The sequence below is a fragment of the Microcosmobacter mediterraneus genome, from assembly GCF_031846265.1.
In the GTDB taxonomy this organism is placed as follows: Bacteria; Bacteroidota; Bacteroidia; order Flavobacteriales; family Flavobacteriaceae; genus Microcosmobacter; species Microcosmobacter mediterraneus.
In genome coordinates, this window is sequence record NZ_JAVRIA010000007.1 from 1 (window position 1) to 57,671 (window position 57,671).

Consider the following 57,671-nt stretch of genomic DNA (forward strand, 5'->3'; position numbering starts at 1 on the left):
TATTAATGTAGATTCATATGCTGGAACTGTAAAAGTCGCTGTTACTGGTACTGTCGTTTGGAAACAGGCATCAAAAGCATTAATCTCTATTGCTATAACTTGACCTGCACCACATGCATTTACTGTTAATAAATCGTCTGATGGTGTAATGTTATAATCTACTACAGCATTACAACCTCCACTTGCTGTCATTGCTTCTAAGGCATCTATCCAAGCTTCAAACTTAGTTGCTGGATCTTCACAAGCTAATGTCGTTACATCTGCTGGTGCTTCACTTAAAGCCAAATCATTAGCATAAGCTGGTACTGTAAAGGTACATTCTACTGCCTGAGTAGGATTATCACAATCATCATTTGCTATAATTGAAACTGTCCTAACTTGTTCTCCTAAGTTACAATCTGCTGGAGCAATTAGCTCATCTAAAGCTGGCGAGAATACTACTGTAGCATTGCAACCACCCTGAGCACTAAAGTTTGTGCTAAGATTACTAATCCAATCTGCAAAAGCAGCGTTAATTTCTCCCTGTGTTGCACAAGCTTCCATAACATTGTCTCCAGGACAATCACCAACTAAACTTAAAGCTGGCGTTGTAATGATTATTACCTGTTCGCAGCTTGCAATTTCATCACCATCTACCAATAATGTATAATCTCTAATAAAATTAGCACCTCCACAAACGTCTGTATCTCCAGTATCTGTATATGTCATGGTAACAACACCTCCACAAGCTTCAATCCCTGTAAAGACATCTGCAGGATCTGTAAATGCTGAAGGGATTGCACAACCTTCATCTTCTATATTTGTAAGATTACAGGTTGCAGCAGGAACGCAACATACTGGTTCTTCGTAATCCGCTTCACTAGTATCCTCACAACCCGTTGCAATTACAGAAATTGTAACTGTTACTGAACTAGCTCCTGTAGATGCTATATTATCTATTTCTAACGTACTACCAGATACATAATCATCTATATTAAAAGGACCATAATCTGTACCTCCAACATTAACTGTAAAGTCTGATCCTGCTGGTATATTATTATGAATTAATAATAAATCTAAGTTATAGCTCGTACTGCCATCCACACAATCATTTTCATCAATATCTGGTGTTGCAGTTATAGAACATGGAAGAGGATCATTTGCTCCTGGACAACTTGCCCCATCGTTATTACTTGTAACCGCCGAATCAACTGCAAAAGCTCCTGTAGCGGAAGGAATATCTATTTGGTATAAACCACCATCATTATTTGTAGAAAAGAACTCACCTGTAGAACTAAACCATGCTGCTCCAAAAGAGCCAGATGTACTTGTTATTCCTCCTGATAATGCCGTTGTAGTTGTAGTAGCAGCTGTCATAGGAGCATTAACATCTATTTTTAAAATATTTGAGCCATTATTAGTTATACCATAGAAATTACCATCTGCTGGATTCCAAGCTATATCTGCTACACCAGGTGTTGGACCTGTTGTTGGTATTTCAACTGCAGTTAACGGAACAACACTAACATCTATTTTAATAAGTCCTCCATTGTTATTGTACATATAGAGGTTCCCCATATCATCAAAGTCTCCTGCAAAGAAGTTAGATGGAAAAGGTGAAGGGAGTGTACCTATAACAGTAATTTGTCCGTTAGCATCTAATCTCACTAATGTTTCATCATCTGCTTTATCTAAACCATAAATAAAGTTATCTTCTGAGTTATAACCTGCAGCATTAATACTGCCATGGTCTGGGCCAATAGGATTGTAAGTACCATCTGTAGGATCATACTCATTTAACTGACCAGAAATAATTTGGTAAAAACCAGGCTCACAATCAAAAGGTGTGGATTCTGGCTCTGTAACTTCTGCAGAACTTGTATCACTTAAAGGATCGCCTCCAGGTGTCTCACCTTCTACTTCGGCAGTATTAACAAATGGGAAAGTCGTATTCCCAGGTAAAGTAGCTTCATAGTAATACGTCACTGAAGCTCCAGATGCCAATGAGGTTTGCCATGCTGGAGATAAATCACTTTCATCTATATTAATATCATTGTCACTAAAATCAAGGTTACTTAAAGTTTGGTCACCATTATTAGTCACTGTAAAACAATAAGTTACTTCTGAATCATTTGGGTTTGGAATAGTTTTACTACCATCGCAACCACTACCATTATCATGACCTGGATATACTGTTTTGTCTAAACTTAAGTCATTATTACAAGAACCTTGGGCTATATCTAAGAAACATGCCGATAAATCATTTGCATCAATTAGGTTGTAATCTGCTGTTAATGGTGTAAGAGTTGGATCTAACGGACCATCGTCTAAGATAGGTCCTGAGATTGCTTGAAGATTGGCAAGAGAAATATTATTCCCTACTCCTAACATAAATAAATGTGATCCTTGTTCTTTTATCGTACACGATTCATCTAAAGCTGCATCTAAAAATTTTTGCTGTACATTACAATTACCTCCTGTATCACCAACACTAACTGTTGGGTTTCCGTCAGACATAAACAACACTATATCTGCGGTTTGTATATTATTTAAGGTTATAACATCATCTAAAGCTGCTTCCCAATTAGTACAACCATCAGGATCATATCCTGTAGGTAAATAGGCTGTTAATGCATCCACGTATGCCTGATCTACATTGTTGTAATTGGAATAAGTACTAAAAGAAGTTATAGAAGAATTTGTGCTAAATTGAACAATAGCCAATTCTGCACCTGTTCCTTTTAAGGCATTAGCTAAATCTATTGTTGCTTGTTCAACGTCTCCTTCAGCACTTGGTTCAAAACCTATAGAACCTGATTCATCAAGTACTAAAATAACTTTAAAATCATTACAAGAGGGTGCTGCATTAATTGGATTAACACAATCTCCAAAACCTAGAACTTCAACATTATCAAAACCATGTGTTTCAATTGTTGAGTCATTATTAGCTTGAACTCTTATATATAGAGAAGAACCGTTTAATAGAGGAGAATTTACTCTTAGAGTACCAAAATCATCTGACTGATTAAAAATATTTGTCCAACTGCTTCCATTAAAACTGTATTGAACCCTTAAAAAATCATCATTCTCTAGATTTCCAGTTTCAAATACATCCATAGAGAAAGTAACATTATCAAAAGAAGATATGTCAATAGCGGTTGTTGTCCAACTGCGAGTTGCATCTAAATCTGAACCACTTAAAACTTTGTTGGCACTAATAGTACTAACATCAAAATCTCCGTTATTGGAGTTCCATGTGGTCACAGCAGCTGGCGAACCTACACCACTAGTATCTCCATTTGATGAAGACTCAAAATCTTCTGTCCAAATAACGGTTTGAGCACTAAGGCCTAATGTTAAAAACAAAAAAGTCAAAAATAGCAATAGTTGCTTTTTGACTTTAAATACTGAAACTAAGGTGTTACAAATTAAACAACATAGTTGAAAAGGGTAAATAGCAAGAAACTTCATAATGTATGATTTATTAAATTAAACCAAACACGAAGTGGTACACTTTACGTGTAAATTTGGGTTGATTTGCTATTAATCAACCAAGTAAAATTGCTATTAACTTGAAGGGATAGTGAGTCAAAAGTAGTGAAAAATAACTCACAAATGTTCTTAATTGGCAAAAACCTTAAATAATTGACAAAGTGATTTTAAGTGTAGTCTATTTCTTATTAAAACTGTGATACTCACGAGCCAACAATGTATTTTTCAGTAACATAGCTATAGTCATAGGTCCTACTCCTCCAGGAACAGGCGTAATATAACTTGCTTTTTTACTTACATTTTCGAAATCTACATCACCTGTAATAATATAGCCTTTAGGTGAGTTTTCGTCTGGCACTCTGGTAATACCAACATCGATAATAATTACATCATCTTTTACCATTTCTGCTTTTAGGAAATTTGGCACGCCTAGTGCTGAAATGATTATATCGGCTTGTGAGGTTATTTGTGTAATATTTTTAGTATGACTATGGGTTAAGGTTACTGTTGAATTACCAGGAAATCCTTTACGACCCATTAGAATACTCATTGGTCTACCCACAATATGGCTTCTTCCTATGACAACTGTATGTTTACCTTTGGTTTCCACACCATAACGATCTAACAACTCTAATATACCAAAAGGTGTTGCTGGAATAAATGTTGACATATCTAAGGCCATTTTCCCGAAATTCATAGGATGAAATCCATCGACATCCTTATCTGGATTAACAGCCATAAGTACTTTTTGAGTATTTATTTGAGGTGGTAATGGTAATTGAATAATAAAACCATCAATATCGTCATTGTTATTGAGCTCTTGGATTTTATCTAATAATTCTATTTCACTAGTAGTATTGGAAAGACGTACCATGGTTGACTCAAAACCAACGCGTTCACATGCTCTTACTTTACTGCCAACATAAGTTAAACTAGCACCATCATTACCAACTATAACAGCTGCAAGATGAGGAACCTTCTCACCATTAGCTATCATCTTATCAACTTCGGCCTTAATTTCGTTTTTTATATCGTTACTAATTTTTTTTCCGTCTAGTATGGTCATAGTTTAATCTTTATGTAAGGTCGAGCGCAGTAGAGACCTTCTTATATAATACTTAATAAATGAGACCTCTCGACTGCGCTCGAGAGGTGACACATTTTACCATCATTACCTTGGCATTCCTTTCATCATTTGCATCATACGTTTTCCGCCGCCGCCTTGCATCATTTTCATCATTTTACTCATTTGAGTAAACTGTTTTAGTAACTGATTTACTTCTTGGACTGAAGTACCAGATCCTTTACCAATACGTTTCTTTCTGCTGGCATTAATTAGTGAAGGATTAGAACGTTCGGCTGGAGTCATGGAGTGAATAATGGCTTCAATACCTTTAAAAGCATCATCATCGATATCAATATTTTTCATCATTTTACCAGCTCCTGGTATCATTCCGATAAGGTCTTTCATATTACCCATCTTCTTGATTTGCTGAATCTGTTTTAAGAAATCATCAAACCCAAACTGATTTTTAGCAATCTTTTTCTGAATCTTTCGTGCTTCCTCTTCATCAAATTGTTCTTGAGCACGTTCAACTAAAGATACTACATCTCCCATTCCAAGAATACGATCTGCCATACGTGATGGATAAAATACATCGATGGCTTCCATCTTTTCACCTGTACCAATAAACTTAATAGGCTTATTTACTACAGATTTAATAGAAATAGCTGCTCCACCTCTAGTATCTCCATCGAGTTTAGTAAGGATTACACCATCAAAATTTAAAACATCATTAAAGGCCTTTGCTGTATTAACAGCGTCTTGACCTGTCATGGAATCGACCACAAACAATGTTTCTTGTGGCTTAATAGCTGAATGAATATTAGAAATCTCATTCATCATAACCTCATCTACAGCCAAACGACCAGCAGTATCAACAATAACTACATTATGGCCATTGGCTTTGGCATGGGCTATACCAGCTTGCGCTATAGCAACAGGATCATTATTACCTCGATCACTAAAAACCTCAACATTTATTTGGTCTCCAACAACATGCAACTGGTCTATGGCAGCAGGACGATAGACATCACAGGCTACCAATAATGGTTTTTTGGTCTTTTTATTTTTGAGATAATTAGCTAATTTCCCAGAAAAGGTTGTTTTACCAGATCCTTGCAAACCAGACATTAATATAACACTTGGAGTACCTGATAGATCAATTCCTTCTGCATCTCCTCCCATCAGTTCGGTTAACTCGTCTTTAACGATTTTAACCATTAATTGCCCAGGCTGTAGAGTCGTTAATACGTTTTGTCCTAAGGCTTTTTCTTTAACCTTGTTGGTAAATTCTTTTGCAATTTTAAAGTTAACATCAGCATCTAAAAGCGCTCTACGTACTTCTTTTAATGTCTCGGCAACATTGACCTCAGTAATGCTTCCGTGACCTTTAAGAACGTGTAAGGCTTTATCTAACTTTTCACTTAAATTATTAAACATAATCTGTTCGTTGTTTTAAAAGATGCAAATTTAATAATTTGATATGTATTTATGAAGTACAAGATGGCTTAATATAAAAAAGGGCTGCTATGACCAGCAACCCTTAATTATCAACTTAAAACTTAAGTTTAAAGCGGTAAACATTCAATGAATTAATCATTATTTTAATTAATAACAATATAAACCAGAACTTTTAGTCTTAGTTATTAATAGAGCAAAAAAGGTACCACAACGACCTTTTAATATTAAGCTCATTCTTAGTATTAATTAGAGGCTTTGTATATATAACAATCTTAACTTAAAAATCCCTACCCAATTAATTTTTTTAATTTAGCCATAACGTTATTTATGGCAAAAAAATTACACCATACGATTTGCGATTCTACCTTATTTTCTGCATTTTTTGAAAGACATGCAAAAAATCTGCATGATTTTTTATATTACAAATTCGGCTCAGAACTTAATCCTAAGGATAAAGTCCAAGACGCTTTTATAAAACTTTGGCAAAATTGTGGTAAAATACCACCAGAAAAAGCCAAAAGCTACCTCTACACTACTGCTAATAATTTAATGCTCAATGCAGTTGCCCATAGAAAAGTAGTCTATAAACACAGAGAAATCCCTGTGAAAAATCACACTAACGAATCACCAGAATTTGTTTTAGAGGAGCAACAATATTTAGAAAAACTAAACAAAGCGATTGCAAACTTAACAGAAGCGCAACGCGTGGCTTTTTTACTTAATAGAATTGAAGGAAAACGCTTTAAAGACATTGCCGAAATACTAAATATTTCTACTAAAGCAGTAGAAAAAAGAATTTACTCAGCCTTAAAAAAACTTAGAGAAGATATTGATGGTATATAATATTTTAATACTGAGGTAGGAAAATAGTTAATACAACTGTTATATGTTTGAATAATGCACCCAATGAATAAAGACGAAATCATAAACAAATGGTTAAATCATGAACTCACTAATGAAGAGTTACATGTTTTCAATACCAGAAAAGACTTTGAAAACGAAAGACGACTTGCTGGTGCATTACATCATTTTTCCGCTCCAGAGTTAAAGCAAAAAGAAATACTTGTTTCTATATTAAGCGCACCAAAACTTAAAACCAAAGGTTCTATTTTTAAACCACTTATAAGAATTGCGGCAATTCTTGTTATTGGGTTGGGCTTATTTTGGTATAGTTTAACGCTTAACACTACTATTGATAGTAAAATTGCTGAAAAGCTTAATATTATTTTACCTGATAATTCTGAAGTGGTACTTAATGCTAAATCTTATATTTCATATCATAAAAACAGCTGGCTAGAGAACAGAACTTTAGAATTAAATGGAGAAGCATTTTTTGATGTTGAAAAAGGATCATCGTTTACTGTTAAAACCAATGAAGGCATAGTAACCGTTATTGGAACAGAATTTAGCATAAAACAAAGAGAACATATATTTGAGGTTATTTGTTATGAAGGCACGGTTGCTGTTAACCACAAAGGTCAACAACAAACCTTGTATAAAGGCGATACTTATTTAAGCATTAATGGGAATCTAATTGTTACTGAAAAAGAAAAATTACAGCAGCCTGCCTGGTTAACAAACGAAAGTATTTTTAAAAGTATGCCTTACACTGAAGTACTCAAAGAATTTGAACGTCAGTATAATGTAATTTTAGAACTAGACTCTGATATTGAATCTAATACGCTTTTTACTGGCCGATTTACTCACGAAAATTTAGATATTGCTTTAAAATCTATTACTTTACCTTTACATTTAAGCTATAGTAAAACAGATCAAAGCATAATTCTAAGGCGTGAACACTAAAAAACTTTGCCTTTTATTACTTTTCATTTTTTCATTTAGTATTCTCAGAATACAGGCTCAAGAGAGCTCTAAAACTAATATTTCTCTTAAAGACTATATAGAGCAAATAGAAATTGAATACAGTGTTAGTTTCTCTTTTATTGATGATACTATTGAGGACATTAATATTCTAAAACCAACTAGTAAACTTAAATTATTAGCCTTACTAGATTATCTTTCAGCTAATACCAATTTAGAATTTAATGCTATAGATGATCGTTTTATTATAATAAGAAAGATATCCAAAGAAGAGAAACCACATCTTCAACAATTAGAAGAAGTCATTGTTACTAATTATTTAACTAGTGGTGTATCTAAAACCATTACTAATACAATTAAGGTTTCACCTGAAGATTTTGGTATTTTACCAGGACTTTTAGAACCAGATCCTATGCAATCTATTTTAGCGCTTCCAGGAATTATTAGTGTTGACGAATTGGTGTCTGACATTAATATAAGAGGTGGAACACATGATGAAAATTTAATACTTTGGAATGGTATTAAGATGTACCAATCTGGTCATTTTTTTGGAATGATCTCTGCATTTAATCCTTATCTCACCAAAGACATTAATATCTCAAAAAATGGCACAAGTGTAAGATATGGTGATGGTGTCTCTGGACTCATAGATATGCGAAGTAATAATAGCATTAATAACGAGTTTAAAGCTGGTTTAGGTACTAATCTGGTTAATGTTGATGGTTTTTTAAAGCTGCCCCTTTCTAAAAAAACAGAATTGCAATTATCCGCTAGAAAAGGGATTACAGACCTTATTTCTACACCAACATATAATCAATATTTCGATAGAATTTTTGAAGATTCAAACTTTAGAAATAATCTTAACCAAAACAACAACTACTCTAATGAAGAATCCTTTGATTTTTATGATATAAGTTCTAGGATTCTTTATGATATTACTAAAAAAGATAAGTTACGCGTTAATTTTATTTCCATTTACAATGACCTTAATTACAGCGAACTTTCTAATGGTAACAGCATTTCAAACAGTGAGTTACAACAAAAAAGCCTTGCTTTTGGATTAGATTACTTTAGAACCATTAATAAAGATGTTACTGTTTCTGCTCAAGTCTATTATTCTACTTATGATTTAAGCGGAATAAATTCTGATGTACAGAACAATCAACGTATTACACAAGAAAACGAAGTAGAAGATTTAGGAATTAGACTCAACCTTTCTAAATCTGTAGATGATCGATTAAAACTATATACTGGTTACCAATTTAACGAAGTAGGCGTTAATAATTTTGAAGATATTAGTAATCCTACTTTTAGACGAATAGAAAAACAGTTTAACAGAACTCACTCAATTTATGGTGAAGCTGAGTTTACTTCAAAATACAGAAAAACTTATATACGATTAGGTATAAGAACTAATTACATTGAGCAGTTTTCAAGATTTTACACTGAACCAAGAATTTCATTTAGCCAGAAACTTTCAAATGCTTTAAGGCTAGAAATTTTAGGTGAATTTAAAAGCCAGTCTATCAGTCAAATCATTGATTTACAGCAAGATTTTTTAGGTATTGAAAAGAGACGATGGTTGCAAGCCAATGATGAAAATATTCCACTTATAGAAAGCCAACAAATATCAGCAGGTTTACACTATAATAAAAATAGACTCCTTATTAGTGTTGAACCTTTTTTTAAAAATGTAGAAGGTATTACCACAAGAAGTCAAGGGTTTCAAAATCAATTTCAATTTGCTAATACTATTGGAAAATATACCATTACTGGTTTAGATGTTTTAGTAAATAAACAGTTTCATAAATTTAGTACTTGGATTAGCTATTCATTACATAACAATACTTATGAATTTGATAATTTAAATAATGGAATTTCTTTCCCTAACAATAAAGATGTAAGACATGCATTAAGTCTAGCCACAACTTACACAGAAAACAGATTTAAACTTGCATTAGGTGTCAATTGGCATACAGGTCGTCCTACTACATTACCAACTAATATAAACAATACTTCTGGTGGAATCATTACTTATAATGATCCTAATAGCTCTAGAGTAAACGAATATTTACGAGCAGATTTTTCGGCTAATTATAACTTTAAGATAAATAGTACTAAAGCTGTACTTGGCTTATCTGTTTGGAATATTTTTGATAGAGATAATACCATTAATACTTATTTCACTAGAGATAACAATAATGCTATCAGACAAATTGATAATTCATCTTTAGGTATAACACCAAATTTAAGTTTTAGAGTTGCGTTTTAATCATTTATATTTGATATCAACCAATCGTATTACTTCTTTGAATTACAGCAGGAAAAACAATTTTATTTTAGTCATTTTAGTTAGCCTTTTTAATGTAAAAAGTTTCTCGCAAGAATTAAAAATACATAAGGATACATCTTCATTCTTTGGAGCAGAAATACTAGTTGGTAAAACAATGGAGGCCAATACAGACTTTCCTGAAACCAATCTTCAACTGGGTTTTAATATCAATTACACACAAAACAATATAACAGAGAACAAACTTTGGGCACCTTGGTTAGGGTTTCCAAAAACAGGAATATCATTCGGTATTTACGATTTTGGTAATACTGAAAAAATTGGAAGAGCTTACACACTAATGCCATTTATGGAATTTAATATCTCTAAAAAGTGGAATCTCTACACAGGTGTTGGTTTATCATTTATGGACACACAATTTAATACCATTACAAATCCATTTAATAAAGCAATCACTACAGATCTGAACTGGTCCTTTAAGTCGTTTTTCTACTACAACTTATTTAAGTTAAAGAGCACTGATTTTAGATTAGGTTTAGGTTATGTACATCATTCTAATGGACATACAAGGTTGCCAAACCAAGGTTTAAATTCGTTTTTAGCAAGTATTGCAGCAAGTTTTAAATCTAGTGAAGAACAAGATGTAGAAGAACTAGTTATTAATAAAACACCAACACGTCAAACCTATTATTCAGTAAGAGCTGGTTTAGGCCAAAATGTACTTTCAGAGGTATTTAATGATAAAAAAGAAGTCTATTCTTTTGCTGTTTCTGCAGGTAGAATACACAACAATACCTTTAAATTTGGTGGAGGAATTTATTATCGATTTTACGAACATTATTACGATTATATAAAAAATGACGAAGAACTTGTAAATACCATGTATCCTCATTTTAGAGAAGATCCCTTTGCTTATGCTTCAAATCTTGGAATTTTTGGCACAGCTGAGCTTCTTCTTGGTCATATTGGGATTGAGGTGGATTTTGGCTTAAATATTTCAAAACCATTTTATAAAATAGATTGGATGCTTAATCAAGGTTATGATTTTGTAAACTCGCAAGGTGAAACCATAGTAGTTTTGGGAGAATTAGACACCTATTATGAGATAAAACGTACTATATCAAGTAAATTAGGGCTTAAATATTATTTCATTTCAAATGATAAAACACCAAAACATAATTTCTTTATTGGTGCGCATATTAATGCTAACTTAGGTCAAGCTGATTTTACCGAACTTAGTTTTGGTTATGTAAGACGTTTTAATCTGTTTAATAAAAAATAATACCATGTCACCAGAAGAATTAGAACAACTCAAATTCCCTGTAGGAACGTTTCAAAAACCAAATACTATAACTCAAGATTATATTGAAGAATGCATTAACACCATTGAAGCTTTTCCTCAAAACATTAAAGATCAAATTAATGGATTAGATCTAAATGCCTTAAATTATAAATACAGACCTAACGGTTGGAACATAAAACAAGTGGTACATCATTGCGCAGATAGCCACATGAATAGTATTATACGTTTTAAGTTAGCATTAACCGAAAACACTCCAACGATAAGACCTTACTATGAAGATCGTTGGGCAACATTAATTGATGGTAATGACAACAACCTAGAAAACTCATTGCATATACTTACAGGAGTTCATGGAAAACTAGGTAAATTATTGAGGAACATTTCTAAAGAAGACTTAAAACGAGAATTTGTTCATCCTGAACATGGAAAGCATTTTAGCTTAGAAGAAACTATTGGTATTTATGCATGGCATAGTAATCACCATTTAGCACATATTAAACAAGCATTAAAATTTAAAGGTGCCTTTAACTAGGTTCACCAGACATTTTGTCAAGATTTAGTATTGGCAAGATTGTTGACTTTAGTATTGCATGATATTAGGTAAACACATTTTTGTTGTTTTAAGTTTTGTGCTTAGCCTTAGTTTAGCACAAATTCCGATAACTCATAGGCACCGATTATCAGATCCTATCCAAGCAGAATGGGTGTTATACAATACTGATGACATATCATCATTTAACATCTATAAAACTCATACTAAAAATGATTTTTATCACAAGCTTTTAGACTTTAATACACGTATCATTAATTATCAGATTTTAAATTCTATTACGCTTAAAAAAATCAGTTTTTTATTCAAATTTTATAAAAGTGATGTTAATTATAAAGCGTTACAACCGCTTATAATTTCTAATAAACTATGGTCTTAGGATTACAAAATTCTTCGCCTAGTTTATAACCTGCATAAATACTAAATGCAATAACATCATCTTATGAATTTTAAAAAAGCAATGCGATTAGCGGCGTTAATTCTGCTCATTGCTCTAGCCTGCGTATTACCTGTTCCAATAACAACGTACAGGAAAGATAATTTACCTAAACATTTAATAGAAAACGTAGATATTAAAGAAGAAGACGATAAAGAAAATGATCTTGAATTATTTTCATGAAATTTAAACTTTTGAATGTAACTTAATGTATATTAAAAGGACTAATACTGTAAATCCTAATATTATAATTTTAAGTTTATCCTAATGTATAAAACAGTAATAAAAAAACAAGACATACTGGCTTTAAGTCTTCCTGCTTTAATTGTGCTCAGTTCATATGCATTAGTGATTTCTAATGTATTTAATAGTAACCCAAACATATTATCAATTGGCATAACATTAGACTTATTACTCACCTTACCTTTTGTATATTTTTTGACGATTAGAAAAACTAAGATTCCAAAAACGTCACTGGTTCCTGTTCTGATTTTTGGTATTGTAATAGCTAATTTTATCATCCCTAAAGAACATCAAAACTTACTATCAGCATTTAAAACTTGGGCTTTACCAGTTATTGAACTCGCTGTATTCTCTTTTGTAATTTATAAAGTAAGTGAAGCCATTAAACGTTATAAGCAAGAGAAAAATACAACAAACGATTTTTACACAGTATTAAAAAATACATGTCATACTATTTTTCCTAAAATTCCTGCCAAACTGGTTGCAACAGAAATTGCTGTTTTTTATTATGGCTTAATACTTTGGAAAAAGAAAACTCTAAAGGTAAATGAATATTCGTATCATAAAGATAGTGGAACCATTGGACTACTTATTGCTTTTATATTTCTCATTGCTATAGAAACTGTGGCTATACATTTACTACTAGCGCAATGGAGTACTCTAACGGCTTGGTTATTAACTGGATTGAGTATTTACACAGCATTTCAAATTCTTGGATTCTTAAAATCTATGAGCCAAAGACCAATAATAATTAACGATAACAATTTGTACTTATGTTATGGCATCATGGCAGAAACTACTATAAATATTAACACCATTGAATCTATTGAGTTGTCATCAAAATCTTATGATGAGGACGTAAACTTTAAAAAACTATCTATTCTTGGAGGATTAGAGTCACATAATGTTATTATAAAACTCAAAAACACTGAAACTCTAAACGGACTTTATGGAGGCACGAGGTGTTATACACGTATTGGTTTGTATGTGGATGATAAAGCAGCATTTGTTAAAGTAATTAATGCTAAAATCGCATCATTACATACGCTCAGGTACACCAATACCTAAAACAGAAAATGCATTTTTAATAGTTTTACCAACGGTCTGAGAAAGCTGTACTCTAAAGATTTTTTCTTCCTGTGAATCTGCTCCTAGGATGGATACATTTTGAAAAAACGAATTGTATAATTTCACAAGTTCATAAGTGAAATTAGCGACTAAAGCTGGACTGTAATCTTTTGCTGCTTGTTGTATTACTTCTGGAAAAAGTTGTGCTTGCTTAAGCAACTCCTTTTCTTTTATATGAAGATTTACTGAAACTTCTTTAGAAAAATCAAAATCAGCTTTTCTTAAAATAGATTGAATTCTAGCATAGGTATATTGAATAAATGGTCCTGTATTTCCTTGAAAATCTATCGACTCTTTTGGATCAAATAAAATACGTTTTTTAGGATCTACTTTTAGGATATAATACTTTAAAGCACCTAAACCTATGGTTTTATAAAGTGTCTTTTTTTCGTCTTCTGAATAGTCTTCTAGTTTTCCTAAATCTTTAGAAATCTCCTCTGCAGTATCAGCCATTTCAGTAATTAAATCATCAGCATCAACAACAGTACCTTCTCTACTCTTCATTTTTCCGCTAGGCAAATCTACCATACCATAACTTAAATGGTACAGATTTTTAGCCCAATCAAAACCAAGCTTCTTCAAAATTAGAAAGAGGACTTTAAAATGATAGTCTTGCTCATTACCTACTGTGTAAACCATTCCATTTACATCAGGATAATCCTTTAAACGTTGTATAGCAGTTCCTATATCTTGTGTCATATACACTGCTGTGCCATCTGCTCTCAATACAATTTTTTGGTCTAAGCCATCTTCTGTTAAATCACACCAAACTGAGCCATCATCTTTCTTAAAAAACACACCAGTTTTAAGACCTTCTGTAATAAATTCTTTTCCTAAAAGGTAGGTTTGACTCTCGTAATAATAAGCATCAAAATCAACACCAATATTTTTATAGGTTACATCAAAACCATCATAAACCCATTGGTTCATGGTTTCCCAAAGTTTAACTACCTCGTCATCACCAGCTTCCCATTGACGCAGCATCTCTTGAGCTTCAAGTAAAATTGGAGCGTTCTTTTTAGCATCTTCTTCAGTATATCCAGACTCTACTAAACCTTTTATTTGCTCTTTATAAGCATGATCAAACTTAACATAGTAGTTACCAACCAACTTATCACCTTTTAAACCAGTAGTATCAGGAGTTTCACCATGACCAAAACGCTGCCACGCCAACATACTTTTACAAATATGAATACCTCTATCATTAATAATTTGCGTCTTGTAAACCTTTTGACCAGAAGCCTTTAATATTTCTGCAACAGAGTATCCTAACAACACGTTTCTTACATGACCTAAATGCAATGGTTTATTGGTATTAGGTGATGAATACTCAACCATAGTTGCGCCTTCATTTAAAGTCTTTACAAAACCATACGCATCATTATCCTTAATAGTATTAAAGAATTGCAAATAATAAGCATCAACTATTTCAATATTTAAAAAGCCTTTAACTACATTAAATGCTTTGACTTCCTCAACATGTTCCACCAAATACGAACCTATAGTTTCGCCAATAACAACAGGATTACCTTTTACCACACGAAGCATTGGGAATACTACTACTGTAATATCTCCAGCAAATTCCTTTCTTGTAGATTGGAATTCAACACTATCTAAACTAGCATTAAATTTTGCTGAAATTGTAGCCTTAACATGCTGCTCTAAAAGCTCCTGAAGTGATATCATAGTCTTATTTTATGAGACGTCAAAGATAGAACTTTTATTAAAATTTAAAGATGATAAGTTAGAGTAAAACTATAAAACAAATGCAAATTAATCCATAATATTAAATACATTTTCAAACTAAAAAATTAAAAGCTTTATTTCGCTTTTTAAGCACTGATAACATAAATTTAATGTATTGAATTACAGATATTTATATTAAATATGCAGTTCATCGATAAAGTGGTCGTTTTTCTATGATTTTATACACTTCATCGGAAGTTGGATTTCTTCATCTAAAATTACATTCCTTTAATCTATTATTTTGGTAGAAAAACCTAGAAATTAGGGTTTTCTGATGGATTTAGGCAACTTTGAGAAGCTATTAATCAATGTCCCAAATATTGATGAATTTATCTAATGATGCATTAACACTATTGTTATTGTTTTTTGTGTTTGGACCATACCTCTCCCTCAAGGCTTATCAAACTCAGTATTACATTGCAATTAAAACGATCAAGCAAAGAGTATGAAGCGTTTGCTCTTCATAACGATGCTTTTTAGTTCCCTTTTCACTTATTCTCAAAGTGAAGAGATAGAAGATCTTATGATAGAGTTAGCTTACCAAAACTCTGATTCAGCAAAAATTGACACATCTATTAAGCTTATTGATGCCCTTTTTAAAATTGAAGATTACAGTCGTGCCTTAAAGCATATTGATCAAACTCAAAAACTAGCTAAGAGCTTAAACTACGTTAAAGGTACTGCTGAAGCAAATTATTACAAAGCACTTATTTATTCACAAAATGATGACTACTTAAATGCTATTGATAGTTATGGCAAATCAAAGCAATATTTCCAACAACTTAAAGACACACTTGGAATTGCTAAGGTTAATAATAGTATTGGTATCATTGAAATTAAACGTGGTAACTATCTTGTTGGGCTAAAAAGTTCATTATCTGCTATTGAGATTTTTGAAAGCAAGAATTTACAAGATGAACTTAGTAAAGCCTACAATAATTTAGGAGAAGCTTACTTTAACACCAATCAGGTAGATAAAGCACTAGAATTTAATCTAAAAGCTCTTGGTGTTAGACAACAATTAAGAGATAGTAGTGGTATTAAATGGTCAACCACCAATATTGCTAAACTTTACTCTATGCGCAAAGAGCATAGAAAAGCTATAGAATATTATGAAAATGTACTTAAAATTTTAGATCCAAAAGCAGACCAACAACTCAAAGGAAAAATCCTTCCGTTAATAGGTGATGAATATCTTCAATTTAGAGAATATGATAAAGCTGGAAAATATCTATTTGAAGGATTACGCTATAACAGAAGAGAAAATAATAAAGATGGAATTTTACGTTCTCTAAATTCTATTGGAAATCTAAACTTACAGCGTCGAAATTTAAGAACAGCTGAAAATCAGCTTAATGAAGCTTACGCTATTGCTCAAGAGTTAGATAATAAATCAGAACTTTTAAAAAACTACAAACTTCATATTGCTTTAGACTCTACAAGAGGCTATTATCAAAATGCTTTCTTCTGGCAAAATAAATACTTTGATCTTAAACAAGATTTAGACAAATTAAATCAACCCAAAATTGCATTAGATATCGATCCTGATACAGATCTCATTGAGACAGAACCTATTATTCCCTCAGAAAATACATTGAGTAATGCAGACTCTAAATTATTAAAGAAGTTAAAATGGATTACCTACGGATTAGGAGCTGCTTTAGCTTTTGTTCTGCTTTTTACATTGATCAATTATTTTAATTCTAAAAAAAGAAACGAGTATATCTTAGATTTAGAACGTACCCAAACCAAATTACTTGGGCAAAATGAAAATTATCATGATCAGATAGAAAATTTAGAAGAGATAAACAAAGTAAAAGACCGATTATTCTCTATTGTGTCTCACGATCTTAAAGACTCCATTTCATCCATTAAAGCATTTATTGATCTACTCAAAGAAGATAGTATTTCTAAAAAAGAATTTAAACAGTTAATTCCAGAATTAAGTGAGAATGCAGACAATGCATCTTTATTATTATTCAATCTGTTAAACTGGTCTAAGTCACAAATGCAAAATTTAGAACCAAAACCAGAGCTATTTAATATCCAAGATGTATTTGAAACTAAAATGGCATTGGTAGAGCAAAAAGTTGAAAAGAAAAAAATAGTCTTAATTGACGAATCGCAGCGCGACTTTGCTTATGCAGATCGAAGCATGATAGAAATTGTAGTTCAAAATCTTATCACTAACGCTGTTAAATTTAGTAGAGATGGAGATGTGATAACCGTTTCTAATTACGATGCCAATGGCAAACTTATTTTCTCTGTAGAAGATACTGGAGTTGGTATATCTAAAGAAAATATTGACAAACTCTTTAAAAATGATGCCTTTACCACTATTGGCACTAAAAACGAAAAGGGAACTGGTCTAGGACTTACTATTTGTAAAGAATTAGTGGAGTTAAACCAAGGAAGAATTTGGGTTGAAAGTACACCAAATGTCGGTAGTAAATTCTTTGTAGAGCTCCCAAAATCTGAACGTTCACCTTCATAAGATTTTGTATCTTTCTACAAAATCTAACTCACATGAAACATTATATTATTCTTTTAGCATTATGCTGTTTTATATTAAGCTGCAAAGAAACCGAGAAGCAATCCGAAGAAATACAAAAAGAAGATACAGAACTCTCAGAATTATTTGGTTTAATGCAAGGGTCTTTTAATTCGGAAATTCAAGCTAAAGTAGATTCTTCTTACTATAATATATCGTTGCACATGTATCCAATATGGGAAGATAAAGGTCATTTCTTGTATGTTGAACAAGCACTAACTTCTGCACAAAACAAACCTTACAGACAACGTATTTATGAAGTTACTCGCTTAAATGATAGTTTACTTAGCTCTGCAGTTTATAGTATTCCTAGAGATTCTTTATGGATTGGTAAATGGAAAACACCAAAAGCTTTTGATTCTATTTCAAAATCTGATTTAATGATCCGAAAAGGTTGTGAAGTATTACTACAACGAAAAGATAACAATTATTATGTTGGAAAAACAGGAGATAATACCTGTGAAAGCTCACTAAGAGGTGCAGCTTATGCAAGAAGTGAAGTGGAAATTTTAGAGGACAAAATCATATCTTGGGATAGAGGTTTTGATGCTGAAGGTGAGCATGTTTGGGGCGCAGAAAAAGGCGGTTATATTTTTAATAAAATGGATTAAGATTTAGGCAAAAACACTTCTGCCATCATACAACGAGCACTTCCACCTCCACAAGTTTCTATAGTTTCCAATGAACTAGATATAATTGGACAATGGTGTTCTATTCTATCAATCTGTTCATTGGTAAGACTTCGATGTGCAGCCTCGCTCATTATTAAGTAACGTTTATTATCAGCACCTCTTAACTGTAACATATTGCCAGCAAATTGATGCATTTGCAGCTCACTAATAGAGATGATGTCTTTACCATCTTGCTTTAAATGTTTAACAACATTTTTGCGTTCTTTTTTATCATCAATAGTATCTAAACATATCACAGCAAAGTTTTCAGCTAAACACATCATAACATTGGTATGATAAATAGGTTTGCGTTCTCCATCTACAGTTTGGTTTGCTGTAAAAATTACTGGAGTATATTCAAAATCTTCACAAAATTCAATACATAAATCTTCATCAGCTCTTGGAGATAGCGCACAGTAAGCTTTTCTATTAACACGATCCATTAAAATACTTCCTGTTCCTTCTAAAAAGATGTCTTCATCCTCAGCAGAAGTATAATCAATAATGTTCTTTATTTTAAACCCTTCATTTTCTAATCTAATAAAAACTTCATCACGTCGTTCTTTTCTTCTATTCTCAGCAAACATAGGATATTTAGCCACATCGCCATTGCTATGAAAACTTACCCAATTATTTGGAAAAATAGAATCTGGAGTATCCATAAGTAAATCATCGTTCTCAACAATAACAGTTATACCAACAGTTCTTAATTTTTGAACAAAAACATCGAACTCTTGTTGAGCTTTAGCATTTATTTCAGCATTTTTAATATCTAATTCTTCTTGAAAAAAATTATTAATTGCTGTTTGCTCATTCATCCTAAAACCTACAGGACGAATCATTAAAATAGTATCTGTTGTTTGTTGCATCTAAATGAAAATTGATGCGTAAAATTAGACTATTTATAAATGATTATAAAGTTAAAAATTAAAGATATCTCTACTTTTTAAGTAAGTTTGGGAAACATCTACTTGAAAATGAAAAAAATTAGTTTACTCTTGGTTATAGTTATTTATTCTTGCCAAACAGAAACAAAGAACCAAACAATCGATTTTGATTTTGAAACTGCTTTCGAAAAAAGTGAGGGTTCAGAAACGGCAACATATACTGAAACTATTGAATATTACAACAACTTAGCAGAATCGTATCCTGAGATTACTATACAAACTATAGGAGAAACAGACTCTGGTAAACCTTTACACTTGGTAATATTAAATCCCAATGGCATAGAAAATGATTTAGATGTCCTTAGAAAAAATAATCGTATTCTACTCATTAACAACGGCATTCACCCAGGTGAAAGTGATGGCATTGATGCCACAATGCTACTATTTAGAGATATGGTCAATGGTAGAATTAAAGCACCAAAAAATATAGTCCTAGCTACCATTCCTATTTATAATGTTGGTGGAAGCCTAAATAGAAACTCCACAACCAGAACAAACCAAAACGGTCCAAAAACTTACGGTTTTAGAGGAAACGCCAGAAATTATGATCTCAATAGAGACTTTATTAAAAGTGACACCAAAAATGCAAGAGCTTTTGCAAGTATTTTTCATGCAGTAAAACCAGATGTTTTTATAGATAATCATGTTAGTAATGGTGCTGATTACCAATATACTTTAACTCATTTATTTACTCAGCACAATAAGTTAGGTGGTGAATTAGGTACATACCTACACGAAGTTATGATGCCAAACTTAGAAGAAAACTTAAAAGCAAAAGATTGGGATATAACACCTTATGTTAACGTTTTTAATAGAACTCCAGAACAGGGTTTTTCTCAATTTATGGATTCTCCTCGTTACTCAACAGGATATACTACATTATTTAATACGCTTGGAATGATGGTGGAAACACATATGCTAAAACCATACAAACAGCGTGTAGAAGGTACTTATGAGCTTATAAAAAGTATGATAGAGATTATGGAAAATGATAGTGAATTAATTCTAAATCTCCGTAGTACGGCTTTAAAAAATATACAACCAGGTAACCTTTACCCAATTGATTGGAAACTAGATACTACAACATCTACAACACTTCAATTTAAAGGCTATGAAGGTAAGATGATTCCTAGTGAAATCACATCATCTGAACGATTAAAATATGACAGAAATAAACCATTTACTAAATCGGTTAATTATCAAAATTATTTCTCACCTAGAAAACAAGTTATTATACCGAAAGCCTATATTATTCCTCAAGGTTGGCATAATGTTATTAATCTTCTAAAATTAAATGCAATAGAAATGAATCCTTTAGAAAAAGATTCTACATTAACTGTAGAATCTTATAAAATTGAGGATTACAGTACAAGACAACGTGCATATGAAGGTCATTATGCACATTATAATACAAACGTAAAATCAGAAAACACAACCTTAAAGTTTAGAAAAGGTGATTTTATAGTGTCTTTAAACCAAGAAGGAGCGAGATATTTGTTAGAAACTTTAGAACCAGAAGCTCCAGATTCGTTTTTTAATTGGAACTTTTTCGACACCATTTTACAACAAAAAGAAGGGTTCTCTCCTTATGTCTGGGAAGATAAAGCCAGAGAATTGTTAGAGAACAATGCTGATTTAAAACAACGGTTTGAGGCGAAGAAAGAAAATGATGAGGTCTTTGCAAAAAACTGGTACAGTCAGTTAGATTGGTTACATAAACAAAGTGACCATTATGAAAAAGCACATTTACAGTATCCTGTATATAGATTGTATTAAACTAATAGCCTAATATTAGCATAACTATTCTCAAGGGCTTTTTCTGAGGCTTTTTTATCTAACCACTTTACTTTAGTGATACCTTCGTTTTCTTGAGGTAAGAGTTCACCATCATAGTTTGTTCTCATCTCAAACCAATAGGTCACTTTGATTTTATGGCGACCATGTCTTTTAAAAATATGAAATGTTCGCTCTAAAGGTTTTATAATTTCTAAGCCTTGTACACCTGTCTCTTCCTCTACTTCTCGGATTGCTGTTTTATCTATAGTCTCTCTGCGTTCGGCCTTACCTTTGGGTAAATCCCATTTATTATTTCTGTAAATAAATAAAATATCACCTTTTGTATTATAAACTTTTCCACCACCAGCTATAACATTTGGTAATTTCTTTAAAAATAATTTTAAGAGTTGATCTTTATCAGCATCAATTAAACGAACCTCCTGTATGTTCTTAGTAGCTAAATCTTTAAACACCCTTCGCATAGACACTGTACTCAAAAGATAGTTTTTAAAGTATGTTTCTGCCTCAATTTTAGTAGTTAAAATTATTGGTTTATCTCCAACAAAAACTGTATACATAAGGTATAAAAATTACAATTGAGTACTGTAAAAATATTATTTTTTAAGTACATCTAGTCCTCTTAAATATTTTATTTTTGCACTATGGTTTTTAATACACAAACAGCAAAACAAACGGCAGAGCATTTATTAAAGATTAATGCCATTAAATTACAACCGAAAGATCCATTTACTTGGGCTTCTGGATGGAAATCTCCAATCTATTGTGACAACAGGATTGTTCTTTCTTTTCCTAAGGTAAGAGCTTACTTAGCAGAAGAAATGGCTAAGCATATTGAATCTCAGTATGGTAAACCAGATGTTATTGCTGGTGTTGCTACAGGAGCTATTGGTATTGGCATGCTAGTTGCCCAATATTTAGATTTACCTTTTATATATGTTAGACCAGAACCAAAAAAGCATGGCAGAAAAAATCAAATTGAAGGTTCTATTGAAAAAGGAAAAACTGTTGTAGTTGTAGAAGATTTAATTAGCACAGGAAAAAGTAGTTTAAATGCTGTTAAAGCCCTCAAAGAGGCAGAAACCAAAGTATTAGGAATGGTTGCTATATTTTCTTACGGATTTGATGTGTCTAAATCTAATTTTGAAACTAATGCTATTAAACTCCATACACTAAGTAATTATGAAAATCTTTTAGAACAAGCCTTGGATACTAATTACATTACCAAAGCAGAACAAGACATTTTAGCACTTTGGAATGCCAATCCTGGAAATTGGAACGCAAATTGATAATGTCTTAATAAAAAATATAATATACATGAATCTAGAATCTCCTAAAGTTACATTAAATAAATCACCACAAGAAGCATTTGATTTCTTGTCAGAGGTAAAGAATTTTGAAAAACTTATGCCAGAAAACATAAGTAAGTTTGAAGTGTTAGACAATGATAAATTTCTTTTTGCTTTAAAAGGAATGCCAGAAATAGTTTTAAAAAAGAAAGAGGCAATTGCGCCAAATAGGATTGTTCTTGGTGCTGCTGGCGGAAAATTAGATTTTTCATTAACCGGAAACATTATAGAAACCTCAGCAAATACTAGTGATGTTCAACTTACTTTTGATGGAGAATTTAATGCCATGATGGCCATGATGATTAAAGGTCCTATTAGCAAGTTTATTGAAACTCTGGTTACTAATATGAAAACTGCAATCTAGTAGTCCTAATACAAAAGAGTCACCTCTTTATAAGCATACTCTTCAATAATATTATCTTCAACTTTAATTAGAATATTCCCAGTATTAGTAACATCTTTAATAAATCCTGAGAAAACAATATTGTTTTTATCTTTAAAAGTTGAAGGCTTATCTTTTCTAAAAAGATTATTGAGATATATCTCTTTTATAGCCTTATAATGATGCTGTTCTAAGCTATTAAATTGATGCTTTAACTCATCTAAAAACACATATAAAACCTCATCTAAATTATAGGTTTTCCCGGATATTAATCGCATAGAAGTAGCTTTAGGTAGATCTGTAAAGATGGTTTCATTTATATTTAAACCAACACCTATCACTGAGCTTTTTAAAGTAGAACCCGTTATGATATTCTCAATTAATATTCCAGCAATTTTAAAATGCTCTGACAAAATGTCGTTAGGCCATTTTATTTGAGTGCTCTTAATAGAGAATAATCTTAACGTCTTTAAAAGTGCTATAGAAACCACCATACTTATGTAAAAACTCTGTTCAACATCTAAGAATGAAACATCCTTAAACACACTGAAAGTTAGGTTTTTACCACCTTGAGATTGCCATTTCGCTCCCATTTGCCCTCTTCCATGAGTTTGAGAGCTGGCAGAAACCACAGTGAAATCTTTAACCGATTTATCACTACAAAGCTGTTTTAAATAACTATTTGTAGAGTCAATGGCACTAAGTTTGATTATGTTCATAAACACAAGGCTATTTTATAACTTTCTTATGAAAAAGAATAGATTATAAGAACTAAAAAAGTAATAACTTTGTACAAATTTAATTCAATTTAATGACGAAAGAAAAATCAAATGCTGATCTACTCATAAGCACAATATTGAGTGGTATTGAAGATGTAAAAGGACAACAAATAAATATATTAGATCTAAGAGAAATTGAAAATACCGTTTGCGATTACTTTATTATTTGCGAAGGAACATCAAACACACAAGTTAACGCCATTGTAAATTCCATTCAAAAAAAGGTTGGCAAAGAATTAAAAGACAAAGCTTGGCATGTAGAAGGAACAGATAATGCCGAATGGGTTCTTATTGATTATGTAAATGTAGTTGTTCATGTTTTTCAGAAACATATCAGAGAATTTTATGATATAGAAAGTCTTTGGGGAGATGCAAAAACAACGGTTATAGAAACGAGTTACTAAAAAATATTTAATGATTAAAGACAATAAAAATTCAAATAAAAAACCAAAGTTTAGTTCATACTGGATCTACGGAATCGTAATCGCTATATTCTTTTTACTTCAGATTTTTTCTGGAGGTTTTGGAGGAGATGGTGGTAATAACACATCGCCTTCTCAATTTAAAGAATATTTAAAAGATGGTGATGTCGATAAAGTTGTTGTTGTAAATGAATCAAAAGCTAAGGTATATTTAACTAAAGATGCTTTAGCTAAAGAAAAGCATAAAAAATCTATTACTAAATCATTAATCCCAACTGGAACAACATTACCAAACTACACCTTTCAATTTGGAAGCTTAGAGAATTTTGAGGATGACACCGATCAGATAATTGAAGATAATAATCTTACTACAGAAGTTACTTACGAAACCGAGCAAAATGTAATGGGAGATTTACTCCTTACCTTATTGCCTTTTATTCTCATTATTGGTGTTTGGATTTTTATTATGAGACGTATGTCTTCTGGGGCTGGTGGTGGAGCTGGTGGTCAAATTTTTAATATCGGAAAATCTAAAGCTAAGCTTTTTGATGAAAAATCTGATACAAAAACTTCTTTTAAAGATGTAGCTGGATTGGAAGGCGCAAAAGAGGAAGTACAAGAGATTGTAGATTTCTTAAAAAATCCTGAAAAATATACGTCTTTAGGTGGTAAAATACCAAAAGGAGCTTTACTTGTAGGACCTCCAGGTACAGGTAAAACACTATTAGCAAAAGCTGTTGCTGGCGAAGCTAAAGTGCCTTTCTTCTCATTATCTGGTTCCGATTTTGTTGAGATGTTTGTTGGTGTTGGAGCATCTAGAGTTAGAGACTTATTTAAACAGGCTAAGGAGAAATCCCCTTCAATTATATTTATAGATGAGATAGATGCCATAGGTAGAGCTAGAGGGAAAAATAATTTCTCAGGCTCTAATGATGAGCGCGAAAACACCTTAAATCAGTTGCTAACAGAAATGGATGGTTTTGGTACCAATACCAATGTTATCGTTTTAGCAGCTACCAATAGAGCTGATGTTTTAGATAAAGCCTTGATGAGAGCTGGACGTTTTGATAGACAGATTTTTGTAGATCTACCAGATGTAAGAGAACGTAAAGAAATATTTGAAGTACACCTAAAACCGCTTAAAAAAGCAGAGAATTTAGATGTAGATTTCTTAGCTAAGCAAACACCTGGATTCTCTGGTGCAGATATTGCAAATGTTTGTAATGAAGCAGCTTTAATTGCTGCAAGAAAAAACAAAAAAGCAGTTAATAAACAAGATTTCTTAGATGCTGTAGATAGAATAGTAGGAGGATTAGAAAAGAAAAATAAAATAATAACACCTTCCGAAAAACGTGCCGTTGCTTTCCATGAAGCTGGTCATGCCACTGTAAGCTGGATGTTAGAACATGCTGCACCACTAGTAAAAGTAACGATTGTACCTAGAGGTCGATCCTTAGGTGCAGCTTGGTATTTACCAGAAGAACGTCTTATTGTTAGACCAGAACAAATGCTTGATGAAATGTGTGCTGCTCTTGGTGGTCGTGCTGCAGAGAAGGTTATTTTTGATAAAATTTCTACAGGTGCTCTTAGTGATTTAGAAAAAGTTACCAAACAAGCAAGAGCTATGGTTACCATTTATGGATTGAGTGATAAAGTAGGTAATTTAACGTATTATGATTCCTCAGGACAATCTGAATATGGCTTCACAAAACCTTATAGCGAACAAACTGCTGAACTTATAGATAAAGAAATCTCAGATATTATTGAAGAACAATATCAGCGAGCATTAGAATTACTAGAAGCTAATAAAGATAAACTTACTGAACTTGCTGAAGTACTTTTAGATAAAGAAGTTATTTTTAAAGACAATTTGGAAAAGATTTTTGGAAAAAGACCTTACGATAAGGAACAAATACTTGAGGATACGTCTTCTATTGAAAAAACTGTAGAAGAAGAGGAATAACCTTAATTTTATCGAAAAGCTATTATAAAAAGCTTAAATTGACTTATGGTTAATTTAAGTTTTTTTATATTTGGAAAAACCCACAAAAAACAAGATTAATAGCTATTCCTAAATGAGCCTATTCCGTAAAATTTTTGGCTTTAAAGAACGTTCCGAAGAAACTATAAAAAATGAAGAGCGTGGAAAGTATATGCCAGAAATTAAGCTTCCTATTGATGAAAGATTTACAATAAATTTCAAAGCAAATGGTGGTAAATTCTTGTATTGTGAAAATATGCAAGAAGTTAATGATAGCCTTACTGCTATAATCCAAGAAAACGAATGGGTAGATAAAGACGTTTTAATCATTGACGATAGGCTTAACGACTTATTTACAAGCGCAAATCTTAAACCTACCAAAAACACCTACAGTAGCACATACTTTTTCTCAACATGCGAGTATTTAATTTCTGATGATGGTTCACTATTAATTTCATCTAATCAAATTGCAGAAAAAAAACTAAAAGAACTTCCAGAAAATTTTGTTATATATGCTACAACAAGCCAATTTGTTGAAAATATTGGTGAAGGACTAAAAGGTATCAAATCTAAAAACAAATCTAAAATACCTACAAATATCACTACAATTAAACATTTTAAAAGTAATGACAATAAAGACTTCCTAACTTATGGAAGTAGTTCAAAAAACTTATATTTGCTGCTATTAGAAGATCTATAGCATGAAAGAACTCTACACTAGAGCATTATCTGGAACTGTTTATGTTGGATTATTACTTCTCGCCTTAAAGTGGCAATATGCTTTACTATCTGTCTTTTTCTTTTTTGGATTAGTGTGCTTAGCCGAATTTAAAAAACTTATTGAGCTAAAAAGTTTAATACCCTACTTTGTATTCTCTTTATTATTCATAGTTTTTGGTCTTTGGAAAACTATTTTTGGTCATACAAACGGATTTAGTGAAGCCATACAAATATTACTTGTTATTACCATATTTGTTTTACTCATTCTTATTAAAGATCTTTTCTCAGAAAAAACAATTCCTCTCTTTGCATCTAAACGCTTTATAATTACCACTTTTTACCTTTCTAGTGGATTTGTGTTTTTAATTTTAATCGCAAACTTTAATAGTGTATTTTCACCACTCCTGTTACTTGGAGCATTTATACTAGTTTGGGTTAATGACACATTTGCTTACTTAATTGGAAAAAACTTTGGTAGACAAAAACTATTTCCAAGAATCTCACCTAAAAAAACAGTAGAAGGCTTTTTAGGCGGTTTGTTTTTTGCCTGTATTGCTAGTTATTTTATAGCTCAATTTACAAATACATTAAACTTTACAAGCTGGCTTGTTTTAGGTATTATTATAAGTGTTTTTGGAACATTAGGAGATCTCATTGAATCAAAATTTAAACGACAAGCCAATGTTAAAGATAGTGGTGTAATAATGCCTGGTCATGGTGGATTGTTAGACAGACTGGATAGTATTATTTTTGCAGCTCCCTTTATTTATTTATTTTTAAAACTCATCACATATGTTTCATAAAGAAGGTCATAAAATTATATTCTTTTCTGTAGTCATTGTTGTAGGCTTATTATTTTTAATTGATGAGTTTGTACTTACAAGTTGGTTAAGGACATCACTGATGCTGATTGTTTTAGTATTTTTTATACTCATACTTCAATTCTTCAGGAATCCTAAACGTTCTACAAAAATCAATAAAAACCATGTTGTATCTCCTGTAGATGGAAAAGTTGTAGTCATCGAAGAAGTTTTTGAAAAAGAATATTTTAAGGAAAAACGAATTCAGGTTTCTGTTTTTATGTCTCCTTTAAATGTTCATGTAACACGCTATCCAATAGGTGGTAATGTGGCATTTAGCAAATATCATCCTGGAAAATATTTGGTGGCTTGGCATCCTAAAGCTAGTGAAGAAAATGAACGTACTACAGTTGTTGTAGAGAACAAGCATTTTGGTAAAGTACTATATCGTCAAATAGCTGGAGCTTTAGCAAAACGTATTGTTAATTATGCAGAAGAAAGCACTACTGTAATTCAAGGTTCAGATTCTGGTTTTATTAAGTTTGGATCTAGAGTTGATGTTTTTCTTCCATTAGATGCTGATATAAAAGTTGAACTCAATCAGAAAGTTAAAGGTGGTGAAAGCGTCATTGCTGAAAAATCATGACATCAGAAGAAATCGACATAAAATTTCAAGAAGCCGTAGAGCGTATTAATGCTTACGACGGGAAATTCCCTGCAGATTTTCTTCTTCGTCTTTATGCATATTATAAAAAAGCCACCAACAATTATGGCAGACCAAGTAGTAGAAAACAAATTATAAATGCTTTTAAAACTAATGCCTTATTCCAAGTAAAAGATGTAAGTGAAGATGATGCTAAACAAATTTATATAGATTTGGTTAACAATTACTTCCTCTACAGAAAATAGATCTTAGGCTAAGTTTTTTGATATAATATTTTAATGCTAAACAATTACTTTGTAATTTTAAATTCGGCTAAAACTTAAATCATGAGAGGTAATAATTTAAAAGTTCGTTTACTCATTGGAGTAGTGATTGTTGCATTTGCATTCTTTAAAAAATGTAGTCAACAGGAAAAAAATCCTTATACAGGCAGAACACAAACCATTACAATGACACCAGACCAAGAAATAGCCATTGGTTTGCAAAGTGCACCACAAATGGCACAACAGCATGGAGGTTTACATCCAGATACAAGATATCAGGCTATGGTTGATAATGTTGGTAAAAAACTTGTAAATAGTAGTATTGCAAGAGAAACACCATACCAATACGAGTTTCATCTATTATCAGATCCTAATGCCATCAATGCCTTTGCTTTGCCTGGTGGTCAAATTTTTATCACTTATGCTTTATTTTCTAAGTTAGAAAATGAAGACCAACTTGCAGGTGTTTTAGGTCATGAAATTGGCCATGTTCTTGGTAAGCATTCTGCAGAAAGAATAGGAGAAACAGAGTTTTGGAAAACAGTATCAACTGGTGCTTCTGTTGGTGCAGATATGGGAGGACTTGTTGGCGGAATTGGACAACAAACATTACTTAAAAATGGTAGAGGTGATGAATTAGAAAGTGATGCTCTTGGCGTGCAATTTATGATAGATGCTGGTTATGATCCAGAGGAATTAATTGGTGTTATGAAAATTTTAAAAGCTGCTGCTGGTCCTAATAGAACACCAGAATTTCAGAGCACGCATCCAGATCCAGACAATCGTATAGAAAAAATTAAAGAAGCTATTAGAGTTTATAAAAATGCATCCTAAAAAGGATGCATTTTAAACTAACTAACTCAAATAATTGTCTTTTAGAATAAAGACACTATCGTTTAAAGCGCTTTAAAAATAATTCAGCGTCTTTAGCCTTTGTTTTTTGTGCATGCCTTAATGCAGTGTAGCCTTTATCACATAGTGAATGAATCTCTGAACCTGCTGTAATTAATTCTTTGATAATATCAACTCTATTAAATTTAGCTGCATAATGTATTGGCAACATACCATTAGATTTTGTATTAACATCTACACCCTGTTTTATTAAGGTTTTTACTAGTTTAATATTACCAGTGGCTACTGCTTTACATAAAGGGCTTACCTCTACTATCGATGCTGTATGCATTTCAGAAGAATACCTTTGATTACTGTTTTCTGCATTAACATTTGCGAACGAAAAGCCTAATACTAAGGCTAAAATTACTGCTGTTTTTTTCATGATGAATGATTTTAATTTAATTGATTGTTTTTTTGATTATAATAAAGAGACGACTTATTTAAATAAGTGTTACACTAAAAAATGATAAATAACATTTATTTAACGTCCTGTAAACAAATATGTTAAATCTAAGCCAATACTATAATTTAGAATAAGGTTACAGAAAAACAATCGTAAAAAACACATAATACATTATCTTTGGGTTTCTAATAAAATCTAATGGACAAAAAAGTAATTTTAATGATTTTAGACGGTTGGGGAAAATCACCTGATCCAAAAGTTTCTGCTGTAGATAATGCTAAAACACCCTTTATTGATAGTTTGTATAAAGACTATCCTTCAGCAAGTTTAAGAACAGACGGTTTGCATGTTGGCTTACCAGAAGGGCAAATGGGTAATAGTGAAGTTGGCCACATGAATCTCGGAGCAGGACGAATCGTTTACCAAGATTTAGTGAAAATTAATTTAGCTGTAGAAAGCAATAGTTTAGAAAAAGAAAAGGTTTTATTAGATGCCTTTAACTACGCTAAAACCAATAATAAAGCTGTACATTTTTTAGGATTAGTTAGTGATGGAGGAGTCCATTCACATATCAATCACTTATTTGGTCTACTAGATGCTGCATATAATTTTGGTCTTAATAATTTATTTGTTCATGCATTTACAGACGGAAGAGATGTAGATCCAAAATCTGGTTACGGGTTTATTTCAGATTTAGAAGATAAGCTTAAAACTGTTAATGGTAAACTAGCTACAGTGACTGGTCGTTATTATGCAATGGATAGAGATCAGCGTTGGGAGCGTATTAAATTAGCTTACGATGCCTTAGTTAATAGTAAAGGAGAGTATTCCAAAAATATTCTTAAATCTATTAAAAATACTTACGAAAATGATATCACTGATGAGTTTATTAAACCCATCATTAAGGTTGATGATTCTAACGATCCTATAACTAAAATAAAAGAAGATGATGTGATTATATTCTTCAATTTTAGAACAGATCGTGGTCGCCAACTTACCCAAGCGTTATCTCAACAAGACTTCCACGAACAAAACATGCATAAGTTAAACTTGCATTACGTAACCATGACAAATTATGATGATACCTTTTCTAATATAAATGTGGTCTTCAATAAAGATAATTTAAAGGATACTCTAGGTGAAGTACTCTCTAAACATGGAAAGACTCAAATACGAATTGCTGAAACTGAAAAATATCCTCATGTAACATTTTTCTTCTCTGGTGGTAAAGAAGAACCATTTGAAGGTGAAACCAGAATTTTAAGAAATTCACCTAAAGTAGCAACTTATGATCTCAAACCAGAAATGAGTGCTTATGAGCTAAGAGATGCCTTAATACCAGAATTGGAAAAAGAGGAAGTGGATTTTATTTGTTTAAATTTTGCGAATGGTGATATGGTAGGACATACAGGTGTAATGGCTGCTGCTATTAAAGCTTGTGAAACTGTTGATGAATGTGTTAAAGATGTAGTTACTAAAGCACTAAATCATGGTTACACAACCTTACTTATTGCAGATCATGGTAATTGTGAAACCATGTTAAATCCTGATGGATCTCCTCATACAGCACATACAACAAACCCTGTTCCTATCATTGCTATTGATAAAAACATTTCATCCATACAGAGTGGCATTTTAGGAGACTTAGCACCTACCATTTTAAAATTAATAGGAGTGCCACAACCTGAAGCTATGACTCAAAAATCATTAATAGATTAAGCCATAAAATTATTGTAATTTTGACTAATGAATTTTCAAGACACACTTATTATTGCTATAGATTTTGATGGTACAATTGTTGAAGATGCTTATCCTAAAGTTGGAAAAGCAAGACTTTTTGCTTTCGAAACATTAAAACGTCTACAAGATGATGGTCATCGTTTAATTCTTTGGACTTACAGAAGTGGAGATAAATTACAAGATGCTGTAAATTTCTGCCAAGAGAATGGTATTGAGTTTTATGCTATTAATCAAAGTTTCCCAGAGGAGGAATTTGATAACTCAAAAAGTCGAAAAATTTATGCAGATATCTACATTGATGACAGAAACATTGGTGGTATACTAGGGTGGGGAGAAGTTTACCAGATGATTTCTAACAAAGAACTTCCAATAACTAGACAACCAAAAAAGAAAGGATTTTTCTCTATTTTTAGATAACTATGATAATTACAAAAACATTAGAGGAAATAGAATTAATGCGAGAAAGTGCATTGGTTGTATCTAAAACTTTAGGCGTTTTAGCATCAGAAGTTAAACCAGGTATTACGACATTACATTTAGACAAAATTGCTGAAGAATGTGTTCGAGATCATGGTGCTATACCAGGTTTTTTAGGCCTATACGATTTTCCAAATACACTCTGTATGAGTCCAAATGAGCAAGTGGTTCATGGTATACCTAATACTACACCTCTAAATGAAGGCGACATTATTTCTATAGATTGTGGTGCAATAAAAAATGGATTTTATGGTGATCATGCCTACACCTTTGCTGTTGGTGAAATTTCTCCAGAAACGGATAAGCTATTGCAAATTACCAAAGAGTCTTTATATGTTGGTATACGAGAGTTTAAATTAGGTAATAGAGTTGGTGATGTAGGTTTTGCTATTCAAAAATATTGCGAAGCTCATGGATATGGTGTAGTAAGAGAACTCGTTGGTCATGGTTTAGGACGTAAAATGCACGAAGATCCAGAGATGCCAAATTATGGACGTCGTGGTCGTGGTAAAAAGTTTGTAGAAGGCCAAGTCGTTGCAATAGAACCTATGATTAATCTTGGTACGCATAAAATAAAACAACATAAAGATGGTTGGACCATAACCACTTTAGATAAAAAACCAAGTGCTCATTTTGAACATGATGTAGCTATAGTTAATGGAAAACCAGAATTACTTTCAACTTTTGCTTACATCTATGAAGCCTTAGGAATAACTTCTGACGAGGAAGATGAGTTTAGACAAGAAGCTTTAGTGCTTTAAAATGAAATCAATTTTTAAATTTTTTCTTAATCTCTTACCAAGACCATTACTTATTAGGTTAAGCTATTTGGTAAGACCAATATTAGAATTATTTTTAAAAGGAAATACGTATACAGATCCAATCGATGGCAAAAGTTTTAGAACATTTTTACCTTATGGTTATGTTAAACAAAGACCTAACATACTTTCCCCCTCTACATTGTCTTTAGAACGACATCGATTATTATGGTTATATCTTAAAAACGAAACTGATTTTTTTACAGCAGAAAAAAAAGTACTTCATTTTGCTCCAGAGCAATGTTTTTTAAAACGATTTAGAAAACTAAAACATTTAGCGTATACCACAACAGATTTATTATCACCTATTGCAGATGTAAAAGCAGACATTTGTAATTTACCGTTTGAAGATAATAGTTATGATGTTATTCTTTGTAATCATGTTCTTGAACATATCCCAAATGACACGAAAGCTATGCAAGAATTGCATAGAGTTATGAGACATGGTGGTTATGGTGTTTTTCAAATTCCACAAGATTTAAGACGAGAGCTTACCTTTGAGGACGATTCTATAACAGATAAAACTAAACGTGCTAAAATATTTGGTCAATATGACCATGTTAGAGTTTATGGTAAAGATTATTTTGATAAGCTACGCTCTATTGGTTTTCAAGTTGAGGAGGTGGACTACACTTCAAAATTATCAGAAACTGAAATCAACAAGTATCGTTTAGCAAAAGGTGAGATTATTCCTTTAGTCTATAAACCTAAGGTCTCTTCGCTATAAAAGCATTTTGATTTATTAATTTTTGTTTACGTAACACTAAATAATCTTGTCCGTCTATATTTTGATGAAACCTGTAGCTTCCATCTTTTAGTTTAACAACTTTAGTCAATCCGTTGTATGTTCCATTTTTATCATTATTATAGTCTTGTCTTGTACCTTCAGAAGTCATCCAAAAACGATTTTCTGAATCTATTAATTCAAAATTCCCATCATATGCACCTAGGTAATTATAATATTCATTAGCATATATATTACCATCATAGGTATTTAAAAATCCATAAAGTCTATTTTTTCCTTCGTATAATGCAAAGATTCCACCGCCAATATCACCTCCAATAAATAACCACTTTTTATCAAGTTTTACCTGCCCAACTTTATTGTAATTATCTATGATATCATTTTTTCTTAAGTTTTTTAAAACATCCTTTTGATTTTGGATAGTTACAAACTCTTTAGTAATTAAATTATATAAATAAACCTTAGTTGAGTTATTAGGATATGCAACTATCAAACCATTTGCCCTTGGCAACATGACTTTACCATAATGAGTTGAAGAACTATTAAAACTAACAACACTTGGCAATAAACCATTATCACCTGTATTTGTATTGTAATAGTATATTTTTGTTGGCTTATCCTTGTTACTTAACAACAAAATAAAATTATCATAGCTAATGGCATGCTTGTATAAAGAGGCTTCTTCTAAGATATTACCTACATCATCCATTATCCCAAAAGCATTATCTTTTTTATAAATAGCTATATTATTGACGTTAAATTTAGAGATACTATCTACTTCTATATTGTAATCTAATGATGAAGTTTGCCATACCTTTTTGAGAGAATCTAATTTACGTTCTTGAGCTTCTTTTATTAAGGTCTCTTTTTCTATGCGTTTCATTTCAGCAATTTCTAAGTCAATATTTAGATCAATATCAACTCTTAAATCTAGCATTTCATTATAGTCTTCTGTACCTTTTTCTGCAAGTTCAAAATAATCGTAAGAATAAGATCTTGCTATAAAATAATCTTCTTGTTCAAAACTCAAAATCATACCAAGTCTAGATATTCTACTATTTCTAGTATCACCAAATAATTTTACAGCTTTCTTAAAATAAGTAACAGATTCGTCTATTTCGCCATTATTATAGCTATTCTCTGCTCTTTTTAAATAAGCTCCTCCTAACTCTTCATCTGTTTGAGCAATAGCATTAATACTAAAGGAAAAAAATAAAAACAAGAATATACCGAATCTCATCACGTAAAAATTAATTAATAGCTCTAATAATTATAAACAAAGTACTAATAATAATTCTGATTTTATTATACCTATTATCAGGTATTAACTTTGAATAATTTTAAAAATAAAATAATCCTTATTTAATTGTATTCTACTTCCTGACTTTTCGTTAAAACGAAAGATTATGTCTTTAAATAGCTAATTAAAAATCAAATACTCTATATTTTTAATTAATAAGAGTAATTTCTATTGCATCAAAGTTAACAGTTACTGAGAGCAACATTATTGCTTAGCTAAAGGTTAGATAATTCCTGTGGTATTAAAACAATAAAAGCTGAACTAGAAAGATTCTAGGACAACTTTTATTTATTGATTAATAGCACTTATTGGACACCTTAGTTTTAATTAAGTCACAAGTATTAATCTGGAAAATTATTTAAACTTAGGGTTTTAAGTTCATTATTTTCATCTTCAAAAATAAAATACACTTTTAGCTCTGGATGTGTCTGAAGAAAATCTTTGACTTTTTCTATTCCCATTGCCTGAAAAGCAGTTGCATAACCATCTGCAGTCATACAATCTGAAGCAATTACTGACACACTCAATACATTAGTTTTACTAGGATAACCTATTTTAGTATTTATGATGTGCGCATAACGATTACCGTTTTCATCAACCTTAAACTTTCTATAAGTACCAGATGTTGCCATTGCCTTATCCTTTAATTCAACTACTTTAGAATAAGATTGTTCTCCATTAAAATTAGGATCATCTATACCAACTGTCCAAGCTTTTTTCTTTTCTATATTAGTACCAGATGTACGTAAATCTCCTCCAATATCAACTAAATAATTATTAACACCTTTAGATTCTAAAAACTCACTAATTACATCAATACCATAGCCTTTAGCAATAGCGTTAAAATCGAGAAACGTATTTTTAGGTTTTAAAATATTGTTATGAACTCTCTTTACTTTATCTAAGCCGACAGATTTCATAAGACTATCAATCTTTATACTATCTAGATTAATGATACGACCTTCTGGCCCAAAACTCCATGCATTCACTACTGCTCCTATTGTTGGATCAAAAACACCTTTAGTTTCTTTATGTATTTTTCTTGAAGCCAATAACACATTTCTAAAGTGATGATCTACTTCATTATTTTCATTTCTATTTAGTTTAGAAATATCGGAATCTGGAATATAGGTAGACATGGATTGATTAACTACAGCAAATAAACTATCAATCTGTTTTATGAAATTAGTATTAGTTTCAGAAAAATATTGAATATTAAAACCTGTTCCAAAGATAGGACCAGATAGTTTTACTAGCTCTTGTTCGTTTGCGTCTTGTTTACAAGAGACAAAAGCTAATGTTACTAAAATAATTATTACTCTCTTCATACTAATTAAGATTCATCTCAATCACTTGTATTCCATTATACTCAATTAAGTATTCTTCGTTAAGATATACAGGCAGATCTTCACCTTTAGGATTACCCAAACCAACTCCTGCATATAAGACTTTGGCGTCTTTATCATAGGCATGTTTTTTGAAAGATTCCATCCAAACTACATCATAATTGTTAGGGTTTTCTGGAAGTAATACAGCTCTAACTATCACAAAGAAGTACTGACTATTCTTATCTATACAGACAAACTGTGGATGCTTTTTTAACTTACTGTTAATAGCAACAAACTCAAAACCTCGAGCCTCTAAATCTTTACCTACATGGTTCATGGCAAGGTTGTGTAATTCTTGTAAAGTTAGTGCTTTTGGCATTATGCAAATTTACGACTAATATAAACTTACTTAAAATTGTTTAGTCTATTTAAAGGTTATTAATATAATAGCTTAAAATTAATCTTCAACTGTTACAATATCTGAAATTAATAAAGCACTATTAACAACACCTTCTATACAAAGCTTTATGGGTTGTTTTGTGTTTAATATTTTTAAAGTAATGGTTCCATCTTTTCCAACACGTACATTTGGAAACCAATCTATAACACCATATTCTTTAAAAAAATCACTACTAAATGTAGAGTATTTAGGTGTGTAAAATCTTTTGGGAGTAGTAAATGTTAATGGTATATTATAAACAGAGAAAGATTCTCTTGGTTTAACTTTAAAGCGTTTTTGAGGATCTGTATAAACACGAATTACACCTGCTCCACCTCTTATCCCTTCACCAACTCCACCTTTATTTACTTCTACATAATCTACAAATTCCATACTAAATCCTTGGAGAATATCTAAGTCAACTAATCTAACACCATCCAAAAAAATAATTGGAACATCTGTTGCATTGATTGAAGCTTTATTTCTTGTATAAATTCTAAAAAAGGATAAACTTCCATCGATAGGATCCTCATCTGGTGTTTCTTCTACCATAAATCCTCGACCACTTAAAAACTGTCCCAAAGTTCTATAAAGCTTTCGCTCTTTTTCATCAAACTCTGTTATCCTGCCTAAAGTAGCATTTTGTAATTTTTCTAATCGTGTAAACCCTTTTTTTGCAACAACTTTTACTTCGTTTAGTTCTTCTATATCTTTATACTTAAAGAACTCTTTTTCAGTATTTGCTAGTTGATTTGTATTAGTAACACTAACTGGAATATAATCAGTAGAAAATTGTGAAATTGTATTTGGGTAAAATTGAAGTACAGCTTTAGATTTCCCAACTTTTATACCTTTTCTAAACTCTCCAATTCTTAACTTCTCATCATCTAACGGAAAAAGCCCTTTTCGTTCTAAAGTTCTTTGATTTTCTGTGAAATTAATGACTTCTGATTTTGAATTGATATTAGGATAAATTAATAATCCTTTAGAAGCATTGTCATTAGAGTTAATGGTGTATGAAATACCTACTTCGAAATCATAATTATAATCTGGTGGTTTATTAAATATTCTATTCCAGTTATAACTGCTCCATCCTTGCGTAAGTAATACATTATCTAACTCTAATTGCTTCTTCAAAGTAATATCTGTGAAATAATAACTTGCATTCTGAACTGGTGTTTTAATAAAAGGTTTTAAATATATTGTTGATACGATATTTTCATGATGATAATAACTCTTTGTGTCTTTTGGTAAGACTGAGATACTTATATTTTGAAACTGAGACTCATCAACTTTTATAACAGGAATTTTTACCTCTAATGAATCACCTTTTACAACAGGTCTAGCATCTTTAATTAATGCATTATTTATACCTCTATAATTAAAAAACATGCGCTCAACTAAAGGTGTATTATCATCATTAAAAAGAGTAAATATATTGATACCAGTAAACAGGTTACTTTTTCTTATCTTTAATGTGGATTGAGTTTCTCCATTAAATGATATACTTACATCTTTTAGTTCTACTCCATTATGAATATATATTCTAAAAGATTTATTTGCAACTTTTGGTAACGTTGTATTATTAGTTTTTAATGATATAACCACATCATCTTTTAAATCTTTTAAAGACAATACAACACCTCTTGGATCTATATTATTAATTGGTATTTTGAATTGAGATTCGTTGTAGGTATATCTTATAAAATAAGATCGTCCTGGTTTGGGATTTAAAACAAACTTTCCAATACCAAAGGCATTTAATTTAAATTCTGTTAATTCAGATTCTAGATCATCTATAAGCAAAAGTTTAAGCCCTGCTACTCCAAGTCCTAATTGATCTTTAGCAATAACTCCAATAATATTGTCTGTATCTTGAAGCAAGTGACCTCCTTCTGGTAAAACTTGTAAATCAATATTGCCAGAGCTTATTGTAGGCTTATCTATTAAAAGATTCTCTGGATCTAAAACTCTAAATGATTCTAAGAAATAATTATGCTCATCAGGAAAATTTTTCATCCAATTAGTATAAGCTTTAAACTTATACTCTCCTGTTGTGAAAAGCGAATCTATGATAAAATCTCCTCGACTTACACCTTGGTTAACAAGAATCAATTTTTCTTTTACAACTTGATTTTTATCATTAATTATCTGGCAATATAAATTTGTAGTACTAAATGAAAGTTCTTGAGATTCTTTTATAAAACTGTAAGCATTAAAAGCTAACATCTCACCTTTAATAAAAACTGTTTTATTAAGGTGTATATAAACCTGCTCTCTTGTTAATTCTGTGAAATCATCAAAAGCATCAAGCACCAATTCATCATCTTGAGAGTACAATGAAATTGAACATAACAACAATAGAATTAAGCATCTATTTTTCATCTTTAATTTGTAATAGCTTTTAATGGAGAATTTAGCCAATATAAATCCTTACTTTGATCTATATTAACCTTTGCATTTGATAATGGTTTAGCTTTGTCAACAAATTTCACATTATTAGGTTTTTCCGATTTACTTAATACATCTTGCACAAAAAACTCTCTAAACTGGTAAGCTGTTAAACTTATTTTTTGATAGAGTTTTCTTCCTGTTTTATCGGTTATATTTTTAATTCTATATTCAAAACCTTTCATTGCGTCTTTAGTATTAACTTCTTCAGGAATGCTCCATTCTGCAATTCTCAATTTAATAGTTCTCTCATCAATTACATTAAATTCTTCAACCATCAATTTCTTTTTTTTGAATTTGAATCTAAAGTCTTTTTTATCTAGTGAAGACATTAATAGATCGCTATTAAAAAACACATAAAACGATTTTTCTTCAGCATCATATTGAACATTATCAACATCAAAATAGAAGGAATCACTTACAATAAATTTATTATTGAAAGTGATGTAGTTTAAATACATTTTAGCATTACGTAACACATATTCAATTTCAACTTCCAATAACACATCTAAGGATTTTGTTTCAAGAACTTGATACACAAACTTATGTATACCATAAGTATCTTTAGAGATATAGATTTTACCTTTGGCTTTATGGCTTACTCCTGTTAACTTGTTTAATGCTTTAAAAGAAATCTCGTATAACGGTTTATCATTTAAATAGACAGTTTTCATATCTAAAAACTCATGATTTAATAAAAACCGTTTCTTAAAAATGTAAACAAACGAAAAGCTAAGCTGTTCAAAATTTCGAATTGGATTATGGATATTTAGTATACTTAACTCATTACCTCCTTGTCCAGAAAGCGTGGTATTATTTATATACTTAGACTCACCATCATATACCTGTAATAACGTTGAATCTCTATTAAAATCTTTATTTTCAGTATACTTATATATTGCTGTTTCATTATAATCGTCCATAATAATATCTGTACCGAAACCTGCATCGAACGATTCTATTATAGCTTCATTGAGATTATAATAATTGCCGTTAACTATTTGATAATCTCTATAATAACCTACTTTAGAGTATGGAGTGTAAGGGTAATTTTTTGGTATACTTAAAATGGCTTTCTGTATAATTTCTTCTGGTGAAAGTTTAGATTTACCATTTGTTTTAGAGTTTCCTGTAATAATTACCTGATCTAACATCTCAACCTTTGGTATTAGGGTAATTACGTTTATCTCCTTATCTTTTAAATGACTTAAAGCTAAAGTCTTGGATTTATAACCAATACAAGAAATAAGAAGAATATCGCCATCTCTTTTATATTGATATGGTATTCTAAAATCACCATCAATATTAGCTATAACTCCATTACCACTTTTTTGAAACTGAATTGTTGCATAAGATACGGGATACCTCGTATCACTTTCTATAACCTTACATAAAATTTCCTGGACCTGAGACTGAACTGACAGACCACAGCATAGTAAAATGAAAAGTACCTTTTTCATTAATAGCACTAGTTTTTTATAAAGTTAATGAAAAGGGGAACTAATAAAAAACCTTTGTGTTATTTATGGTTAGAATATTATTTAAACCTAACAAATTTAGCATCGTAAAAGGTGTAACCAGGAATTTCAATTTGATCTCCTAACTTTAATTTGTACCAAGGAGATATCTTATTATGCTCAAGGTTTTTGAGTAGGTGCACACTCTGTGCTGGTGTATTACCTTGTAATAAGGCAAAGTATTTTTTACCTGCTTCATCTTCAATGACATCTGCTATCATAACCACATGTCCTGGAGAACCACCAATAATGAGCATATCTCCTATTTTAAGTTTATTAACATCATTAATTTTGGGTAATTCTGAAAATAATGAAATGGTTCCTGAGTACATATAAATTAAGTTCAGGTACTTATAAAAATTTGCTTTAGAATGATTAGCAGTAGCTGTTTTACTGAAAATCACCTTATTACCATTTATTTTTGGTCTATAACCTTCTGCATATTTTGTCCATGAGCAATTGTGACCACTAGTAAAATTAAAACCAATGTCGTTTTTTCGATTCTGTTCCCAGAGATATTCGCTTCTAAGTCTTATCAGAGCGTCTGCACATTGTTGCAACCCATTCTCTGGTACAGGAACTTCCAAAATTCCAAAATGACCTATTTGATTAAAGTAAGGGCTTCCATCATAGTTAATGACTTTAGCACCAAATGGCTTTAGTTTATAATGTCTTATATAGTCCTGAAAAGAACCTTTTGCATACGCTACTCTTTTAAACCCATCTGGTATGGTGATGCGTTCCTTAACTGTTTTACCCTCTGTATTTATATAACCATTAGAGTTAGTGATTGAGTTAGAAATAACTTGAGACACCTCTTTTACTGGTTTAAATTGGTAAGCTATTATTGCAATAAAGCTAAGTAATACAACACAAAGAATTGATTTTTTCATAGGAATACAACGAAAAAACCCAACACTTTCGTATTGGGTTTTTTTATTTTTTCTTAATAGATCCTGAATCAGGTTCAGGATGACAAAAGTCTACTAGCCACCAAAGTCATCGAATCTAATGTGCTCATCTGGGATTCCGAAATCTTCTCCCATTTTTTGAACCGCTTGATTCATTAAAGGAGGTCCACAGAAATATAATTCTATATCTTCTGGTGTTTCATGATGATTTAGATAATTATCAATGACACAATTATGAATAAATCCAACAAAACCATCACCAGCCTCATCATTAATATCTGTTTTAACTTTCCAATTATCTTCCTCTAAAGGTTCAGATAATGCCATGTAGAATTTAAAGTTTGGAAAGTCTTTTTCTAACTTTCTAAAGTGTTCTATGTAGAATAATTCACGCTTAGAACGTCCACCATACCAATAGGTTACTTTACGACCTGTTTTTATAGTTCTAAATAATTCATATAAGTGAGAACGCATTGGTGCCATACCTGCTCCACCACCAACATATAACATTTCACTTTCAGATTCATTGATGAAGAATTCACCATAAGGTCCTGAAATCGTTACTTTATCTCCAGGTTTTTGAGCAAAAATGTAAGATGAAGCAATACCAGGATTAACATCCATCCATTGATTCTTAGAACGATCCCAAGGTGGTGTTGCAATACGAACATTTAACATAATCTCACGCCCTTCTGCTGGATAAGAAGCCATAGAATAAGCTCTTTCTACAGACTCAGAATTCTTCATCACTAATGGCCAGAGACCAAACTTATCCCACTCTGCCTGAAACTTATCTGGTGAATCATGTTCTTCTGGATGCGCAGTAATATCGATATCAGAATATTTAATCTCACATTCTGGAATTTCTATTTGTATATAACCACCTGCTTTGTAACCCATATCTTCAGGAATCTCAACAACAAATTCCTTAATAAAAGAAGCTACATTATAGTTTCTCACAACTGTTGCCTCCCATTTTTTGATACCAAATACTTCTTCAGGAATAGTTACTTCCATATCTTGTTTTACTTTCACTTGACAAGATAAGCGCGCTCCATGTTGTAACTCTTTACGTGTAAAATGGGGTGTTTCCGTTGGCAAAGCCTCTCCTCCTCCTGACAATACATGACATTCGCATTGTATACATGTACCACCACCACCACAAGCTGATGGTAAAAATATTTTTTCAGCGCTTAATGTTGTTAATAATGTACTACCAGAAGCTACTTCAATCTCACGCTCACCATTGATTAATATCTTAACAGGCCCTGAAGGTGATAATTTTTGTTTTACAAATAAGAGTAATGCTACAAGTAATAGGGTCACTACTAAAAATGCCGCTACTGTAGCTAAAATAATTCCGAAATCAACTGCTAATATCATACTATTCCGTTACTTTATTAATGTTTTCAGCTATTGTTTTATCTTCATTAGACACTTCTATTTTGTTTTCCACTTTAACAGTTGTGTCTTTTGTTTTAGTTTCTTCATCTCCTCCTGTTAACATACCTCCAAAACTCATAAATCCAATTGCCATTAAACCTGTGATAATAAATGTTATGCCTAAACCTCTTAGAGGTGCTGGTACGTTAGAGTATCTGATTTTCTCTCTAATTGCAGCGATAGCTAGTATAGCTAAAAACCAACCAATTCCTGAAGCAATACCGTAATTTAATGCTAAACCAAATGTCGCAATTTCACGAGATTGCATAAATAAGGATCCTCCTAAAATGGCACAGTTAACAGCAATCAGTGGTAAGAAAATACCAAGTGAATTGTATAACGAGGGTGAGAACTTCTCCACTACAATCTCTACCAATTGTACCATTGTTGCAATAGTTGCAATAAACATGATAAATGATAGGAAACTTAAATCGAAGTCAGCATATTCAGGGCCCAACCAAGTTAATGCACCAGGTTGTAAAATATATTGATCTAGTAACCAGTTAAGAGGCACTGTAATTGCTAATACAAAAATCACTGCAGCTCCTAAACCTACAGCTGTACTAACTTTTTTAGATACTGCTAAGTAAGAACACATTCCAAGGAACGTGGCAAATACCATGTTATCTATAAAAATCGATTTGAAAAATAATTCTATATGTTCCATATATTTTTAGTTTTCAGTCTTAGTCTAAGTTACAGATTTTCACTGTTTACTGCGACTATAAACCGTATACTGTTAATCTTCTATTAATGCTTTATTTCTTGAACGTTGTACCCAAATTATAATACCAACTACAATTAAGGCCATTGGTGACAATAACATAAAACCATTATTCTCATAACCTATACTGTACAATCCAGTTTTTTCAATTGGATCTCCTAAGACAGGAATTCCCAATAACGTACCTGATCCTAATAATTCTCTAAAGAATCCTACAATGATTAAGATTACACCATAACCTAAAGCATTACCAATTCCATCTAAGAATGAACGCCATAATCCATTACCTAAGGCAAAGGCTTCAAAACGTCCCATAATAATACAGTTGGTAATAATTAATCCTACAAATACAGATAGTTCCTTACTTAGCTCGTAAGCAAAGGCTTTAAGTACTTGATCTACAATGATTACAAGTGCAGCAACAACAGTAAGCTGAACAATAATTCTAATTTTTGAAGGAATAATATTTCTAATTGCTGAGATTACGACATTACCAACTCCCATAACAAACAATACTGAAATTGCCATAACAATAGAAGCCTTTAATTGCGCTGTGATCGCTAATGCAGAACAAATACCTAATACTTGAATTGTAATTGGGTTGTTATCCGCTAATGGATCTTTAATTAATGCTGCGTCTTTTTTTGAAAGTAAACCCATAATTAATTGTTTAGTGTTTTAAAGTAAGGCACATAAAGTGCTAAATCTTTTTTGATCATGGCTGCTACTCCATCTCCAGTTATGGTTGCACCAGCAATGGCATCAACCTCATGGTCTACCTTATCAATATTAGTTGGATCTGCATTACTTTTAGATACAGTAATACCTTTAAAGGCACCATCTTTCATAAGGTGTTCTCCAATAAAATCGTCCATGAAGAAACGCTCTTTAATGTTAGCTCCTAATCCTGGTGTTTCTCCTTTATGATCAAAGTATGCACCTTGTATCACCATATTTTTATCTAAAGCAACATAAGCCCAAATGGCATCCCAAAGTCCTTTTCCTCTAATTGGTGCTATATAAAACTTCTCACCATCTTTTTTACCAACAAATAATGGCAATTGTCTTTCACCTCCATCTTTCGCCTTGGCTTGCTCTTTCTTTACATCTATTAAATAAGCATTATCATTTTCAACAGCATTAGTTCCATTGGTGATGACTAATTGCTTTTCTATATATTGATCAAATAATTCTGGAGCTTTTTCTGTAGATACAAAGTTTGCACTATTGCCCTCATTTTCATTCACTCCCATAGCATAGAGAATGTTTTGTTGTTTTTCTAGGCGTTCATTCTCAGTAATACGATCTTTTAAGGACGACGCTGTAAATGCTAACAACGTTCCTACTACAACTACCATTCCTATAGCAAATAGTATGGTATATAAATTTGAATCTGTCTTGTTACTCATAACTATGCTACTTTAGCTTTTAGACGTTTCATTCTCTTTTTAACATTACCTTGAACCACATAGTGGTCAATTGTTGGTGCAAAGACATTCATTAATAGAATGGCTAAGAACACACCTTCTGGATAGGCTGGATTAAACACACGAATCATAATTGATATAAAACCAATTAAAAAACCATAGATCCATTTCCCTTTATTGGTTTGCGCTGCAGTAACTGGATCTGTTGCCATATAAACTGCACCGAAAAGTATACTACCAATGATAAGATGTTGCCAAAACGGAACACTCATTAATCCATAAAATTTACTTGTTTCACCAATCCAACCTGCATCTACAACACCATTGAAGATTAATCCCATTGCTAAGGCTCCAACTACAGTACTTAGCATAATTCTCCAGCTTCCTATTTTGGTAAATATTAAGAATAAGGCTCCTATGATAATTAAAAATTTAGACGTTTCTCCCACAGATCCAGGAATTATTCCCCAAAACATATCCCAATAATCTATTCCAGCTAACTCAGTATTTTGAGCATAGGCTCCAAGAATTGTTTCTCCTGAAATGGCATCTGGAGTACCAGCTCGTTCAACAGCACCATGAACCCAAACTTTATCTCCTGACATCCATGTAGGATAAGCAAAAAATAAAAATGCACGAATCGTTAATGCTGGATTAAGAATATTCATTCCTGTTCCACCAAAAACTTCTTTTCCGATGACTACTCCAAAGATCACAGCTACAGCTAACATCCAAAGCGGAATATCAACTGGTACAATCAAAGGTACAAGCATTCCAGTTACTAAGTAACCTTCTTCAACTTCATGTCCTTTTATTATAGCGAAAACAAATTCTACTGCTAAACCAACACCATAAGACACGATTACTAAAGGTAGCACTTTCCATAATCCAATAACTAAATTATCCCAAGCCCAAAACGATGCTCCTAAAAATCCATTTGCAGATTCTATTTCACCAAGAGCAAGATAATGTTGGTAACCAGCGTTGTACATACCAAAGATTAAACATGGTACTAATGCCATGATAACCGTATTCATGGTTCGCTTTAAATCATCAACCACCTTAATATGAGTACCATTATGAGTGGTCTCATTTGGCATATATAAGAATGTAAAAAGTGCATTAAATCCTGGCAACCACTTTTTATCTTTATTCTTAACCTTAAAATTGTGTAAATTTTGTTTTAAACCCATTATCCTATCTCTTTAAGCATTAAGTCTAATCCTTCTCTTATTATTTTTTGATGTGGCTGTTTAGACACACAAACAAATTCTGTTAACGCAAAATCCTCAGGAGCAACTTCATACATTCCTAAAGCTTCCATTTCATCTAAATCTTTATACATACATGCTTTTAAAATTTGCATAGGATAAATATCTAGCGGAAATACTTCTTCATAAGTTCCTGTCGTTACAAAAGCTCTATGTTCGCCATTTGTATTGGTATTTAAATCGTATTTTTTCTTTGGGTTTAACCAAGAAAATGTTAACGCTCTAGATGTAGAAATCTTATTAAAAACAGGTTTATTCCAACCAAAGAATTCGTAATCATCACCTTCTGGAATGATTGTAATAATATTGTTGTAATAATCTAAATAACCATCTGGTTTTATTTGCTTACCAGTTAATACATTTCCAGATATTATACGAGCGTTAGCATCTTTATCTACACCATTATCGTAAATCATTGTAGCAACTTCAGCTCCTATTTTAGTTCTAAAATATCGTGGCTTTTTAACTTCAGAACCTGCTAAGGCAATAACACGCTCTGCATTAAATTTCCCTGTAGTTATAAGCTCTCCTATAATGACTAGATCTTGTGCATTAACAGTCCAAACTGTTTCACCTTTATTAACAGGTTCTATTTTATTGATTAATGTACCAACATTACCTGATGGATGAGGACCAGACACCTTGTGTGTTACAGCGTCTGATAATCCTGCTAATAACGAGTTTGATGATCCAACACCTACATGAACTTTTCCTTCTGTAAGTTTTGAAAGAGCAGTAACTGCAGCTTGTAATTCAGCTTCTTTACCTTGAAGCGTAAAATCTAAATCTGCTGCTAAAGGAGCAGTTGCATAACCAGAAATGAAAATAGCTTTAGGTGTATTTTCAGGGTTAGCAACAACATCATAAGGTCTTTGTTTTACAAATGGCCAACATCCAGATACTAATAACCTAGATTTTATGTCTTCTGAAGATGCAGAAGTTAAATCTAGCTTATCATGATCTAAATATGTTTGCTCCTTATCTGCTTGAATTTTAATCTCTAAAATTCGACGTTTTTCTCCACGAGAAATTTCAATAATTTCACCTGAAACAGGCGAAACAAATTTTATACTTTCGTTATTCTTATCATAAAAAACAGTTTCTCCTGCTTTTACTTTAGAACCTACCTTAGTAACCAATTTTGGAATAATACTGTGGAAATCTTCTGGTCTGATAGCGTAGTAGTTGCTAATAATAGCATTTTCGATAGACTTTTCAGCCTCGCCTACAAGATTAATATTCAGACCTTTTCTTATTCGAATGTCGTTTGACATATATAAATGATTGTAGTTTATTATCTAAAAATCCGTGCAAATTTACGAATTAATGCTTAAATAAAATCCAAATTAAAACCTCTTTTTTATTTATAACCACTATAAATAAGTTAAATAGTTTAGCCGTTACCTAATTGACTATCTTTGTGATTAGCTATTTTTAAGTAAAATATTAAGGCATAGAATTTGTTTATCTTTATAACAAGATTAAATCACAATGAAAAACAAAACACTCTCGTTACTTTTCTGTTTACTACTAATTACAACTGTTTTTTCCCAAGTAAAAGAAGTAAATCCGCCAGACTTTATTAAAACCATTACGTTTTCTGGAGGTACGCAGCAAGCTCAGCTTCCTGTTATTCGTTTAGGTTCTGCTTTAACTTTAGAGTTTGATGCGTTAAATGGTGATGAAGAGGACTTTTACTATGTCATTGAACATTATAATTTTGATTGGACTAAATCTGTACTCATGAAAGGTGAATATCTCAGAGGCACAGACAATCAGCGTATTTTTAATTACGAAAATTCATTTAACACTTTTCAGCTTTATTCGCATTATAGATTACGTATACCAAATGAACAAACAAGAGGCTTATTAAAAAGCGGTAATTATCTGGTTTCCATATACGATGACTATGATGAGCTTGTATTCTCAAGAAAATTTATGATTTATGAAGATATAGTTAATGTTGGTGTTGCTGTAAAACGATATAGAGATGTAAAGTATATTAATGAAATGCAATCTATTGATCTAAGAATAGCAACCAATAGTATTAATTTCTTTAATCCTATGGATAATATTAAAACTATGATTATCCAAAATAACAATCTAAATACTGCTATAACTGATCTTAAGCCACAATATGTTTTGGGCAACGAACTTATTTACAGGTACGTTAAAGAGTCTGGATTTTTTGGTGGTAATGAATTCTGGTTTTTTGAAAACAAAGATATAAGAGCAGCTAATGTTGGTGTACAGTTTATAGATTTAAAAGATATTTATCATAATTATCTTTTTACCAGTTTTGTTAGAAAAGATAGGCCTTACACTTATAATCCTGATATTAATGGAAATTTTTTAGTTAATGTTATAGATAGGCAAAATACTGATATTGAAGCAGATTATGCTGTAATTCATTTCTCTTTAGATTTTCCTAATCTAGAACCTGGTAAAAAAATACATGTCTATGGCAATTTCAATAATTATGCTATTGAGGATATGACAGAGTTATTTTACAATCAAGAAAGCGGATTGTATGAATGCAATTTTAGATTAAAACAAGGATTTTACAACTATAAATATGTAGTTGTTAATGAAGATGGCTCCATAGATGAAGGTGCTATTAGTGGAAATTTCTGGCAAACAGAAAATAATTACAAAGCACTAGTATATTACAGAGATGTTGGTGCTCGTTTTGATCGATTAATTGGTTTTGGAGAAGGAAGTTCTGTAAATATTTCTAATTAAAAACTCTTATAAAATTATTCTATTTTGGAGTCGTATTGTAAAGACTTCGTCATAAATTGCTTAGTGTCTTCACAATAAAAATCACAGCTATCGATAGGTTTAGCATATAAATGTAAACTCATTACTCTTTTATCTGAGTTATTTATTAGTCTATGTATACCGAGCTTATCATTCATGTAAGAAATATTTCCTTCGGCAAGTGTTTCACATTGTATTAATTTCAAAGCACCATTTTCGTCAATAAAATGTTGCTCTTCAATTTCACCATTACAAATACCCAACCAACACTCTTCGCCTCCATGATTATGAATTGAGGTTTGTTGATTTGGTTCCCAACAAATCAAAATAAGTTCTAAATTTTCATCTCTATATAAGCAATTTCTGGTATACTTTTTATTGGACCAAGATGCATACTTAGACAGTAGTTCTGTATTTAAGCAAGCTTTTCTTAAAAGCTCTGAATACTCTTTACGATGAGCAGAAGCAACTGCCAGAATGAGATCTTTATTTGTAAGTAAACTATTCAAAAGACGACTAAGTTTAGGTTTGTAAAATAAGCGCAAAATTACTTAGATTTCTAGTTTTATAACAATATTTTTACATTTTCCATAAACAGAAACCCAGAATCTGGATGATTAAGGACTTAAAATTATTTCAGGAATTAGCAGAATTACTTTTAGAAGAAGAACAAAATAATCCTGTGGCTAAACCTATAGCTACAGATTTGCTTTATCATAAATTAGATTTAAGTTTAAATGATAAAGGTATCGTTGATGAAGAGCTAAAAGATGTACTGTCATCAATTATTAGGACTACACCAAAAACAGCCTCTAAACTTTTTTTTAATCAATTATTTGGTGGCAGAATAGGAAAAGCTGCCTTAGGAGATTTATTAGCAGTATTATTAAATAATAGTATGTATACTTATAAGGTTGCTGGTCCTCAGGTAGGCATTGAAAAAGTAATTCTTAAAGAAATAAGTGCGCGTATAAACTACGGAAATAATAGTGATGGAACATTTGCATCAGGTGGATCTATGACCAATTATATAGCTATGCTGATGGCAAGAGATAGATTTGACCCTTCTATTAGAACTGAAGGTTACACAAAAAAACTCGTGGCTTACACCTCTGAATCATCACATTATTCCATTGAAAAAAATGCTTCTTTTTTAGGAATTGGCAGACATCAGATTAGAAAAATAGCCTCAGATAATTACGGAAAAATGATTCCGGAAAAGCTTCAAAAATGTATAGCAGATGATCTAAATAAAGGTTATCACCCATTTTTTGTTAATGCTACTGCAGGTACAACAGTGCTTGGTGCTTTTGATGATATTTATGCATTAAGTCAGGTTTGTAATAAAAATGATATTTGGCTTCATGTTGATGGTGCATATTGTGGATCTGTAATATTCAGTAACAACTACAAACACCTTATTAATGGTATTGAATTTTCAGATTCCTTTAGCGTTAATGCTCATAAAATGCTTGGAACACCATTAACCTCATCCATAATTTTAACTAAAGATAAAAAGCACTTACATGACTCACTATCTAACGATGCTGATTATTTGTACCAAACAGATGGTGACGATTTTAACTTAGGTAAAACATCATTGCAATGTGGTAGAAGAAACAACGCCTTAAAATTATGGACGCTTTGGAAATCTGTTGGTCACAAAGGGTTAGAGAAAATAGTAGATAAACAGTTTTATTTAGCTAAAATAGCAAGAGAATATATCAAATCTAATGAGTCCTACAAGCTTTATAGTTTTGATGACTCTATTTCTGTATGTTTTAATTACAAAGATATACCTGCTAAATTATTGTGTACTGAGCTTTATGAAAATTCTGAACTCATGGTAGGTTTTGGACAGTTTAAAGGTCAGGAATTTGTTAGATTAGTAACTATTAATTCTACTTTACAAGAAGAGGATATTAAAAACTTCTTTAGCACATTAGAACGTTATGTTCGCCATAAAATATTGAAATAGCGAGCAGTTAATGTTAAAAATTCCTACAATCATCTAAAATATTGAAATATCTATTCTAAAATACCTTATTTTAGCGTACTTATTTAATTTCGTGCATGGTACAACAAGTTACAAGCGGCATTAAAATTTCCGTAGAAACATCCTTTGAAGGTACTTTTTATAAAAATTATAAAGTACACTTTGCCTTTGGATATAAAGTAACTATTGAAAACCAAAGCAAGCATGCCGTGCAGCTTAACTCTAGATATTGGAAAGTCCTAGATGCATTAAATAATACCGAAATTATTGAAGGCGAAGGTGTTATTGGCAAAAAACCTGTGTTAAAACCTGGAGAATCGCATACATACAACTCTGGTTGCTTATTAACCTCTCCTTTTGGAGCTATGCAAGGTCATTATAACATGGTCAACTTTTCTAACACAAAGAAATTTAAGGTTATTATCCCTTCATTTAAGCTAAGCGCGCCTTTTGCACTTAATTAAAACAATCAACTTTATCAAATCTATAAGTCTTTCCATATTGCTTAATATGGAAAAATTTGCAGTTTGAATAATGTATAAATTGGTAATCTTCCTTTATATTAAAAGACATATCATTTACTAAATATTCAGCATCAATATCAATATTACCATAAGGAGAAATACGTCTAAAGTTGTAACGTATTTTATCTCCTAAACCGTTTAACTCAAACCAAGCACCTGCTGCAATACCAGATAACCACTGTGCATGTGGTTGCTTTTCAGCATTATCTTTGGGTTCTAATGTACCAACATAATTTGGTTGATGTCCTGGTAATCGATCTAAAAAATATTTAATATTTTCTTTTCTAACAGAAGAATCAAATTTAGAAATAACACCTTCTTCTGAAACCTCATAAATATAATTTTCGGTATCAGCTAAAACCACATTACCAACTGTACTCGGCGTAAACCACTGTGATTTAATAAGACGCTTCTTTAGCGTTTTATCTGTAATACCACCAATTAAAGCAGAGGTTACAAAACGTGCACAATTACAAGCTTTCTTAACAAAAGCTGCATATCTAATAAAATCCTGATGCTGAAGTTTAGTTATGCTTTCCTTTGCCATTTTGTAATTTACAGTTTTACAAACTGAAGCTACTAACTTACCATCTCCATGAGTGAGTTTAGGATGTGTTCCTAAAAATATAAGAATATCATTAAGGTTTTTAATATCATTATTTTCAATAACAGCAGTGATATGAAAACCTAACTCAGCATCTGTACTTTTACCACGCACTCTACCATTGGGTTCCGAGGTAATATATCTTCCAAAGTCATGATATTCCAAAATTCCAGTAGCTTTTTCAATTAAAACCATAGCTGCATGGCCTGCTCTTACATGAGTTTTATTACCTATACCAATATACTTTAATAAAGCTGAGTACCACTCATCTGCATGCATTACAATGGTTTCAGGATAAGCAAGAGTAAGTATAAATGCGTCGTTTTTCAATATCTTAAAAAGTCTTGATAATCTTGTTCGGAAAAAATTTGTGAAACTTACAAAATTAAAGTTCAAAAATACATAAGACTTCAATCAAAATAGTCATTAAAAAACTTAAAAATTGTACCTTTGCACCTTCTAAGAATATCGCTTAGATCACTTTACTAAAATCTAAATAACACTAAAACAACCTATGGGAAAAGGATTCTTTAATGTTCCTGTTGCAGTTAACGAGCCTGTTAAAGGTTATGCTCCAGGATCACCAGAACGTGAAGCAGTTTCAAAAGAGTATAAAAAGCAATTTAACAGTAAAATTGAGGTACCATTATATATTAATGGTAAAGATGTAAAAACAGGAAACACCAGAACGATGTCTCCTCCACACGATCATCAGCATAGTGTTGGTGAATATCATTTAGCTGAAAAATCTCATGTTGAAGACGCTATTTCTACAGCTTTAGAAGCACGTAAATCATGGTCTCTAATGCCATGGGAACAACGAGCAGGTATTTTCTTAAAAGCCGCAGAATTAATTGCAGGACCATATAGAGCAAAGATAAATGCAGCAACAATGATTGCGCAATCTAAAACCATCCACCAAGCAGAAATTGATGCAGCTTGTGAGTTCATAGATTTCCTTCGTTTTAATGTTCAGTTTATGACTGATATTTACATGGAACAGCCTGAGAGCACCAGTGATGCCTGGAACAGAGTTGAATATAGACCACTTGAAGGATTTACATATGCTGTAACGCCATTTAACTTTACTGCTATTGCTGGTAATTTACCTGCTTGTATGGCATTAATGGGCAATGTTGTTGTTTGGAAACCTAGTGATAGCCAAGTATTTTCGGCTAAAGTAATCATGGATGTCTTTAAAGAAGCTGGTGTACCAGATGGTGTTATTAATGTTGTATTTGGAGATCCAGTAATGATAACTAATACTGTAATGGCAAGTCCTGATTTCTCTGGATTACATTTTACTGGTTCTACCTTTATCTTTAAAGAATTATGGAAACAAATCGGAAACAACATACACAACTATAAAACCTATCCAAGAATTGTAGGAGAAACAGGTGGTAAAGATTTTATTGTGGCGCATAAATCTGCAAATCCAAAGCAGGTAGCTACGGCAATTTCTAGAGGTGCTTTTGAATTCCAAGGTCAGAAATGTAGTGCTGCATCTAGAGCTTATATACCGCAAAGCATGTGGAATGCTGTTAAAAATTATGTTATTGAAGATGTAAAGTCATTTAAAATGGGTTCACCTGAAGATATGAGCAATTTCATCACTGCTGTAATTCACGAAGGTTCTTTTGATAAACTGGCTTCTTACATTGACCAAGCAAAACAAGATGCTGACGCCGAAATTATTGTTGGTGGAAACTACGATAAGTCTAAAGGATACTTTATAGAACCTACAGTTATTGTCACTAAAGATCCTAAATATACAACCATGTGTACAGAGTTATTTGGACCAGTAATTACTATTTACGTTTATGAAGACGATACATACTCTGAAATCTTAAAAACAGTAGACGAGACTAGTGATTACGCCTTAACAGGAGCTATTTTATCAACAGATAGATATGCTGTTGAAGAAGCGACTAAAGCTTTGCAAAACGCAGCTGGGAACTTCTACATCAATGATAAACCAACAGGAGCAGTTGTAGGTCAGCAACCATTTGGTGGAGCGAGAGCATCTGGAACTAACGATAAAGCTGGTTCTGCCCAAAACTTATTGCGTTGGGTTTCTCCTAGACTAATTAAAGAAACCTTTGTAACACCAACCGATTATCGTTATCCCTTTCTTGGATAAACATTTAATTAAGATAAATACAAACCCTCACGCATTAAGTTTGAGGGTTTTTCTTTTATAACTCTCTAATTTTCGTACTTTTATGGCATAATCCTAAATATACAACCTATGAAAATACATTACTTATTAGTGTTTCTTTTTTCAATTTCATTAACAGCTCAAACACCTTTGGTTGGTACTACAGTGCCCGATTTAGCTGCTTATGGAGAATCTACAAACTATGTAGGAGAAGCGGAATATCAAATCTTCTTAGATACAGATACAGGAGTTTTAGACAAACCCATAATTTTAGTAGATGGTTTTGATCCTGGAGACACAAGATCATTAACTGGCCTTTATGATTTATTAGATTTCTCAGGAACCTCAGGAACTCAAAACCTAGCAGATTTGGTTAGAGCTGAAGGTTTTGATGTGGTTATTCTAAACTTCCCAATGTATACGAGATCAGCAGATATGGCTAATATTGATGGTGGCGCAGATTTTATTGAGCGTAACGCTATGCTTTTAGTAGACCTTATTGGAATAATTAATGCTGATAAAGCTGCAAATAGTCCAGAGCAAAATGTAATTATTGGTCCAAGTATGGGAGGTTTAATCTCAAGATATGCTTTAAACTATATGGAACAACAAAGTTTAGATCATGATACGAGATTATGGATGTCTTTTGACTCTCCGCATCATGGTGCAAATGTTCCTTTAGGGTTACAACATCAGTTAAATTTTTTGGCTAACGGACTAGATTTAGGAGGACTTGGAGATTTTAGCGTTGTTGCATTACAACCTTTAATTGATGAGTTTTTAAAGTCACCAGCTGCCAGACAATTACTAACAGACCATTTTGAATCACATCTAAGTGCTGGCAGTGATGTTGAATTTGATCCAACACTTTTAACTCCAGAACCTCATCCTTGGCGAACTATATTTACAAATAATATGGAAGGTTTAACTACAAGTGGTTTTCCAGAAGACACCAGAAATGTTGCTATAATTAATGGTAGTGGCATTGGCAACCCTTATTTTGCGATGGGAGAAAGTGGCACAACTGTGACTCCTGGTTTATCAGTAATAGATTTAAGCATTCCAAATATTGCACCTTTTACAACAGCAGTTATTCAAAGTAATTTAACACCTGCTATAGTAGATGGCACTGAGGCTATAAGTAATATTAGAGTTGATTTCTGTATAATTGGATGTAATGATTTATTAAATGGTACTGGTTTAGCTAATGCTGCTGCGTTTCCTTTTTCTGACGGAATTGATGCTGCTCCTGGTGGCTTATTTGATTTATCTGGATTAACTGGAGCCTTTATGCCAGATCCTGGAAGTTTGGAAGAAAGCTTTTTAAACGCTTTGGCCATTGATAAATTTAATTTTATACCATCTGTAAGTGGTATGGCATTGACTATTACAGCTAATGGTGAAATTGATTGGTATCACGATTTTAATTTACCTCCTGGCACACCTCCAAACGGTGATGTTCTGAATGAAACTCCATTTGTAAACTATTATATGCCAGATAATAATGAACCTCATGTTCAACTAACTGAAGCTAATGTTGCTTTTGCACTTTCAGAAATCATACCACAAACTCTTACAGTTAGTAATTTGGATTTTGGCATTGCATTAGATCAAAACCCAGTTAAAGATAATTTAATTATACGCTCAAATGAAACTATTAGCAATGCTACATTAAGTGTTATCGATTTAACTGGAAAAGTTGTTTTATCTATAAATACGCAATTAACGGACTACAATGTAATTCCTTTTAATGCGCAATCTGGTATTTATCTTTTAAGAATAACTAATAGTGATAATTTAGATTTTAAAACTAAGATTATTAAACAATAATAATATCTCATAGAAAAACTAAAGGCTGAATTAAATAATTCAGCCTTTATATTTTAAGGGTAGATATACTATCTTTTTAGTTTCAAAAAAGTCTTCTTCATAATAATCAGTAAGACTATATACTTTTGCTGTTTTATAATCTTTAAGTTCCTCTTGCAAGTCGCCTCCTTTGAGATAAATGATCCCATTTTTTATATAGTGTTTTTGAGATTTGGCGATTTTTCCCTTAACCCAATTTACAAAGGTTGGCATAGCAGCTACTGCTCTACTAACAATAAAGTCGAAATGCTCGTCAATGGCTTCAGCTCTAGAATGGGTGGTTTTAACATTATTCAATCCTAAATCTGTAGCAACCTCATCAACTACTCTAAGTTTTTTTGCAATACTATCTACTAAATGGAATTTACAATTAGGAAATAATATTGCTAACGGAATACCAGGAAAACCTCCTCCTGTTCCAACATCTAAAATAGAACTACCATCTTTAAACTCTATAAATTTAGCAATGGCTAATGAGTGAAGCACATGCCTAAGATAAAGTTCATCAATATCCTTGCGTGATACGACATTAATTTTTGCATTCCAATTGTTATATAGCGTTTCAAGCTTTTCAAATTGATTGATTTGCTCTTCTGTTAAATCAGGGAAATATTTCAGAATTAAATCCACTTCAATTATTTTCGACAAAAATAGTTAAATTAGTGTGGATATTTTTTACAATTTACTTAGCCATTAGGCGTTTTTAATTGTATATCTTTGTTTAATAATAGCATAAATTAATCCCATGACAAAGCAAACATTATCGTTTTCTAGAGCAGATTCTGCGAAATTTTTCAGGACACTAAATAAACGCGTAAATAATTACTTTAAAGACAATAACTTAAAAAAAACAGGGAACTGGAAATTATATGTCAAAGCCATTATAATGTTTACATTACTTCTTGGCCCATTAGTATTATTATTAACAGTTAACTTACCAACTTGGGCTCTAATACTCTGTATGATAACGATAGGAATCGGTATGGCAGGTGTTGGCATGAATGTTATGCACGATGCTAATCATGGTTCGTTTTCAA

The 57,671-nt window shown here is 31.9% G+C and carries 53 protein-coding genes (1 of these 53 running past the window's edge); 30 read left to right on the forward strand and 23 right to left on the reverse strand.

Annotation, left to right across the window (positions count from 1 at the left end; translation table 11 throughout):
• The 3 genes from RM697_RS11620 to ffh form a co-directional block, all read right to left on the reverse strand.
• The coding region (locus RM697_RS11620; RefSeq protein ID WP_311428069.1) for a DUF6923 family protein at positions 1–3,345 on the reverse strand (3,345 nt) is incomplete at its 3' end.
• A gap of 304 nt (positions 3,346–3,649) precedes the next feature.
• Positions 3,650–4,537: a bifunctional 5,10-methylenetetrahydrofolate dehydrogenase/5,10-methenyltetrahydrofolate cyclohydrolase gene (locus tag RM697_RS11625; RefSeq protein WP_311428070.1), complete on the reverse strand. Its 888-nt coding sequence runs from the start codon at positions 4,535–4,537 to the stop codon at positions 3,650–3,652.
• A 105-nt stretch (positions 4,538–4,642) separates the two neighbouring features.
• Positions 4,643–5,974 (reverse strand): signal recognition particle protein, encoded by a 1,332-nt coding sequence (ffh, locus tag RM697_RS11630; RefSeq protein ID WP_311428071.1) that lies wholly within the window; start codon positions 5,972–5,974, stop codon positions 4,643–4,645.
• Between the two features lie 348 nt (positions 5,975–6,322).
• Between ffh and RM697_RS11635 the strand changes: the two genes are divergently transcribed.
• From RM697_RS11635 to RM697_RS11670, 8 genes are all read left to right on the forward strand, one after another.
• A complete protein-coding gene (locus RM697_RS11635; protein WP_311428072.1) occupies positions 6,323–6,838 on the forward strand; it encodes an RNA polymerase sigma factor in 516 nt (171 codons plus the stop codon).
• 63 nt (positions 6,839–6,901) lie between these two features.
• Positions 6,902–7,798, forward strand: coding sequence for a FecR family protein (locus RM697_RS11640; protein ID WP_311428073.1), 897 nt, complete (start codon positions 6,902–6,904; stop codon positions 7,796–7,798).
• Positions 7,788–10,088: a TonB-dependent receptor plug domain-containing protein gene (locus tag RM697_RS11645; protein WP_311428074.1), complete on the forward strand. Its 2,301-nt coding sequence runs from the start codon at positions 7,788–7,790 to the stop codon at positions 10,086–10,088. The genes RM697_RS11640 and RM697_RS11645 overlap by 11 nt, the downstream gene beginning before the upstream one ends.
• A 10-nt stretch (positions 10,089–10,098) precedes the next feature.
• Positions 10,099–11,388 (forward strand): acyloxyacyl hydrolase, encoded by a 1,290-nt coding sequence (locus RM697_RS11650; RefSeq protein ID WP_311428075.1) that lies wholly within the window; start codon positions 10,099–10,101, stop codon positions 11,386–11,388.
• A gap of 4 nt (positions 11,389–11,392) precedes the next feature.
• Positions 11,393–11,941 (forward strand): YfiT family bacillithiol transferase, encoded by a 549-nt coding sequence (locus RM697_RS11655; RefSeq protein ID WP_311428076.1) that lies wholly within the window; start codon positions 11,393–11,395, stop codon positions 11,939–11,941.
• A gap of 58 nt (positions 11,942–11,999) precedes the next feature.
• The gene (locus tag RM697_RS11660; RefSeq protein ID WP_311428077.1) at positions 12,000–12,338 is read left to right on the forward strand and encodes a hypothetical protein; all 339 of its coding nucleotides are present in this window, start codon (positions 12,000–12,002) and stop codon (positions 12,336–12,338) included.
• Between the two features lie 63 nt (positions 12,339–12,401).
• Entirely contained in the window at positions 12,402–12,578 is a 177-nt protein-coding gene (locus tag RM697_RS11665) for a hypothetical protein (protein ID WP_311428078.1), read from the forward strand.
• Positions 12,579–12,662: 84 nt separating this feature from the next.
• Positions 12,663–13,706 (forward strand): hypothetical protein, encoded by a 1,044-nt coding sequence (locus RM697_RS11670; protein ID WP_311428079.1) that lies wholly within the window; start codon positions 12,663–12,665, stop codon positions 13,704–13,706.
• Here the strand turns inward: RM697_RS11670 and argS are convergent.
• Entirely contained in the window at positions 13,677–15,449 is a 1,773-nt protein-coding gene (argS, locus tag RM697_RS11675) for an arginine--tRNA ligase (protein WP_311428167.1), read from the reverse strand. The genes RM697_RS11670 and argS overlap by 30 nt on opposite strands.
• 508 nt (positions 15,450–15,957) lie before the next feature.
• Between argS and RM697_RS11680 the strand changes: the two genes are divergently transcribed.
• The gene (locus RM697_RS11680) at positions 15,958–18,006 is read left to right on the forward strand and encodes a tetratricopeptide repeat-containing sensor histidine kinase (RefSeq protein WP_311428080.1); all 2,049 of its coding nucleotides are present in this window, start codon (positions 15,958–15,960) and stop codon (positions 18,004–18,006) included.
• A 32-nt stretch (positions 18,007–18,038) separates the two neighbouring features.
• Positions 18,039–18,674 carry a chromophore lyase CpcT/CpeT gene (locus RM697_RS11685; protein WP_311428081.1) on the forward strand — a complete coding sequence of 212 codons (636 nt, stop codon included), beginning with the start codon at positions 18,039–18,041 and terminating at the stop codon, positions 18,672–18,674.
• On the opposite strand, the gene ctlX is transcribed toward RM697_RS11685, so the two are convergent.
• The gene (gene ctlX, locus RM697_RS11690) at positions 18,671–19,603 is read right to left on the reverse strand and encodes a citrulline utilization hydrolase CtlX (protein WP_311428082.1); all 933 of its coding nucleotides are present in this window, start codon (positions 19,601–19,603) and stop codon (positions 18,671–18,673) included. The genes RM697_RS11685 and ctlX overlap by 4 nt on opposite strands.
• A gap of 108 nt (positions 19,604–19,711) precedes the next feature.
• Between ctlX and RM697_RS11695 the strand changes: the two genes are divergently transcribed.
• Entirely contained in the window at positions 19,712–21,457 is a 1,746-nt protein-coding gene (locus tag RM697_RS11695; RefSeq protein ID WP_311428083.1) for a M14 family metallopeptidase, read from the forward strand.
• Here RM697_RS11695 and RM697_RS11700 read toward each other — a convergent pair.
• Complete coding sequence (locus RM697_RS11700) at positions 21,454–22,035, reverse strand: NUDIX hydrolase (RefSeq protein ID WP_311428084.1); 582 nt, start codon at positions 22,033–22,035, stop codon at positions 21,454–21,456. The two genes, RM697_RS11695 and RM697_RS11700, sit on opposite strands and share 4 nt — an antisense overlap.
• A gap of 84 nt (positions 22,036–22,119) precedes the next feature.
• Between RM697_RS11700 and pyrE the strand changes: the two genes are divergently transcribed.
• Positions 22,120–22,764 carry an orotate phosphoribosyltransferase gene (gene pyrE, locus RM697_RS11705; protein WP_311428085.1) on the forward strand — a complete coding sequence of 215 codons (645 nt, stop codon included), beginning with the start codon at positions 22,120–22,122 and terminating at the stop codon, positions 22,762–22,764.
• Positions 22,765–22,792: 28 nt separating this feature from the next.
• Positions 22,793–23,188: an SRPBCC family protein gene (locus tag RM697_RS11710; protein ID WP_311428086.1), complete on the forward strand. Its 396-nt coding sequence runs from the start codon at positions 22,793–22,795 to the stop codon at positions 23,186–23,188.
• Between the two features lie 5 nt (positions 23,189–23,193).
• Here RM697_RS11710 and RM697_RS11715 read toward each other — a convergent pair whose 3' ends face one another.
• Positions 23,194–23,925 (reverse strand): biotin--[acetyl-CoA-carboxylase] ligase, encoded by a 732-nt coding sequence (locus tag RM697_RS11715; protein ID WP_311428087.1) that lies wholly within the window; start codon positions 23,923–23,925, stop codon positions 23,194–23,196.
• Positions 23,926–24,017: 92 nt separating this feature from the next.
• On the opposite strand from RM697_RS11715, the gene rsfS reads away from it, so the two are divergent.
• The 7 genes from rsfS (at position 24,018) to RM697_RS11750 (ending at position 29,669) form a co-directional block, all read left to right on the forward strand.
• Positions 24,018–24,389: a ribosome silencing factor gene (gene rsfS, locus RM697_RS11720; RefSeq protein ID WP_311428088.1), complete on the forward strand. Its 372-nt coding sequence runs from the start codon at positions 24,018–24,020 to the stop codon at positions 24,387–24,389.
• 10 nt (positions 24,390–24,399) lie between these two features.
• Positions 24,400–26,370: an ATP-dependent zinc metalloprotease FtsH gene (gene ftsH, locus RM697_RS11725; protein ID WP_311428089.1), complete on the forward strand. Its 1,971-nt coding sequence runs from the start codon at positions 24,400–24,402 to the stop codon at positions 26,368–26,370.
• A gap of 112 nt (positions 26,371–26,482) precedes the next feature.
• Complete coding sequence (locus RM697_RS11730; RefSeq protein WP_311428090.1) at positions 26,483–27,088, forward strand: LUD domain-containing protein; 606 nt, start codon at positions 26,483–26,485, stop codon at positions 27,086–27,088.
• Between the two features lies 1 nt (position 27,089).
• Positions 27,090–27,911: a phosphatidate cytidylyltransferase gene (locus RM697_RS11735; protein WP_311428091.1), complete on the forward strand. Its 822-nt coding sequence runs from the start codon at positions 27,090–27,092 to the stop codon at positions 27,909–27,911.
• On the forward strand, positions 27,901–28,554 hold the full coding sequence (locus RM697_RS11740) for a phosphatidylserine decarboxylase family protein (protein WP_311428092.1): 654 nt from the start codon (positions 27,901–27,903) through the stop codon (positions 28,552–28,554). Before RM697_RS11735 ends, RM697_RS11740 begins: the two co-directional genes overlap by 11 nt.
• Positions 28,551–28,817 carry an acyl-CoA-binding protein gene (locus tag RM697_RS11745; RefSeq protein ID WP_311428093.1) on the forward strand — a complete coding sequence of 89 codons (267 nt, stop codon included), beginning with the start codon at positions 28,551–28,553 and terminating at the stop codon, positions 28,815–28,817. Before RM697_RS11740 ends, RM697_RS11745 begins: the two co-directional genes overlap by 4 nt.
• An 81-nt stretch (positions 28,818–28,898) precedes the next feature.
• Positions 28,899–29,669, forward strand: a complete 771-nt coding sequence (locus RM697_RS11750) for a M48 family metalloprotease (RefSeq protein ID WP_311428094.1) — start codon at positions 28,899–28,901, stop codon at positions 29,667–29,669.
• 55 nt (positions 29,670–29,724) lie between these two features.
• Here RM697_RS11750 and RM697_RS11755 read toward each other — a convergent pair whose 3' ends face one another.
• A complete protein-coding gene (locus RM697_RS11755; RefSeq protein WP_311428095.1) occupies positions 29,725–30,111 on the reverse strand; it encodes an ankyrin repeat domain-containing protein in 387 nt (128 codons plus the stop codon).
• 219 nt (positions 30,112–30,330) lie between these two features.
• Between RM697_RS11755 and gpmI the strand changes: the two genes are divergently transcribed.
• The 4 genes from gpmI to RM697_RS11775 are packed head-to-tail and all read left to right on the forward strand — an operon-like array spanning position 30,331 to position 33,894.
• The gene (gene gpmI / locus RM697_RS11760; RefSeq protein WP_311428096.1) at positions 30,331–31,851 is read left to right on the forward strand and encodes a 2,3-bisphosphoglycerate-independent phosphoglycerate mutase; all 1,521 of its coding nucleotides are present in this window, start codon (positions 30,331–30,333) and stop codon (positions 31,849–31,851) included.
• 27 nt (positions 31,852–31,878) lie between these two features.
• Complete coding sequence (locus RM697_RS11765) at positions 31,879–32,289, forward strand: BT0820 family HAD-type phosphatase (RefSeq protein WP_311428097.1); 411 nt, start codon at positions 31,879–31,881, stop codon at positions 32,287–32,289.
• 2 nt (positions 32,290–32,291) lie between these two features.
• A complete protein-coding gene (gene map, locus RM697_RS11770; RefSeq protein ID WP_311428098.1) occupies positions 32,292–33,110 on the forward strand; it encodes a type I methionyl aminopeptidase in 819 nt (272 codons plus the stop codon).
• A gap of 1 nt (position 33,111) precedes the next feature.
• Positions 33,112–33,894: a class I SAM-dependent methyltransferase gene (locus RM697_RS11775; protein WP_311428099.1), complete on the forward strand. Its 783-nt coding sequence runs from the start codon at positions 33,112–33,114 to the stop codon at positions 33,892–33,894.
• Here the strand turns inward: RM697_RS11775 and RM697_RS11780 are convergent.
• The 12 genes from RM697_RS11780 to RM697_RS11835 all read right to left on the reverse strand — a co-directional run bounded on the left by RM697_RS11780 (position 33,875) and on the right by RM697_RS11835 (position 47,997).
• Positions 33,875–35,152 carry a hypothetical protein gene (locus RM697_RS11780; RefSeq protein WP_311428100.1) on the reverse strand — a complete coding sequence of 426 codons (1,278 nt, stop codon included), beginning with the start codon at positions 35,150–35,152 and terminating at the stop codon, positions 33,875–33,877. The two genes, RM697_RS11775 and RM697_RS11780, sit on opposite strands and share 20 nt — an antisense overlap.
• Before the next feature lie 401 nt (positions 35,153–35,553).
• Positions 35,554–36,540: an FAD:protein FMN transferase gene (locus RM697_RS11785; protein ID WP_311428101.1), complete on the reverse strand. Its 987-nt coding sequence runs from the start codon at positions 36,538–36,540 to the stop codon at positions 35,554–35,556.
• A 1-nt stretch (position 36,541) separates the two neighbouring features.
• A complete protein-coding gene (locus RM697_RS11790) occupies positions 36,542–36,919 on the reverse strand; it encodes a DUF8840 domain-containing protein (RefSeq protein ID WP_311428102.1) in 378 nt (125 codons plus the stop codon).
• A 78-nt stretch (positions 36,920–36,997) separates the two neighbouring features.
• The gene (locus RM697_RS11795; protein WP_311428103.1) at positions 36,998–39,364 is read right to left on the reverse strand and encodes a hypothetical protein; all 2,367 of its coding nucleotides are present in this window, start codon (positions 39,362–39,364) and stop codon (positions 36,998–37,000) included.
• Positions 39,365–39,366: 2 nt separating this feature from the next.
• Entirely contained in the window at positions 39,367–40,890 is a 1,524-nt protein-coding gene (locus RM697_RS11800) for a carboxypeptidase-like regulatory domain-containing protein (RefSeq protein WP_311428104.1), read from the reverse strand.
• A gap of 77 nt (positions 40,891–40,967) precedes the next feature.
• A complete protein-coding gene (locus RM697_RS11805) occupies positions 40,968–41,840 on the reverse strand; it encodes a DUF4846 domain-containing protein (RefSeq protein WP_311428105.1) in 873 nt (290 codons plus the stop codon).
• A gap of 93 nt (positions 41,841–41,933) precedes the next feature.
• Positions 41,934–43,241: an NADH:ubiquinone reductase (Na(+)-transporting) subunit F gene (gene nqrF / locus RM697_RS11810; protein ID WP_311428106.1), complete on the reverse strand. Its 1,308-nt coding sequence runs from the start codon at positions 43,239–43,241 to the stop codon at positions 41,934–41,936.
• 1 nt (position 43,242) lies between these two features.
• Entirely contained in the window at positions 43,243–43,968 is a 726-nt protein-coding gene (gene nqrE, locus RM697_RS11815; RefSeq protein ID WP_311428107.1) for an NADH:ubiquinone reductase (Na(+)-transporting) subunit E, read from the reverse strand.
• A 72-nt stretch (positions 43,969–44,040) separates the two neighbouring features.
• Positions 44,041–44,685: an NADH:ubiquinone reductase (Na(+)-transporting) subunit D gene (locus RM697_RS11820; RefSeq protein ID WP_311428108.1), complete on the reverse strand. Its 645-nt coding sequence runs from the start codon at positions 44,683–44,685 to the stop codon at positions 44,041–44,043.
• Between the two features lie 2 nt (positions 44,686–44,687).
• Positions 44,688–45,434 carry a Na(+)-translocating NADH-quinone reductase subunit C gene (locus RM697_RS11825; protein ID WP_311428109.1) on the reverse strand — a complete coding sequence of 249 codons (747 nt, stop codon included), beginning with the start codon at positions 45,432–45,434 and terminating at the stop codon, positions 44,688–44,690.
• A gap of 2 nt (positions 45,435–45,436) precedes the next feature.
• On the reverse strand, positions 45,437–46,645 hold the full coding sequence (locus tag RM697_RS11830) for an NADH:ubiquinone reductase (Na(+)-transporting) subunit B (protein WP_311428110.1): 1,209 nt from the start codon (positions 46,643–46,645) through the stop codon (positions 45,437–45,439).
• Positions 46,645–47,997, reverse strand: coding sequence for a Na(+)-translocating NADH-quinone reductase subunit A (locus RM697_RS11835; RefSeq protein ID WP_311428111.1), 1,353 nt, complete (start codon positions 47,995–47,997; stop codon positions 46,645–46,647). Before RM697_RS11835 ends, RM697_RS11830 begins: the two co-directional genes overlap by 1 nt.
• 217 nt (positions 47,998–48,214) lie before the next feature.
• On the opposite strand from RM697_RS11835, the gene RM697_RS11840 reads away from it, so the two are divergent.
• Positions 48,215–49,465 (forward strand): type IX secretion system plug protein, encoded by a 1,251-nt coding sequence (locus tag RM697_RS11840; RefSeq protein WP_311428112.1) that lies wholly within the window; start codon positions 48,215–48,217, stop codon positions 49,463–49,465.
• Positions 49,466–49,479: 14 nt separating this feature from the next.
• Here RM697_RS11840 and RM697_RS11845 read toward each other — a convergent pair whose 3' ends face one another.
• Entirely contained in the window at positions 49,480–49,992 is a 513-nt protein-coding gene (locus RM697_RS11845; RefSeq protein WP_311428113.1) for a cysteine dioxygenase, read from the reverse strand.
• Between the two features lie 104 nt (positions 49,993–50,096).
• On the opposite strand from RM697_RS11845, the gene RM697_RS11850 reads away from it, so the two are divergent.
• Positions 50,097–51,461 (forward strand): pyridoxal phosphate-dependent decarboxylase family protein, encoded by a 1,365-nt coding sequence (locus tag RM697_RS11850; RefSeq protein ID WP_311428114.1) that lies wholly within the window; start codon positions 50,097–50,099, stop codon positions 51,459–51,461.
• 95 nt (positions 51,462–51,556) lie between these two features.
• Complete coding sequence (gene apaG, locus RM697_RS11855; protein ID WP_311428115.1) at positions 51,557–51,943, forward strand: Co2+/Mg2+ efflux protein ApaG; 387 nt, start codon at positions 51,557–51,559, stop codon at positions 51,941–51,943.
• On the opposite strand, the gene RM697_RS11860 is transcribed toward apaG, so the two are convergent.
• Complete coding sequence (locus tag RM697_RS11860) at positions 51,936–52,937, reverse strand: DUF6695 family protein (RefSeq protein ID WP_311428116.1); 1,002 nt, start codon at positions 52,935–52,937, stop codon at positions 51,936–51,938. The genes apaG and RM697_RS11860 overlap by 8 nt on opposite strands.
• Positions 52,938–53,121: 184 nt before the next feature.
• Between RM697_RS11860 and pruA the strand changes: the two genes are divergently transcribed.
• Positions 53,122–54,747 (forward strand): L-glutamate gamma-semialdehyde dehydrogenase, encoded by a 1,626-nt coding sequence (gene pruA / locus RM697_RS11865; protein ID WP_311428117.1) that lies wholly within the window; start codon positions 53,122–53,124, stop codon positions 54,745–54,747.
• A gap of 108 nt (positions 54,748–54,855) precedes the next feature.
• Positions 54,856–56,595 carry a T9SS type A sorting domain-containing protein gene (locus tag RM697_RS11870; protein ID WP_311428118.1) on the forward strand — a complete coding sequence of 580 codons (1,740 nt, stop codon included), beginning with the start codon at positions 54,856–54,858 and terminating at the stop codon, positions 56,593–56,595.
• 39 nt (positions 56,596–56,634) lie between these two features.
• Here the strand turns inward: RM697_RS11870 and rsmG are convergent, their stop codons facing one another.
• Entirely contained in the window at positions 56,635–57,264 is a 630-nt protein-coding gene (gene rsmG / locus RM697_RS11875; protein WP_311428168.1) for a 16S rRNA (guanine(527)-N(7))-methyltransferase RsmG, read from the reverse strand.
• A 115-nt stretch (positions 57,265–57,379) separates the two neighbouring features.
• On the opposite strand from rsmG, the gene RM697_RS11880 reads away from it, so the two are divergent.
• Positions 57,380–57,671, forward strand: partial view of a fatty acid desaturase family protein gene (locus RM697_RS11880; RefSeq protein WP_311428119.1) — the start only. 803 nt of this gene lie beyond the right edge of the window; 292 of the gene's 1,095 nt are visible here — the first part of the coding sequence; it begins with the start codon at positions 57,380–57,382; its stop codon lies beyond the right edge, outside the window.

Bases quoted from the DNA above. Each gene is read 5' to 3' on its own strand.
- RM697_RS11715 (WP_311428087.1), bottom strand. From the start codon at position 23,925: ATGAACATAATCAAACTTAGTGCCATTGACTCTACAAATAGTTATTTA.
- pruA (WP_311428117.1), top strand. From the start codon at position 53,122: ATGGGAAAAGGATTCTTTAATGTTCCTGTTGCAGTTAACGAGCCTGTT.
- RM697_RS11745 (WP_311428093.1), top strand. From the start codon at position 28,551: ATGACATCAGAAGAAATCGACATAAAATTTCAAGAAGCCGTAGAGCGT.
- RM697_RS11785 (WP_311428101.1), bottom strand. From the start codon at position 36,540: ATGAAGAGAGTAATAATTATTTTAGTAACATTAGCTTTTGTCTCTTGT.
- RM697_RS11710 (WP_311428086.1), top strand. From the start codon at position 22,793: ATGAATCTAGAATCTCCTAAAGTTACATTAAATAAATCACCACAAGAA.
- RM697_RS11660 (WP_311428077.1), top strand. From the start codon at position 12,000: ATGATATTAGGTAAACACATTTTTGTTGTTTTAAGTTTTGTGCTTAGC.
- RM697_RS11805 (WP_311428105.1), bottom strand. From the start codon at position 41,840: ATGAAAAAATCAATTCTTTGTGTTGTATTACTTAGCTTTATTGCAATA.
- nqrF (WP_311428106.1), bottom strand. From the start codon at position 43,241: ATGATATTAGCAGTTGATTTCGGAATTATTTTAGCTACAGTAGCGGCA.
- RM697_RS11755 (WP_311428095.1), bottom strand. From the start codon at position 30,111: ATGAAAAAAACAGCAGTAATTTTAGCCTTAGTATTAGGCTTTTCGTTC.
- RM697_RS11655 (WP_311428076.1), top strand. From the start codon at position 11,393: ATGTCACCAGAAGAATTAGAACAACTCAAATTCCCTGTAGGAACGTTT.
- ctlX (WP_311428082.1), bottom strand. From the start codon at position 19,603: ATGCAACAAACAACAGATACTATTTTAATGATTCGTCCTGTAGGTTTT.
- RM697_RS11625 (WP_311428070.1), bottom strand. From the start codon at position 4,537: ATGACCATACTAGACGGAAAAAAAATTAGTAACGATATAAAAAACGAA.
- RM697_RS11740 (WP_311428092.1), top strand. From the start codon at position 27,901: ATGTTTCATAAAGAAGGTCATAAAATTATATTCTTTTCTGTAGTCATT.
- ftsH (WP_311428089.1), top strand. From the start codon at position 24,400: ATGATTAAAGACAATAAAAATTCAAATAAAAAACCAAAGTTTAGTTCA.
- RM697_RS11680 (WP_311428080.1), top strand. From the start codon at position 15,958: ATGAAGCGTTTGCTCTTCATAACGATGCTTTTTAGTTCCCTTTTCACT.
- RM697_RS11840 (WP_311428112.1), top strand. From the start codon at position 48,215: ATGAAAAACAAAACACTCTCGTTACTTTTCTGTTTACTACTAATTACA.
- map (WP_311428098.1), top strand. From the start codon at position 32,292: ATGATAATTACAAAAACATTAGAGGAAATAGAATTAATGCGAGAAAGT.
- ffh (WP_311428071.1), bottom strand. From the start codon at position 5,974: ATGTTTAATAATTTAAGTGAAAAGTTAGATAAAGCCTTACACGTTCTT.
- RM697_RS11835 (WP_311428111.1), bottom strand. From the start codon at position 47,997: ATGTCAAACGACATTCGAATAAGAAAAGGTCTGAATATTAATCTTGTA.
- RM697_RS11850 (WP_311428114.1), top strand. From the start codon at position 50,097: ATGATTAAGGACTTAAAATTATTTCAGGAATTAGCAGAATTACTTTTA.
- RM697_RS11640 (WP_311428073.1), top strand. From the start codon at position 6,902: ATGAATAAAGACGAAATCATAAACAAATGGTTAAATCATGAACTCACT.
- RM697_RS11665 (WP_311428078.1), top strand. From the start codon at position 12,402: ATGAATTTTAAAAAAGCAATGCGATTAGCGGCGTTAATTCTGCTCATT.
- gpmI (WP_311428096.1), top strand. From the start codon at position 30,331: ATGGACAAAAAAGTAATTTTAATGATTTTAGACGGTTGGGGAAAATCA.
- RM697_RS11730 (WP_311428090.1), top strand. From the start codon at position 26,483: ATGAGCCTATTCCGTAAAATTTTTGGCTTTAAAGAACGTTCCGAAGAA.
- RM697_RS11870 (WP_311428118.1), top strand. From the start codon at position 54,856: ATGAAAATACATTACTTATTAGTGTTTCTTTTTTCAATTTCATTAACA.
- RM697_RS11820 (WP_311428108.1), bottom strand. From the start codon at position 44,685: ATGGGTTTACTTTCAAAAAAAGACGCAGCATTAATTAAAGATCCATTA.
- RM697_RS11635 (WP_311428072.1), top strand. From the start codon at position 6,323: ATGGCAAAAAAATTACACCATACGATTTGCGATTCTACCTTATTTTCT.
- apaG (WP_311428115.1), top strand. From the start codon at position 51,557: ATGGTACAACAAGTTACAAGCGGCATTAAAATTTCCGTAGAAACATCC.
- RM697_RS11790 (WP_311428102.1), bottom strand. From the start codon at position 36,919: ATGCCAAAAGCACTAACTTTACAAGAATTACACAACCTTGCCATGAAC.
- nqrE (WP_311428107.1), bottom strand. From the start codon at position 43,968: ATGGAACATATAGAATTATTTTTCAAATCGATTTTTATAGATAACATG.
- RM697_RS11670 (WP_311428079.1), top strand. From the start codon at position 12,663: ATGTATAAAACAGTAATAAAAAAACAAGACATACTGGCTTTAAGTCTT.
- RM697_RS11825 (WP_311428109.1), bottom strand. From the start codon at position 45,434: ATGAGTAACAAGACAGATTCAAATTTATATACCATACTATTTGCTATA.
- RM697_RS11765 (WP_311428097.1), top strand. From the start codon at position 31,879: ATGAATTTTCAAGACACACTTATTATTGCTATAGATTTTGATGGTACA.
- RM697_RS11800 (WP_311428104.1), bottom strand. From the start codon at position 40,890: ATGAAAAAGGTACTTTTCATTTTACTATGCTGTGGTCTGTCAGTTCAG.
- RM697_RS11775 (WP_311428099.1), top strand. From the start codon at position 33,112: ATGAAATCAATTTTTAAATTTTTTCTTAATCTCTTACCAAGACCATTA.
- RM697_RS11830 (WP_311428110.1), bottom strand. From the start codon at position 46,645: ATGGGTTTAAAACAAAATTTACACAATTTTAAGGTTAAGAATAAAGAT.
- rsfS (WP_311428088.1), top strand. From the start codon at position 24,018: ATGACGAAAGAAAAATCAAATGCTGATCTACTCATAAGCACAATATTG.
- RM697_RS11685 (WP_311428081.1), top strand. From the start codon at position 18,039: ATGAAACATTATATTATTCTTTTAGCATTATGCTGTTTTATATTAAGC.
- RM697_RS11735 (WP_311428091.1), top strand. From the start codon at position 27,090: ATGAAAGAACTCTACACTAGAGCATTATCTGGAACTGTTTATGTTGGA.
- pyrE (WP_311428085.1), top strand. From the start codon at position 22,120: ATGGTTTTTAATACACAAACAGCAAAACAAACGGCAGAGCATTTATTA.
- RM697_RS11750 (WP_311428094.1), top strand. From the start codon at position 28,899: ATGAGAGGTAATAATTTAAAAGTTCGTTTACTCATTGGAGTAGTGATT.
- RM697_RS11795 (WP_311428103.1), bottom strand. From the start codon at position 39,364: ATGAAAAATAGATGCTTAATTCTATTGTTGTTATGTTCAATTTCATTG.
- RM697_RS11695 (WP_311428083.1), top strand. From the start codon at position 19,712: ATGAAAAAAATTAGTTTACTCTTGGTTATAGTTATTTATTCTTGCCAA.
- RM697_RS11780 (WP_311428100.1), bottom strand. From the start codon at position 35,152: ATGAGATTCGGTATATTCTTGTTTTTATTTTTTTCCTTTAGTATTAAT.
- RM697_RS11700 (WP_311428084.1), bottom strand. From the start codon at position 22,035: ATGTATACAGTTTTTGTTGGAGATAAACCAATAATTTTAACTACTAAA.